General features: G+C 47.3%; 58 protein-coding genes and 1 other RNA gene (1 of these 59 running past the window's edge). 57 read left to right on the top strand and 2 right to left on the bottom strand.

What is annotated here, in order from left to right; all coding sequences use genetic code 11:
• The 31 genes from lepA to GX019_04780 form a co-directional block, all read left to right on the top strand.
• Positions 1 to 276 carry the end of an elongation factor 4 gene (gene lepA / locus GX019_04930; protein HHT36503.1) on the top strand. 1,521 nt of this gene lie to the left of the window's left edge, so the window shows 276 of its 1,797 coding nt (coding positions 1,522-1,797); its start codon lies off the left edge, out of view; the stop codon is at positions 274 to 276.
• 4 nt (positions 277 to 280) lie between these two features.
• On the top strand, positions 281 to 1,411 hold the full coding sequence (hemW, locus tag GX019_04925; protein HHT36502.1) for a radical SAM family heme chaperone HemW: 1,131 nt from the start codon (positions 281 to 283) through the stop codon (positions 1,409 to 1,411).
• Positions 1,412 to 1,525: 114 nt separating this feature from the next.
• On the top strand, positions 1,526 to 2,548 hold the full coding sequence (hrcA, locus tag GX019_04920) for a heat-inducible transcription repressor HrcA (GenBank protein HHT36501.1): 1,023 nt from the start codon (positions 1,526 to 1,528) through the stop codon (positions 2,546 to 2,548).
• A 24-nt stretch (positions 2,549 to 2,572) separates the two neighbouring features.
• Positions 2,573 to 3,139: a nucleotide exchange factor GrpE gene (gene grpE / locus GX019_04915; GenBank protein ID HHT36500.1), complete on the top strand. Its 567-nt coding sequence runs from the start codon at positions 2,573 to 2,575 to the stop codon at positions 3,137 to 3,139.
• Positions 3,140 to 3,141: 2 nt separating this feature from the next.
• Complete coding sequence (gene dnaK, locus GX019_04910; GenBank protein ID HHT36499.1) at positions 3,142 to 4,986, top strand: molecular chaperone DnaK; 1,845 nt, start codon at positions 3,142 to 3,144, stop codon at positions 4,984 to 4,986.
• Positions 4,987 to 5,003: 17 nt separating this feature from the next.
• Positions 5,004 to 6,143: a molecular chaperone DnaJ gene (gene dnaJ / locus GX019_04905; protein HHT36498.1), complete on the top strand. Its 1,140-nt coding sequence runs from the start codon at positions 5,004 to 5,006 to the stop codon at positions 6,141 to 6,143.
• A gap of 63 nt (positions 6,144 to 6,206) precedes the next feature.
• A complete protein-coding gene (gene prmA, locus GX019_04900; protein HHT36497.1) occupies positions 6,207 to 7,142 on the top strand; it encodes a 50S ribosomal protein L11 methyltransferase in 936 nt (311 codons plus the stop codon).
• The gene (locus GX019_04895; GenBank protein HHT36496.1) at positions 7,135 to 7,875 is read left to right on the top strand and encodes a 16S rRNA (uracil(1498)-N(3))-methyltransferase; all 741 of its coding nucleotides are present in this window, start codon (positions 7,135 to 7,137) and stop codon (positions 7,873 to 7,875) included. The genes prmA and GX019_04895 overlap by 8 nt, the downstream gene beginning before the upstream one ends.
• On the top strand, positions 7,872 to 9,179 hold the full coding sequence (gene mtaB, locus GX019_04890; GenBank protein ID HHT36495.1) for a tRNA (N(6)-L-threonylcarbamoyladenosine(37)-C(2))-methylthiotransferase MtaB: 1,308 nt from the start codon (positions 7,872 to 7,874) through the stop codon (positions 9,177 to 9,179). The genes GX019_04895 and mtaB overlap by 4 nt, the downstream gene beginning before the upstream one ends.
• Before the next feature lie 46 nt (positions 9,180 to 9,225).
• On the top strand, positions 9,226 to 9,570 hold the full coding sequence (locus GX019_04885; GenBank protein HHT36494.1) for a histidine triad nucleotide-binding protein: 345 nt from the start codon (positions 9,226 to 9,228) through the stop codon (positions 9,568 to 9,570).
• An 87-nt stretch (positions 9,571 to 9,657) separates the two neighbouring features.
• Complete coding sequence (locus GX019_04880) at positions 9,658 to 9,840, top strand: 30S ribosomal protein S21 (GenBank protein HHT36493.1); 183 nt, start codon at positions 9,658 to 9,660, stop codon at positions 9,838 to 9,840.
• A gap of 112 nt (positions 9,841 to 9,952) precedes the next feature.
• Positions 9,953 to 11,227 carry a nodulation protein NfeD gene (locus GX019_04875; protein HHT36492.1) on the top strand — a complete coding sequence of 425 codons (1,275 nt, stop codon included), beginning with the start codon at positions 9,953 to 9,955 and terminating at the stop codon, positions 11,225 to 11,227.
• Between the two features lie 25 nt (positions 11,228 to 11,252).
• Entirely contained in the window at positions 11,253 to 12,251 is a 999-nt protein-coding gene (gene floA / locus GX019_04870) for a flotillin-like protein FloA (protein HHT36491.1), read from the top strand.
• A 24-nt stretch (positions 12,252 to 12,275) separates the two neighbouring features.
• Entirely contained in the window at positions 12,276 to 12,752 is a 477-nt protein-coding gene (locus GX019_04865) for a hypothetical protein (GenBank protein ID HHT36490.1), read from the top strand.
• A gap of 110 nt (positions 12,753 to 12,862) precedes the next feature.
• The gene (gene yqfC / locus GX019_04860; protein ID HHT36489.1) at positions 12,863 to 13,144 is read left to right on the top strand and encodes a sporulation protein YqfC; all 282 of its coding nucleotides are present in this window, start codon (positions 12,863 to 12,865) and stop codon (positions 13,142 to 13,144) included.
• A 12-nt stretch (positions 13,145 to 13,156) separates the two neighbouring features.
• The gene (yqfD, locus tag GX019_04855; protein ID HHT36488.1) at positions 13,157 to 14,329 is read left to right on the top strand and encodes a sporulation protein YqfD; all 1,173 of its coding nucleotides are present in this window, start codon (positions 13,157 to 13,159) and stop codon (positions 14,327 to 14,329) included.
• Positions 14,330 to 14,427: 98 nt separating this feature from the next.
• Positions 14,428 to 15,375, top strand: coding sequence for a PhoH family protein (locus GX019_04850; GenBank protein ID HHT36487.1), 948 nt, complete (start codon positions 14,428 to 14,430; stop codon positions 15,373 to 15,375).
• 28 nt (positions 15,376 to 15,403) lie between these two features.
• On the top strand, positions 15,404 to 17,563 hold the full coding sequence (locus GX019_04845; protein ID HHT36486.1) for an HDIG domain-containing protein: 2,160 nt from the start codon (positions 15,404 to 15,406) through the stop codon (positions 17,561 to 17,563).
• 3 nt (positions 17,564 to 17,566) lie between these two features.
• Complete coding sequence (gene ybeY, locus GX019_04840; GenBank protein HHT36485.1) at positions 17,567 to 18,028, top strand: rRNA maturation RNase YbeY; 462 nt, start codon at positions 17,567 to 17,569, stop codon at positions 18,026 to 18,028.
• A gap of 11 nt (positions 18,029 to 18,039) precedes the next feature.
• Positions 18,040 to 18,732 carry a phosphatase PAP2 family protein gene (locus GX019_04835; GenBank protein HHT36484.1) on the top strand — a complete coding sequence of 231 codons (693 nt, stop codon included), beginning with the start codon at positions 18,040 to 18,042 and terminating at the stop codon, positions 18,730 to 18,732.
• A 15-nt stretch (positions 18,733 to 18,747) separates the two neighbouring features.
• Positions 18,748 to 19,146 (top strand): cytidine deaminase, encoded by a 399-nt coding sequence (locus GX019_04830; GenBank protein ID HHT36483.1) that lies wholly within the window; start codon positions 18,748 to 18,750, stop codon positions 19,144 to 19,146.
• Positions 19,127 to 19,621: a GNAT family N-acetyltransferase gene (locus tag GX019_04825; protein ID HHT36482.1), complete on the top strand. Its 495-nt coding sequence runs from the start codon at positions 19,127 to 19,129 to the stop codon at positions 19,619 to 19,621. The genes GX019_04830 and GX019_04825 overlap by 20 nt, the downstream gene beginning before the upstream one ends.
• A complete protein-coding gene (locus tag GX019_04820; GenBank protein HHT36481.1) occupies positions 19,608 to 20,495 on the top strand; it encodes a GTPase Era in 888 nt (295 codons plus the stop codon). The genes GX019_04825 and GX019_04820 overlap by 14 nt, the downstream gene beginning before the upstream one ends.
• A 56-nt stretch (positions 20,496 to 20,551) precedes the next feature.
• Entirely contained in the window at positions 20,552 to 21,295 is a 744-nt protein-coding gene (sigI, locus tag GX019_04815; protein HHT36480.1) for an RNA polymerase sigma-I factor, read from the top strand.
• 14 nt (positions 21,296 to 21,309) lie between these two features.
• Complete coding sequence (locus tag GX019_04810) at positions 21,310 to 22,137, top strand: anti-sigma factor domain-containing protein (protein HHT36479.1); 828 nt, start codon at positions 21,310 to 21,312, stop codon at positions 22,135 to 22,137.
• A 3-nt stretch (positions 22,138 to 22,140) separates the two neighbouring features.
• Entirely contained in the window at positions 22,141 to 23,172 is a 1,032-nt protein-coding gene (queA, locus tag GX019_04805; protein HHT36478.1) for a tRNA preQ1(34) S-adenosylmethionine ribosyltransferase-isomerase QueA, read from the top strand.
• 5 nt (positions 23,173 to 23,177) lie between these two features.
• The gene (tgt, locus tag GX019_04800) at positions 23,178 to 24,287 is read left to right on the top strand and encodes a tRNA guanosine(34) transglycosylase Tgt (protein HHT36477.1); all 1,110 of its coding nucleotides are present in this window, start codon (positions 23,178 to 23,180) and stop codon (positions 24,285 to 24,287) included.
• A gap of 40 nt (positions 24,288 to 24,327) precedes the next feature.
• Entirely contained in the window at positions 24,328 to 24,615 is a 288-nt protein-coding gene (gene yajC / locus GX019_04795; GenBank protein HHT36476.1) for a preprotein translocase subunit YajC, read from the top strand.
• A gap of 54 nt (positions 24,616 to 24,669) precedes the next feature.
• Positions 24,670 to 25,212 carry a hypothetical protein gene (locus GX019_04790; protein HHT36475.1) on the top strand — a complete coding sequence of 181 codons (543 nt, stop codon included), beginning with the start codon at positions 24,670 to 24,672 and terminating at the stop codon, positions 25,210 to 25,212.
• Positions 25,213 to 25,286: 74 nt separating this feature from the next.
• A complete protein-coding gene (locus tag GX019_04785; GenBank protein ID HHT36474.1) occupies positions 25,287 to 25,607 on the top strand; it encodes a hypothetical protein in 321 nt (106 codons plus the stop codon).
• A 20-nt stretch (positions 25,608 to 25,627) separates the two neighbouring features.
• Positions 25,628 to 27,301, top strand: a complete 1,674-nt coding sequence (locus GX019_04780) for an AarF/ABC1/UbiB kinase family protein (protein ID HHT36473.1) — start codon at positions 25,628 to 25,630, stop codon at positions 27,299 to 27,301.
• A 4-nt stretch (positions 27,302 to 27,305) separates the two neighbouring features.
• Here the strand turns inward: GX019_04780 and hpt are convergent, their stop codons facing one another.
• Entirely contained in the window at positions 27,306 to 27,842 is a 537-nt protein-coding gene (gene hpt / locus GX019_04775) for a hypoxanthine phosphoribosyltransferase (GenBank protein HHT36472.1), read from the bottom strand.
• A 125-nt stretch (positions 27,843 to 27,967) separates the two neighbouring features.
• Between hpt and recJ the strand changes: the two genes are divergently transcribed.
• The 8 genes from recJ to aspS all read left to right on the top strand — a co-directional run bounded on the left by recJ (position 27,968) and on the right by aspS (position 39,933).
• A complete protein-coding gene (gene recJ, locus GX019_04770) occupies positions 27,968 to 30,520 on the top strand; it encodes a single-stranded-DNA-specific exonuclease RecJ (GenBank protein HHT36471.1) in 2,553 nt (850 codons plus the stop codon).
• Positions 30,504 to 31,022, top strand: coding sequence for an adenine phosphoribosyltransferase (locus tag GX019_04765; protein HHT36470.1), 519 nt, complete (start codon positions 30,504 to 30,506; stop codon positions 31,020 to 31,022). The genes recJ and GX019_04765 overlap by 17 nt, the downstream gene beginning before the upstream one ends.
• A 22-nt stretch (positions 31,023 to 31,044) precedes the next feature.
• The gene (locus tag GX019_04760; protein HHT36469.1) at positions 31,045 to 33,198 is read left to right on the top strand and encodes a bifunctional (p)ppGpp synthetase/guanosine-3',5'-bis(diphosphate) 3'-pyrophosphohydrolase; all 2,154 of its coding nucleotides are present in this window, start codon (positions 31,045 to 31,047) and stop codon (positions 33,196 to 33,198) included.
• Between the two features lie 13 nt (positions 33,199 to 33,211).
• On the top strand, positions 33,212 to 33,826 hold the full coding sequence (locus GX019_04755; protein HHT36468.1) for an MBL fold metallo-hydrolase: 615 nt from the start codon (positions 33,212 to 33,214) through the stop codon (positions 33,824 to 33,826).
• 39 nt (positions 33,827 to 33,865) lie between these two features.
• On the top strand, positions 33,866 to 35,323 hold the full coding sequence (hemZ, locus tag GX019_04750) for a coproporphyrinogen dehydrogenase HemZ (GenBank protein ID HHT36467.1): 1,458 nt from the start codon (positions 33,866 to 33,868) through the stop codon (positions 35,321 to 35,323).
• A 67-nt stretch (positions 35,324 to 35,390) separates the two neighbouring features.
• Positions 35,391 to 36,818 (top strand): tetratricopeptide repeat protein, encoded by a 1,428-nt coding sequence (locus GX019_04745; protein ID HHT36466.1) that lies wholly within the window; start codon positions 35,391 to 35,393, stop codon positions 36,816 to 36,818.
• A gap of 74 nt (positions 36,819 to 36,892) precedes the next feature.
• The gene (locus GX019_04740) at positions 36,893 to 38,158 is read left to right on the top strand and encodes a histidine--tRNA ligase (protein HHT36465.1); all 1,266 of its coding nucleotides are present in this window, start codon (positions 36,893 to 36,895) and stop codon (positions 38,156 to 38,158) included.
• Positions 38,159 to 38,163: 5 nt separating this feature from the next.
• Entirely contained in the window at positions 38,164 to 39,933 is a 1,770-nt protein-coding gene (gene aspS, locus GX019_04735; protein ID HHT36464.1) for an aspartate--tRNA ligase, read from the top strand.
• Here the strand turns inward: aspS and GX019_04730 are convergent.
• Entirely contained in the window at positions 39,920 to 40,162 is a 243-nt protein-coding gene (locus tag GX019_04730) for a hypothetical protein (GenBank protein HHT36463.1), read from the bottom strand. The genes aspS and GX019_04730 overlap by 14 nt on opposite strands.
• Positions 40,163 to 40,354: 192 nt before the next feature.
• Here GX019_04730 and ssrS point away from each other — a divergent pair.
• The 18 genes from ssrS (at position 40,355) to rlmD (ending at position 57,317) form a co-directional block, all read left to right on the top strand.
• Positions 40,355 to 40,535, top strand: a non-coding RNA gene (gene ssrS, locus GX019_04725) — 6S RNA.
• A 63-nt stretch (positions 40,536 to 40,598) separates the two neighbouring features.
• Complete coding sequence (locus GX019_04720) at positions 40,599 to 41,300, top strand: tRNA threonylcarbamoyladenosine dehydratase (protein ID HHT36462.1); 702 nt, start codon at positions 40,599 to 40,601, stop codon at positions 41,298 to 41,300.
• Between the two features lie 23 nt (positions 41,301 to 41,323).
• Positions 41,324 to 42,637: a replication-associated recombination protein A gene (locus GX019_04715; protein ID HHT36461.1), complete on the top strand. Its 1,314-nt coding sequence runs from the start codon at positions 41,324 to 41,326 to the stop codon at positions 42,635 to 42,637.
• A gap of 81 nt (positions 42,638 to 42,718) precedes the next feature.
• Positions 42,719 to 43,171, top strand: coding sequence for an Rrf2 family transcriptional regulator (locus GX019_04710; protein ID HHT36460.1), 453 nt, complete (start codon positions 42,719 to 42,721; stop codon positions 43,169 to 43,171).
• The gene (gene nifS / locus GX019_04705; GenBank protein ID HHT36459.1) at positions 43,168 to 44,325 is read left to right on the top strand and encodes a cysteine desulfurase NifS; all 1,158 of its coding nucleotides are present in this window, start codon (positions 43,168 to 43,170) and stop codon (positions 44,323 to 44,325) included. The genes GX019_04710 and nifS overlap by 4 nt, the downstream gene beginning before the upstream one ends.
• A gap of 27 nt (positions 44,326 to 44,352) precedes the next feature.
• Positions 44,353 to 44,718: a Fe-S cluster assembly scaffold protein NifU gene (gene nifU, locus GX019_04700; GenBank protein HHT36458.1), complete on the top strand. Its 366-nt coding sequence runs from the start codon at positions 44,353 to 44,355 to the stop codon at positions 44,716 to 44,718.
• 81 nt (positions 44,719 to 44,799) lie between these two features.
• A complete protein-coding gene (locus tag GX019_04695) occupies positions 44,800 to 45,003 on the top strand; it encodes a hypothetical protein (protein HHT36457.1) in 204 nt (67 codons plus the stop codon).
• A 68-nt stretch (positions 45,004 to 45,071) separates the two neighbouring features.
• The gene (locus tag GX019_04690; GenBank protein HHT36456.1) at positions 45,072 to 46,094 is read left to right on the top strand and encodes an AI-2E family transporter; all 1,023 of its coding nucleotides are present in this window, start codon (positions 45,072 to 45,074) and stop codon (positions 46,092 to 46,094) included.
• A 90-nt stretch (positions 46,095 to 46,184) separates the two neighbouring features.
• Positions 46,185 to 48,821, top strand: coding sequence for an alanine--tRNA ligase (gene alaS, locus GX019_04685; GenBank protein HHT36455.1), 2,637 nt, complete (start codon positions 46,185 to 46,187; stop codon positions 48,819 to 48,821).
• A 54-nt stretch (positions 48,822 to 48,875) separates the two neighbouring features.
• Positions 48,876 to 49,145 (top strand): IreB family regulatory phosphoprotein, encoded by a 270-nt coding sequence (locus tag GX019_04680; protein HHT36454.1) that lies wholly within the window; start codon positions 48,876 to 48,878, stop codon positions 49,143 to 49,145.
• Positions 49,146 to 49,192: 47 nt separating this feature from the next.
• Positions 49,193 to 50,446, top strand: a complete 1,254-nt coding sequence (locus GX019_04675; protein ID HHT36453.1) for a pilus assembly protein PilM — start codon at positions 49,193 to 49,195, stop codon at positions 50,444 to 50,446.
• Positions 50,443 to 51,852 carry a hypothetical protein gene (locus GX019_04670; protein HHT36452.1) on the top strand — a complete coding sequence of 470 codons (1,410 nt, stop codon included), beginning with the start codon at positions 50,443 to 50,445 and terminating at the stop codon, positions 51,850 to 51,852. The genes GX019_04675 and GX019_04670 overlap by 4 nt, the downstream gene beginning before the upstream one ends.
• Positions 51,853 to 51,863: 11 nt before the next feature.
• The gene (locus GX019_04665) at positions 51,864 to 52,802 is read left to right on the top strand and encodes a 4Fe-4S binding protein (GenBank protein ID HHT36451.1); all 939 of its coding nucleotides are present in this window, start codon (positions 51,864 to 51,866) and stop codon (positions 52,800 to 52,802) included.
• 11 nt (positions 52,803 to 52,813) lie between these two features.
• On the top strand, positions 52,814 to 53,221 hold the full coding sequence (ruvX, locus tag GX019_04660) for a Holliday junction resolvase RuvX (protein HHT36450.1): 408 nt from the start codon (positions 52,814 to 52,816) through the stop codon (positions 53,219 to 53,221).
• 15 nt (positions 53,222 to 53,236) lie between these two features.
• Positions 53,237 to 53,482, top strand: coding sequence for a DUF1292 domain-containing protein (locus GX019_04655; GenBank protein ID HHT36449.1), 246 nt, complete (start codon positions 53,237 to 53,239; stop codon positions 53,480 to 53,482).
• Between the two features lie 96 nt (positions 53,483 to 53,578).
• Entirely contained in the window at positions 53,579 to 54,631 is a 1,053-nt protein-coding gene (mltG, locus tag GX019_04650) for an endolytic transglycosylase MltG (protein ID HHT36448.1), read from the top strand.
• A 26-nt stretch (positions 54,632 to 54,657) separates the two neighbouring features.
• Entirely contained in the window at positions 54,658 to 55,947 is a 1,290-nt protein-coding gene (locus GX019_04645) for a U32 family peptidase (protein ID HHT36447.1), read from the top strand.
• A complete protein-coding gene (rlmD, locus tag GX019_04640; protein ID HHT36446.1) occupies positions 55,944 to 57,317 on the top strand; it encodes a 23S rRNA (uracil(1939)-C(5))-methyltransferase RlmD in 1,374 nt (457 codons plus the stop codon). The genes GX019_04645 and rlmD overlap by 4 nt, the downstream gene beginning before the upstream one ends.
• Positions 57,318 to 57,671: the final 354 nt, after the last annotated feature.

The raw sequence follows: 57,671 nt of genomic DNA, 5'->3' as shown, positions 1-57,671 counted from the left end.
GCTGTACGGGGACGGAGTTTAGCGAGAAAACTAAAGGATTTAATTCCAAGGCAGCAGTTTGAGGTGCCGATCCAGGCTGCTATCGGAAACAAAGTAATTGCCAGGGAAACAGTTCGGGCACTCCGCAAAGACGTACTGGCAAAATGCTACGGGGGCGACGTGTCCCGCAAGCGCAAGCTTCTGGAGAAGCAGAAGGAAGGTAAAAAACGGATGAAGAGCCTCGGCAGTGTTGAGGTGCCGCAGGAAGCCTTTATGGCTATCCTGGAAGTGGAGTAGAAAAATGCTTGGTGTCTATGTGCATATCCCATTCTGCGCAAATAAGTGCGGTTACTGCGACTTTCACTCAATAGTAGCTGGAAGTTCCGTAATTGAAGATTATCTGGTTGCCCTAAGCCGTGAAATCAGGTATTGGGCAGATCAGCTTGGAGGCAGGACCTGCAGCACTCTTTATATTGGTGGGGGATCTCCGACTCTGCTCACAGCTGAGCAGTTAAGCCGCCTGATCAGGCAGTTGACAGCAGAGTTCAACTTTGCATCCGGCTTTGAGCTGACGGTGGAAGCAAACCCCGGCACCCTTACCCCAGCCAAACTTGAAGCAATGGCCGAAGCTGGAGTTAACCGCATCAGCTTGGGAGCGCAGGCATTTCAAAATGATCTGCTGAGGCGCATCGGCAGAACTCACAGCGTTGATGATATCTACCGCGGTGTTGAGTTAATCAGGAAATATGGGATAAGCAACATTAATTTGGATTTAATTGAAGGACTGCCGGATCAAAAACTCACAGACTGGCAGGCGGGATTGGAAGCAGCGGCTGCTCTGCAGCCGACTCATTTTTCCTGCTACTCACTGATTCTTGAGAAAGGGACTCCGTTTTTTGAAGAGTACTACCGCGGTACACTGATCCTGCCGGATGAGGATGAGGCTGTGGGGATGTTTGAGTTTACTCAAGCCTACCTGCCGCAGTTAGGCTACCACCACTATGAAATCTCAAATTACGCGCTGCCGGGCATGGAGTCCCGGCATAATCTGATTTACTGGCACAATCAGTTCTATCTTGGACTAGGCAGCGGGGCCCATGGTTACTTTAACCGCCTGCGCGCGCACAATCCTGCGGATGTTTTTTTGTATACCAAAAACTGGCTGTCCGGTATTCCGGCTGCTGTCTCCGGTGAGTATGTTGACCGCGAGACCGAGATGGATGAAACGATGATGCTGGGTCTGCGGTTAATTGAAGGGGTTGACGAAGCGGCTTTCTTTAACCGCTTTAATGTTTCCATTAAAGATGTATACGCCAATGCAGTAACCGACCTGATTGATCGGGGACTGCTTGAGAGCCGGGATGGATTTTTGCGTCTAACCAAACAGGGAATATTCTTAGGTAATCTGGTATTTTCCGCATTTCTTCGCTGAAAACCGTAAGCTCTCCAGCCTTGACAAATAGATGGCAGAGTGGTACCTTATGAATGATGGATGTTAGCACTCTAAGGTAGCGAGTGCTAAAGTGCCGAAAGGAGGCGAGTATTGTTGTTGAATGAACGGAAAATCATGGTGCTGCAGGCGATTATCGATGATTACATTCGTTCTGCTGAGCCGGTAGGATCTCGCACGATTGCTCGCCGCTATAATCTTGGTGTATCGCCTGCCACTATTCGCAACGAGATGGCTGACTTGGAAGAAACTGGATATATTATTCAACCGCACATTTCAGCGGGTAGAATACCTTCGGATAAAGGCTATCGTTTTTATGTAGATGTATTGATGGAACCTGAACCGGTTCCTGAGCATAAGCGCATGGAAATATATCGGCGTATAGCCGCATATAGTCAGCAGGTAGAGCTTTTGATCCAGGAAGCTTCGAAGCTGCTGGCACTTCTGACAAATCTGGTAGCAATTGTTGTTGCCCCTCAGCTGGAAAGCTGCATGATTGAGCAGATCCAGCTGCTGGCATTGGATGAGTCACGTGTGCTGGTGGTTTTAGTTCTGCATCCCGGGATTGTGCAGAATCGCATTGTACGAACTGATGAAAAGTATGATCCGCAGACACTGCATCAGATATCCCAGCAGTTGACGAATCGGCTTAAAGGAGTTACTTATCGCGATCTGCGCTCGAGTTTAATTCGGGAGATCAGCAGTGAGTATGGAACGCTTGGAGCAGCTGTATTAGAAATTCTCGTCAGTGAGCTGGTTGATTCGAATGATGAGAAGATCTATTTAAATGGAGCGATCCGCATATTTGAACAGCCGGAGTTTAAGGATTTGGACCGGACTAAAGGATTTTTGAGTCTGCTGGAGCAGAAGGGAGTTATCTCTGATTTAATCAGCAGTCTCAGCAAAGTAACCGGAGTGCAGGTTGCCATCGGCCATGAAATACCGATTGTCGAAATCCATGAATGCAGTGTGGTCACCTCCACATATTCAATTAGTGGGGAAGTGATCGGTGCGATCGGTGTAATGGGTCCAACTCGAATGGATTATGCTAACGTGTATTCGGTTGTGGAGTTAATTGCTAATTCTCTCAGCGAAGTTTTAACTGAGCTGGTTAAATAGTGGTGAAGTTAAGGAGGTAGAGTGTTGAAGGAGAATAAGGAACATGAACTGTGCAGTGAAGAAACAGTTGAAGAGATTGAACAGGAGGACCTGGAGCAAGCAGTTGATCAGGATGAACAGAAATCAGAGGATCAAATTGAGCTTCTGACAAAGCAGTGGGAGCAGGAAAGGGACGGGTTAGTAAATCAGCTGCTGAGATTGAAGGCTGATTTTGATAACTACAAGCGGCGCAGTGAAGCGTCGATTGAAGCGATCCGAGCTACTGCTAATCAAAACTTGATGGCTGAACTGCTGCCTGTGATTGATAATTTTGAGCGGGCACTCAATGCCGCTGATGATTCGCCCTATGTTTCTGGTGTAAAAATGATTTTTAATCAGCTGCTTGATTGTCTCTGCAGGCAGGGTCTGCAGCCGATTAATGCTGTAGGCCAGCCTTTTGATCCCAACATTCATGAGGCTGTCAGTATGCAGGGACAAGGGTCAGACCTGATTGTTACTGCAGAGCTGCAGAAAGGATACTTATTTAAAGATAAATTGCTGCGGGCAAGTATGGTGCAAGTTGCCCCGAACAAGCAAAATGAGGAGGAGTAAAGATGGGAAAAGTTATAGGCATCGACTTAGGCACTACAAATTCAGTTGTAGCTGTGTTAGAAGGTGGAGATGCTGTTGTTATTCCTAATGCGGAAGGCAGCCGCACCACTGCGTCAGTAGTTGCATTCACTCAAGACGGGGAGCGCTTGGTGGGACAGGTGGCCAAGAGACAGGCAGTCACTAATCCGGATCGGACGATCATGTCCATTAAGCGTCACATGGGCACAGACTACAAAGTTAACATAGATGGCAAGGATTATACTCCCCAAGAGATTTCGGCAATGATTCTGCGCAAATTAAAAGAAGAAGCAGAGAACTACTTAGGTGAAAGTGTAGATCAAGCAGTAATCACTGTTCCAGCTTATTTTACTGATGCGCAGAGACAGGCTACGAAGGATGCTGGAGCCATCGCTGGTTTGGAAGTATTGAGAATTATAAACGAACCCACTGCAGCTTCGGTAGCTTATGGTTTGGATAAGGATGAAGAGCAGATTGTTTTGGTCTACGATTTGGGCGGTGGCACATTTGACGTGTCTATTCTCGAACTTGACAAGGGTTATATAGGTGTCAAAGCCACCAGCGGCAACAACCGCCTCGGCGGCGATGATTTTGATGAAAGAATCATCCGCTACTTAATTGATGAGTTTAAGAAAGAGTACGGAGTGGATCTCAATCAGGATAAAATGGCGATGCAGCGCCTAAAGGAAGCAGCTGAGAAAGCTAAAATCGAACTATCCGGGCTGCCGCAGACCAATGTCAATCTGCCTTTTATCAGCGCGAGCTCTGCCGGGCCGCTTCATATGGATATCACGATTACCCGGGCGAAATTTAATGAGCTCACTGCTGATTTAGTTGAAGCCACTATGGTTCCGCTGCGGCAGGCAATGTCTGATGCAGGGTTGACACCGCAGGAGATTCATCGCGTGATTTTAGTGGGCGGTTCAACACGGATTCCAGCTGTTCAGGAAGCGATTGAGCGGGAGATGGGCAAAGAACCGTACAAAGGCATTAACCCTGATGAGTGTGTAGCCATGGGGGCAGCGATTCAAGCGGGTATGCTGGCTGGCGAATTTGAAAAGGGACAGGGATTAGTCCTGGTTGACGTAACTCCCCTGTCATTGGGAATTGAGACTCTCGGGGGCGTAATGACCACTCTAATTAAGCGCAATACTCCGATTCCCTGCCGGGAAACTAAGATTTTCACTACAGCTGCTGATAACCAACCGGCAGTAGACATTCATGTGCTGCAGGGTGAACGTCCGCTGGCAAAAGATAATGTGACTTTAGGCCAATTCCAACTGACAGGGATTCCTCCGGCACCGCGCGGTATACCTCAAATCGAAGTTACGTTTGACATTGACCGCAACGGTATTGTTAATGTTTCGGCGAAAGATCTGGGTACCGGAAAAGAGCAGAAAATTACTGTTACATCCTCAGGCGGCTTAACCGAGGCTGATATCGAAAAAATGGTTAAGGAAGCGGAAGCTCATGCTGAAGAAGACAAAAAGCGCCGCGAATTAATTGACCTGAAGAATCAAGCTGATACCAGCATTTACGCAGCAGAAAAAACTGTTAATGAGCTCGGCGATAAGGTTTCTGACGCTGAAAAGGAGGAAATTGAAGCCGCGAAAGAAGCGCTGAGAAAAGCTGCTGAAGGCGAGGATATGGACGAAATTAAGGCTAAGATGAAAGCCATGGATGAAATACTCCACAAATTGTCCCAGAAGATCTATGAGCAGGCTCAAGCCAGTCAACAGCATGCCGGACAGCAGGGAGCAGCCGAAGGAGCAGATACTGCAGACGATATCGTAGACGCGGAGTTTACAGAAGAAAATGATCAGAAGTAAGCTAAGGTGGTGGTCCCATGGCCAAACAGGATTATTATGAAACACTGGGCGTCTCCAGAGATGCCTCCCAGGATGAAATCAAAAAAGCATATCGGCGTTTGGCTCGGGAATATCATCCTGATGTGAACAAAGAACCTGATGCAGAAGAGCGGTTCAAGCAGATTAATGAAGCTTATCGGGTTTTAAGCGATCCCGAAAGCCGGAGCCAATATGATCAGTTTGGTCATGCGGCCTTTGAAAATGGCGGAGCAGGCGGCGGTTTTGGAGGATTCGGCGGCTTTGGCGATTTCGGATTTGGGTTTGAAGATTTAGGCGATATTTTTGCAGATATGTTTTTTGGCGGCAGCAGCTCCAGTCAGCAAAGACGTCCGCGCAAAGGCGCGGATCTCCGCTATAACATGACTATCGAATTTGAGGAGGCTGCCTTTGGAGTCGAAAAAACAATCGAAATTCCTCGAACCGAAATCTGCTCCCACTGTCACGGGAATCAGGCTGAACCGGGCACACCGATAAAAACCTGTCCTGACTGCAATGGCACCGGGCAGGTGCGGAGCGTGCAGCGCACGCCATTCGGTGCGGTTCAAACCAGCCGCACCTGTACGCGCTGCGGCGGCGAAGGCAAAACTTATGAGAAAGCCTGTACAGTCTGCCACGGCAGCGGCAGGGTGCGCCAGACCCGCAAGATTACCGTTAAAATTCCTGCTGGAATCAATGATGGCCAGGTGGTGCGGGTAGGCGGACAGGGCGAAGCAGGCAGTTACGGCGGTCCTTACGGCGACCTGCTTGTGGCTGTTAATGTAAAACCCCATAAGATTTTTACCCGTGAGGGCAATGATGTTATCTGTGAAGTTCCCATAACCTTTGTGCAGGCGGCTTTAGGCGATGAAATTGAAGTTCCCACCTTAGAGGGAGCTGTGAAAATGCGGATTGCCGAAGGAACTCAGAGCGGAAAAGTGATGCGTCTCCGGGGTAAAGGTATTACTGACGTCCGTGGCTACGGCCGTGGAGATCAGCTGGTAAGAATTAGGGTCGTTACACCGACGAAATTAAACAGCAAACAGAAGCAGATTTTAAGAGAATTTGCAGCAGCCAGCGGCAATTCAGTGCCTGATGAGACGAAAAGCTTTTTTGATAAGGTCAAAGATGCGCTGCGCTGATCATGGATTGTGGCGGGTATTTCCGCCACTTTTTTACTAATCTAATGATAAGGATGTGACAGAGTGAGTAAGTATTGGCAGGAAGTTGCGATTTTGGTGCATCAGGAGGCCTCCGAAGCAGTAAGTGAGCTGCTTACCAGATACGGCGCGCAGGGAGTGGCGTTTGAAGGTGATGCTTTAATTGAAGAAGCGCAGGCTAATAATTGGGGCGATTTTTATCCGGAGTTTGCCGGCAGTGGAGATCACATCCTTGTAAAAGCATATTTCTACGACCAAAAATCTGAGGCAGAGTTGACTGAAATAGAGCAAGCTGTTAAAGGTTTGAGTCAGTTTGGTTTGGAGATTGGTAACGTTAAGCTGACTGCCAAAGTTATCTGTGAGGATGACTGGGCTAATGCCTGGAAGCAGTATTACCATCCCCTTCGGATCGGCAGGATAATTGTGGAGCCGAGCTGGGATCCTATCACCAATCCAGAGCCAGATGATATCGTCATCACCCTCGATCCGGGCATGGCTTTTGGCACAGGCACTCACCCTTCAACTGCAATGTGCATTGAGGCTCTTCAGGAGGTTCCGGTCCAAGACCGCGCTGTTTGGGATATTGGAACCGGCTCTGGGCTTCTGGCTATTACTGCTACTAAGCTGGGCGCCCGCACTGTCGAGGCTGTTGATATCGATCCAGTGGCAGTGGAGGTCTGTCGAGAAAATGCAGAGATTAATAATGCTGCGATTCACTGCCAGCAGGGATCCCTCGACATCCTTCAGGGCAGTGCTGATGTGATTGTAGCTAATATTATCGCCGATGTGATTATTGATCTGCTTCCAGCTGCTTATCAAAAGCTTAATCCGGGCGGCATTATGATCGCGTCAGGGATAATCGACAGGCGGGCTGACGAAGTCCGAGCAGAAGCGGCTGAGTGTGGTTTCGAGCTGCTGCTGAAACGCCAGCAGGGTGAATGGGTTCTATTTGGATTTAAACGGAGCGAGGAAAATGACTAAAGTATTTGTGACTTTGGAGCAGGTTAATGATAACCAAGCGGTAGTTCTAGGTGATGACGCTCACCATCTGCGCAATGTGCTGCGGAAGAATATCGGTGATTCACTTTTAATTGGAGTTGATTCCAAAACGTTTCGCGCCGAGATTACTGAAATCAGCGAAGATAAGGTTGTATGTGAGCTGATGGAACCAGTTACCATTTCTGCCGAGTCACCTTTAAAAACTACACTGTACCAAGCGGTAGCCAAAGGCGATAAAATGGATCTGATTATCCAAAAGGCAGTCGAATTAGGTGTCTCAGAGATTGTACCTTTCTTTTCTCGCCATACTGTTGTAAAATTGACCAAGGACAAACAGCACCAAAGGCAGCAGCGCTGGCAAAAAATTGCTGAATCAGCTGCAAAGCAGTGTAAACGAGATTTGATCCCTACTATTCATGTGCCGCACAGTTTTGAGGAAGTGAAGTCAAAACTAGCTGTTCGAACAGGGGATCATTTGCTGCTGATGGCTTATGAACTGGCCGAGGAGCAGACCCTAAAGGATCTGACTGCTTTAGATCCTCAGCATGTGAGCATGATCATCGGACCAGAAGGCGGATTTAGCCAGGATGAAGCTGAAGCAGTCCAGAGCCTTGGCGGCGAGATCATTAAGCTTGGCAATCGGATTCTGCGGACGGAGACGGCTGCAATTACGGTGCTGGCACTGGTACAATTTCTATGGGGTGATTTAGGTTGAGCAAGCAAGTTGCTATTCACACCCTTGGCTGCAAAGTGAATCAATATGATTCTGAAGGGATTGCAGCGCAGTTTAAAGCCAAAGGGTATGAGATTATAGATTTTAACGAAAAGGGTGCAGATGTATATATCATCAATACCTGTACTGTAACCAATATCAGCGATCAAAAATCGCGGCAGATGATCCGCAAAGCCCATCGCAATAATCCAAACGCTAAGATAGTTGTGGTCGGCTGTCTTGCCCAGACTGATCCAGATCAGATTGAAGCGATTTCTGGGGTAAATCTGATCGTTGGAACGGATGACCGCAACCGCATTGTGGAGTTGGTAGAAAGCATTGCTCCCAATGAGCAGGAGTCGCTGGTAGCCAATATTGCTCAGGTGCGGGAGTTTGAAGAACTCAATGCGGTATCCTTTGAGGGCAGAACTCGTGCCTATCTAAAAATCCAGGATGGATGCAATCAGTACTGCTCTTACTGCAAAGTTCCCTATGCCCGGGGACCGTCCCGGAGTCGCACACCGGAAAGTGTGCTTAAACAAGTTGAGGCAATTGTCGCTCAGGGTTATCGCGAGATCGTTTTAACCGGTGTCCATCTAGGGGGATATGGGATGGATCTAGAGCCTAAGAGTTCGTTGAGTGCGATTGTCCGCCAAATAACAGCAGTGCCCGGGTTGGAGCGGGTGCGGATCAGCTCTGTTGATCCAAATGAAATTGATCAAGAGATGATCGAGCTGATCGCCAATAATCCGAGGGTGTGCCGGCATCTGCACATTCCTCTTCAAAGCGGCAGTGATCAGGTACTCAAGCGCATGCGGCGCCGCTATCTGACCGCAGATTTTCGCCGGATTGTGAATCTGGTGCGTGAGCGTGTGCCTGAAGCAGCCATAACGACAGATGTAATCGTCGGTTTTCCCGGAGAAACTCCGGAGCTGTTTGAAGAAACCCATCAGTTTCTTGCTGAGATGCAGCTGGCAAAACTCCATGTATTTAAATACTCACCTCGGGAGGGGACGCTGGCTGCTGATTTTCCAGATCAAGTGGAGGGACCAGAAAAAGACCGCCGCAGCCATGTACTGATTGCACTGTCAGAGCAGATGTCAGATCAGTATCAGCGCCAGTTTATTGGTCAAACTGTCCAGGTCCTGGTGGAACGCGAGATTGATGGTAAACTGAGCGGTCATACCGATAACTATCTTCATGTTTCCTTTTCTGCAGATCAGCACAGCAGTGATTTAATCGGCCGTATGGTTGATGTACAAATTATTGCAATCACTAAGGGGCAGGCAGCAGGAATTTTGGTTTAAGTTGAGAACTTTGAAACTAGGGTTAAGTGGAGGGAGGTGTGGATTTATGGCAGCAGATTGCATATTCTGTAAAATAGCTGCAAAAGAGATTGATTCGGATATTGTATATGAAAGCGATTATGTTGTTGCCTTTCCCGATATTAATCCGCAGGCACCGGTCCATGTGCTGATCATCCCCAAAAAGCATGTTGCCAATCTCTCTGCGATAGGAGCCGATGATCGCGACCTGCTTTATGAGGTTGGTGAAGCGGTCAAGAAATTAGCTCACCAATATCAGCTTGAGGATGGGTATCGGTTGGTTACCAACTGCGGGGCTGACGGAGGACAGACCGTTAATCATCTCCATTTTCACTTATTAGGGGGTCGCAAATTATCGTGGCCGCCGGGATAAAATAATTGACCAACCTCAGCTTATCGTTTATAATGAATGGGAAAGTCTTTAATGATGCTCGCGATGTTGTGGAGGGAGGGATATAGGGTGGCAGAAGTAAGAGTAGGTAAAAATGAGTCCCTCGACAGTGCTTTACGCCGTTTCAAGAAGCAGGTTAGAATGACTGGTGTATTGTCTGAGGTAAGAAAAAGAGAACAGTATGAAAAACCAAGCGTAAGAAGAAAAAAGAAATCTGAAGCTGCGCGCAAGAGAAGCGCCAGATTCCGATAGACAAGTATCAGCTCGATATCAGTATTAATTGATGTCGGGCTTTTTTTACAATCCTATCCTGCTGGAGGTGAGAACTGCTATGAAAAGCAAAACTATTCTTGTTTGTTTGCTATTGACGGTATTATCTTTCGGTGTTTTCGCTGGTGCAGACCCGGCCATGGCGCAGTTAAATCCGACTAGAGTCTATGTTATTTCCGTGGACGGCACAATCGAACTGGGGTTGTCCCAATATGTGCTGCGGGGATTAAAACAGGCGGCTCAGGATCGGGCGGCGGTGCTGATTGAGATCAACACTTTTGGAGGCCGGGCAGATGCGGCTGTTGAAATTCGCGATTATATCCTGAGAATGGATACCCCGGTGATTGCTTTTGTGCGAGAGCGGGCGATATCGGCCGGAGCTCTGATTGCCATATCTGCTCCGCATATAGCCATGGCTCGTGGCAGTACCATTGGGGCGGCGGAACCACGTCCTCTCGATGAGAAGACAGTGTCGTTTTTGCGGGCGGAATTTGCTTCAACAGCGCTCCGTAACAATCGCGATCCGGATATTGCGGCAGCCATGGTGGATGCTGATGTGGTAATTGAGGGATTGGTTGAGTCGGGTAAGCTGCTAACGTTAACGGCCCACGATGCCCTGGAGTTTGGCTATGCGGATGTTCTCAGTAATTACCGCTCTGAGGTTTTAGCTCATTATAATCTCGACCATCTGCCTGTGGTGGAAATAGAGCGCAATTGGGCAGAGCGGCTGGCTGGATTCGTAACTGATCCGACTGTGAGTCAGATTTTGCTGATCGTAGGATTTCTGGGCATTATCATTGAACTGTTCTCGCCGGGCTTTGGGCTGCCAGGAGTGGTAGGGATTTTAGCAATGGGTTTGTTTTTTGGCGGCAGAATCCTAGCGGGATTGGCCGGGTTAGAAGTTATCGCACTTTTTATCTTAGGGCTTGTTCTGCTGATTCTGGAAATTTTTGTCGTACCAGGATTTGGAATCGTGGGGATTCTGGGGCTGTTGAGCATTTTTGGCAGCATTATTCTTTCATTTGACAGCTTTACAGCCGCGTTAACCAGCATAACAATTACTCTGTTAGTTGTAATTTTGGTGATGATTCTGCTGTGGCGCCGCTTTAAAAAGTCGACAGCTTTCAAGCGCTTTGTTCTCTTTACTCGCGAGGAGAAAACCTTAGGATATCAGGGAGTCAGAGATTACAGTAATTTACTTGGAAAAACAGGGGTTACTGTCTCAGCGTTAAGACCCGCAGGCATCGTCAAGATCGGTGATCATCGCTATGATGTAGTTTCCGATGGCTCCTTTATTTCTGTAAATACTGAAGTAAAGGTGGTGTTTGTAGAAGGAAATCGGATAGTGGTAACAGAAAAAACTGATTAGATTAAAAACTGCAGGAGGCTGTTAGATGGAACCTATGATGATTATTATTCTGGCTGTTATTATTCTGCTGGTCTCGGCACTTTTCACCTTCATTCCGATTGGACTGTGGATTTCTGCTTTGGCCGCAGGTGTAGAAGTAGGAATTCTAACTTTAATCGGAATGCGGCTCCGGCGTGTACCGCCAATCAGGATTATTCTGCCTTTAATCAAAGCTCAAAAGGCGGGACTGGATGTTACCATTGATAAACTGGAAGCGCATTATCTTGCCGGTGGTAACGTTGACCGCGTAGTAGATGCGCTTATTGCTGCCCACCGCGCTGATATTCCCTTGGAGTTTGAGCGGGCTGCAGCCATCGATTTGGCGGGACGTAATGTATTAGAAGCAGTACAGATGAGTGTAAATCCGCGGGTGATCGAAACCCCGATCATTTCAGCTGTAGCCAAGAATGGTATTGAACTGAAAGCCATGGCTCGGGTAACTGTGCGCGCTAACATTGACAGGTTAGTCGGAGGTGCCGGAGAGTCCACGATCATTGCCCGCGTTGGCGAAGGTATTGTTACCACGGTTGGTTCAAGTGACAGTCATGAAGCTGTCTTGGAAAACCCAGACCAAATTTCCAAGACCGTGCTGGAAAAAGGCCTGGATTCGGGTACAGCCTTTGAAATTCTTTCTATTGACATCGCTGATATTGATGTAGGACGCAATATCGGTGCTCAGCTCCAAATTGATCAAGCAGAGGCCGATAGAAACATCGCGATGGCGAAAGCGGCAGAGCGAAGGTACGCAGCGATTGCCTATGAGCACGAGATGAAGGCTCGCGTAGAAGAAATGCGGGCGCGGGTAGTCGAAGCTGAAGCAGAGGTACCGAAGGCTTTAGCTCAAGCTCTGCGTGAAGGCAAAATGGGTGTTATGGATTATTACCAGATGCGCAACCTCATGGCTGATACAGACATGAGGCAGTCAATTGGCAGAGCTGGTAAAACAGATGAACCAGAAGCTGGCCGCAGTGACAAAAAGCAGTAGTTCCTGGTTCCGAGGAGGAATGCCATGGAATCAATTTTTTCGGTAATCGTAGTTTTGTACTTGGTTGCATCGGTAATCAGTGCCGTGGTGCAGTCGATGAAGAATCCGAAGCGAACGGCCTCACCGCGAATACCGAGGGTGGAGCCTGCTGCTAAAGAGGAGAGACCTCAACCTAAGGCTGATCCTGCAGCTGCGCAACCGGTACTGCAGACCCAGCCGAAGCCGCAATCAGTGACTCAGTCAATGCCTGATGATGATGGATGGGATGATGTAGACGATGGCTTTGACTCTGACTGGGTTGATGATGATTTTGAGGGTGAGTTTGATTTAAATGACGGTCCTGAAGGAATCAGCAGAACAAAACCGGCTGCAGCGGTAGTTTCTAAGCAGCCTGAAGTAGGTTTTGATCAAAGAATTCCAGCGCAGCGGATGCGGGAAGCGGTAATCCTAAGTGAGATTCTTCGCGAGCCCCGCGCACTGCGGCCCTGGCCTTTACGGTAAGATAAGTTCCCGAGATAGGTAAGCTCTGTCTCGGGAATTTTCTTTTTAGTTATTCTTTCGGGTAGATAAGCATAGTGTTTAAAGTAGCGGTGATAGTTGGAGGTGGGGCAATGGGTGCCGGTTTTAATCGGACTGTGCGAAAACTGACTGCTGCTTTGGACCTGCCGGCAGATGTGGTATTAGATCTGCCGCGAATCACAGTTATCGGGAACAGCGAAATGCTGATTGAAAAGCATAAGGGCATTGAAAGATATACGCCTGAAGAGATTCAGCTGCGGGTGAAGGATGGGATTATCCGCGTTTATGGCAGAAAGCTGGCAGTTCGGTTTATTGAAAAGGATGACATCAAGATCGAGGGCAGTATCTTCACCATTGAAATGGTCAACCAGTAGCGGGGTGACGTCATGATTGAACGGCTTTGGGCTTGGATTACCGGTTATGTGATTATTAAGCTTAAAGGCGCAGATTTAGAACAGCTGCTGAACAGAATCGCCCGCCAGGGTTACGGCATCTGGGATCTAGAGCGCGTTACAGCTAATATTATGATTGGCAAAATCCGGATTAAGCATTTTAAGAATATTCGTCCGCTTTTAAGAGGCTTGAATATCCGCGTCGGAATTGTCGGCAGGAGAGGACTGCCATTTTTGGCGGCTAAACTTCAAAAGCGTAAAATGCTGATGCTGGGACTGATAGCTGTTCTGTTCTGCTTATATTACTTAACAGGATTTATCTGGTTTGTTGAGATATCAGGCAGTGATGAGATCAGTGTTGAGGACATCGCCGCGGTGTTGGCCGAGCGGGGAGTAGTACCCGGGGTGCGTAAAGTAGATCTCAATCAGCGGTCTTTAGAAAATACGCTTTTGACCCAGTTTCCTGATTTTTCGTGGGTAGGGATAAACATCAAAGGGGTATTAATGAATATTGAGGTGGTAGAACGAACCAGTCCGGAATTAGCAGAAGTCCAGTACGGCGACATTGTCGCTGCGGAGAATGGGCTGATTACCCAAATATTGCCATTTAGGGGTACTCCGGTTGTTTCTGCAGGCAGCACTGTCAAGAAAGGAGATGTTCTCATTTTTGGTGAATATTATGATCAATACGGCCGAAGAATGCCGGGAGCTGCCGAAGGGATCGTGCGCGCTCGGGTGTGGTTCGATGCTATTGGAGAAGCCGCGTTGAGCAAAACTGTGGAATTAAAAACCGGAAATCGCCATGTGAACTACCGGATTGAGGCAGTCGGGTTATCATTTGTTCTTGGCGGAAAGGTGCCATTTAATGAGTATGCCACAACTTTAGAGGTGTGGCAGCTGCAGATTCGCGGTTTCAAGCTGCCATTCAGCCTGACTAAACAGATCTATGATGAGGTCTACTATGAAACAGTACCGATTTCCACTGAAGATGCCAAAACCTTAGCTCTGGAGCGAGCCTGGCAGCAGCTGGAAGCGCAAGGGATCGATCGCGAGCAAGTCGCAGATACCCAGATTGAAGAGTATTTGCTTGCAGATCAGCATGGGATAAGGGTAGGATTGATCGTGGAATTGGAGCGGGATATAGCTGAATTTAGGCCAAAGCTTTAGTTTGCATCTCACCTTCTTTTTGCTTATAATACTTATGATAGGGATAGTTTTCTTAAGATATATTAGGGGGTTTGTTAGTGGCTCATCATGCAACTGAAATAGTCTTTACCTTGTCGGACATTGCCCAAGCCCAGACAATCAGCGGAAAAGGCGATGAGAACCTGAGGTGGCTGGAAGCTCAGTATGGAATTCGCGTTATACCGCGGGGGATAGATTTGATCCTCAGTGGCGATGTTGAAGATGTTGAGAAAGTCCGCAGAATCCTAGAAAATGTAGCAGGGTTAAAACGCGAAATAACTTCTCACGATTTTCATTATGCCAGTACGTTGATTGATACCGGCAGTGCAACTAGCCTTAAAGAGATAAATTCTGAAGTAATTGTCACTACTGCGCGGGGCCGCCAGATCTATCCGCGAACTGAAGGTCAGAAAAAATATATTCAGACAATAAATAGTAATGTGATTATCTTTGGAATTGGTCCAGCGGGCACGGGCAAAACTTACTTGGCAATGGCCGCTGCTGTAGCTGCGCTTAAACGCAAGGAAGTGAGCCGTCTCATTTTGACCCGCCCGGCTGTAGAGGCGGGAGAGCATTTAGGTTTTTTACCTGGCGATCTTCAGGACAAAGTGGATCCGTATCTCCGCCCCCTGTATGATGCTTTATATGATATTTTAGGACAAGAACAATACCTCAAGCTGCGGGAAAAGGAAGTAATAGAGGTAGCTCCCTTAGCATATATGCGTGGACGAACATTAGATGATTCGTTTATCATCCTTGATGAAGCGCAGAACACTACCAATGAACAGATGAAAATGTTTTTAACACGCTTGGGTTATGGTTCAAAGGCAATTGTAACGGGTGATGTGACTCAGATTGACCTGCCGCGGGGACGCAAGTCCGGTTTGGTCGGTGTGACTAAAATCCTTAAAAATGTAAAAGGAATTGGATTCAGCTATCTAACAGACAGTGATGTTGTCCGTCATCCCCTTGTACAGAGAATCATTAAAGCCTATGATAAATTTGATGCTGAAGAAAAGGAAACATAAGCGCTAACTCTGGAGAGGAGCTGCCGTAATGAGTAAGTCAAAGTCAAAACCTTGGACAAAGTTTATGCAGAGCTTTAAAACCAAATTTGAACAAAACAATGTACGTCAGTGGGTTTTGGCTGTTTTGGTTTTTATTGGATTGTATGGTATCCTTTCGATCAACATCTCACCAATCGGATATCAGCTGGAAGTAGGCGAGGTTGCCCGCCAGGATATTCGGGTGCCTCGGGATATGGAAAACCGGGCTCAGACTCAGCGAGCACAGCAGGAAGCTGCTGCTAAAGCTGAAGCGGAAGCTAAAATCGATCCAAATTTTTACATTGTAAATCACGCTGTAGTTGTCGAGGCTGAGGAGCGGCTCGACACAGTTTTTGCTGTTATTGCTGATGCAAGAATTGAGCCTGAATCAGATTCAGAGTCCGATGCTGAGGAGACTGCGGCAAATGGGCAGCGAGAGCCGGTCACTGTGCAAAAACGCCTGGCGCAGGTGGCGGAGATTGTACTGCCCATCAATTATGTTGAGCGGCTGCTCGCAGCGGATGAACTGGAGTACAATACATTTGCTGAAGAAAGCAAACGAATAATTATGGAGCAGATGAAACAGCGGATTTCTGAATCAGATGTTTCTTATATCAATGACCGCATTCGGGTGCTGTTTGCCCAAAGTGATATCAGATTTGAGCTGCAGGAAGCGGCGGTGCTGATCGCGGGCCAGGTTATTAAACCTAACTTGGCATTGGATCAGCAGGCGGTGGAGCAGCGGCGCCAAGAAGCGGTCCGCGCAGTAAAACCGGTAATTGTAAAAGCCGGAGAGATAATTATCAGTGATGGGACAGTAGTAGGAGAAGAGCACATTCAGATGCTCAAAGATCTCGGCTTATATCAAGAGGGTATTGATTATTGGTCGCTGCTGGGTCTGCTGATTATTGTCGTTCTGCTTCTGTTGTTGTTTGCAGTGTCATTATACAAGTACCAGCCGGATATTATTAAAAGTGAGAGCAGATTGGCTTTTGTTGGTTCAGTTTTAATTTTAGTTACCTTAATCACTAAAATCTTGTCCCTGATCAACTGGCTGCTGATCATGTATTTAACCCCGATTGCCTTGGCAGGAATGCTGGTGACCATGCTTTTGGATTCCCGTACTGGCTATCTGACTGTAACGGTATTATCAGTGATCAGCGGTATTATTTTCCAGTCCCTTCCTTTGGTAGTTCAGGGATTAATTGGAGGATTAATCGCCATACTTAGCGTGTCTAAGGTCAGTCAGCGCAGTGAGCTGATGCGGGCAGGCTTTATTGTGGGCGGCAGTAATTTCCTGGTGATGATGGCCTTTGGTTTACTGCAGGGTGACTCCAATATGGTGGTTCACAGCTATCTGGGAATGCTTAATGGCTTGATCTGCTCGATCAGTACGATTGGTCTGCTGCCGTACTTCGAAAGTGTTTTTGGCATAACATCAGCGATTCGCCTGCTGGAACTGACCAATCCCAATCATCCACTCCTGCGGCGTCTGCTGATGGAAACGCCCGGCACCTATCATCACAGCATTATGGTGGGCAATCTGGCGGAAGCAGCTGCGGATGCAGTGGGAGCCGATGGCCTGCTTGCGAGAGTCGGCTCAACATTTCATGATATCGGTAAGATTAAACGGCCGATCTTTTTTGTAGAGAATCAGCTTGGAGCCGACAATCCCCATGATAAGATTGCACCTTCTCTGTCCACATTGATTATTACTGCCCATGTGAAGGATGGCGTTGAGCTGGCTAAAGAGCACAAACTGCCGCCAGTGGTTACATCTTTTATTTCTGAGCATCACGGCACTGATCTGGTGAAATACTTTTACCATCGAGCTTTAGAAGCAAATGAAGGTGGAGTGGAAGAAAGTGATTTCCGGTATCCTGGGCCAAAACCACAGACCAAGGAAACTGCCATTGTATCGCTGGCGGATGCTGTGGAAGCGGCAGTGCGGTCATTACCGAAGCCGACACCGGGCAAAATTGAAGGTTTGGTCCGCAAAATCATTCGCGATCGCCTTGATGATGGACAGCTGGATGAAAGCGATTTGACCTTTAAAGACCTGAATAAAATTGCGGATGCTTTTTCGAAAGTGCTGATTGGAATCTTCCACGGGCGCATCGAGTATCCAGAAAAGATTACCCGCGAAGAAATTGAGGGGAAGGGAAAATAATCAGTGGAACTATACATTAACAATGAGCAGACTAAATTTGATGCTGCCGGTTTGGAAGCGCTTGTAAACCAAGTAGTTGAAACTGGTTTAGGTGTATTACAGATCAGCGGTCCGGTGGAAGTCAGTGTGACCTTTGTCGATAATGACACAATCAGAGATTTAAACCGCGATTACCGCGGGATAGATGAGGCAACTGATGTGCTCTCGTTTGCTCTGGAAGAAGGCGAGGAGTTTTTTCAGCCTGAGGGAGCGCCCAGAGTTTTAGGGGATATTGTAATCTCTTTAGAGCGAGCCTATGAGCAGAGTGCTGAGTATAATCACAGTTTCGAGCGGGAAGTGGGTTATCTTACTGCCCATGGACTGCTGCACCTGCTTGGCTATGATCACGAAACCGACCAAGAAAAACAGGAAATGCGCGTTCTTGAGGAGAGGATCATGGCGGAACTAAATTTAACGCGTGATTAGGGTGAGGGGATTTGAAACCAAGAAAGATCGCTGCCAGCTTTAATTATGCGATTGAAGGCGTGTTGTATGCTGTAAAGAGCCAGCGCAACATGAAGATTCACTTCTTTATTGGAATCCTTGTGCTGATTCTGGCCATGGCTTTAAATGTCAGCCGGATAGAGCTTTTGATTCTGCTGCTGACAATCGGCCTGGTAATCTGCGCTGAAATGATGAATACAGCGGTCGAAGAAGTTGTCAACTTGTTCGTCAATGACTATCATCCAATTGCTCGCAATGCCAAGAATGTGGCTGCCGGTGGAGTGTTGATATCCTCTATAATCGCCGCTGGTGTAGGTTATATCGTCTTATTCGAAAAATTACTCCAGTTTGATCTCCGCTCGCTGCGGAGCAGTTTCAGACCGATTGATTTAACTTTAGTTGCAATTTTAGTGGTAATAGGATTGAGCATAATTGTTAAGAGTGCTACCGGCAGTTTAGATTATCTAAAAGGTGGAATGCCGAGCGGACATACCGCCATTGCATTCAGCCTTGCTACTGCCATCATGTTCTGCAGCAGCACTTTTGTGGCTGTTTTAGCCTTTGTCCTTGCATTATTGGTTGCCCACACCAGGGTGCAGAGTAAAATCCACTCTTTATTTGAGGTGGCTGTGGGTGGACTGATTGGAATTTTAGTTACAGTGATTATCTTTCATCTCCGGATATAGCAGGGAGTGGTTACTATCAAGTATCGCGAGTTAGTTGATCAAGCAATACAAGCTCTCACCAACGCATATGCGCCGTACTCCAAATTTAAGGTGGGGGCTGCCCTGCTCGCGGCCAGCGGTAGAGTTTATCTTGGCTGCAATATTGAGAATGCAGCTTACAGTCCTACAAACTGCGCGGAGCGAACAGCTATTTTTAAAGCTGTTTCTGAAGGAGAACGCAAGTTTAAAGCTCTTGCTGTAGCGGCGGATACAGATGAAGTGATTACACCGTGCGGTGTATGCCGTCAGGTGTTGGCTGAGTTTTTTGATGACGAAGTAGTGATCTTATTGGCTAATTTAAATGGACAAGTTGTACAGACTAAACTATCGGAACTGCTCCCAGGAGCTTTCACAGGTGAAAAATATGGAATATAGATTTATGCAGCTAAAAGCTGCAGATCCTGTCATAATTGCTCAGATTACAGCAATTGAGCAGGATGCCTTCGGTATTGGTGGGATGAATGCTTGGTTTTTGCCGCCTTTTATCCGCCACGGCCGAGTGTATGTGATACTTAATCAGGAAGAAGTTGTGGCTGTGGCCGAATACATGCGTGATTATGACGACCCCTGCCACGCATATTTGTTTGGCTTTGTTGTAAATAGGGCTTATCGCCGCCAGGGTTTTGGGAAAAAACTAATGACCAAGTCACTTGATTGTTTGGCACAGGAAGGTTTTAAATCCGTCAGCCTCACTGTCGATCCGAACAATATCGCTGCACTTAATCTCTACAGGAATCTAGGGTTTACACAAGCTGAGTTTTTGCCGAATGAGTACGGAAAAGGTGAGGATCGTTTGGTGCTAACACTCCAGTTAGCAGATCAGGAGGAGGTTAATAATGACAGTATTTAAGTCGGGATTTGCCGCGGTAATCGGTCGTCCTAACGTGGGAAAATCCACTCTTTTAAACAGTCTGCTGGATCAAAAGATTTCGATCGTATCAGACAAGCCGCAGACTACCCGCAATACAATCCAGGCCATTCTTACGCGTTCAGACGCGCAGATCGTATTTTTAGATACACCGGGGATCCATCGGCCTTTACATAAACTAGGGGAGTACATGGTAAAGTCAGCCAAGGCCGCGTTGGAAGAGGTTGATGTTATTTGCTTCATGGTTGAAGTTACCGGCTGGCGAAAGGCTGATGAAGAAATCATCGCTGAGCTGGGAAAAATTGATACTCCAGTTTTTCTGGTGATCAATAAAGTGGATTTAGTCAGTGATGAGGAACAGGCAAACTTCCTTCGGATGGTGGAGAATAAGTATGATTTTGCTGAGATTTTTGTCCTATCTGCTCTGGAAAGAACGGGACTGAACCAATTTGTTGAAACACTCGTTTCTTATCTTCCAGAAGGTCCTAAATATTATCCCGATGACTGGGTAACCGATCATCCGGAGCGATTTGTAATGGCTGAGTTTATTAGGGAGCAGATTCTTCACAATACAGAAGAAGAGATTCCCCATTCAGTTGCGGTTGATATTGATGAGGTGAAAGCCGACCCAGAAAAAGATCTTGTGCTAGTTCGTGCCACAATCTATGTGGAGCGGGACTCTCAAAAAGGGATTATTATTGGCAAGCGCGGCTCGATGCTGAAGAAAATCGGTATTGGAGCTAGGGAGCACATTGAAACCCTGTTAGGATCCCAAGTTTATTTGGACCTTTGGGTTAAGGTAAAGAAGGATTGGAGAAATAAATCCGGTTCTTTATCTGAGTTTGGGTATCAATAAATACCCAACAAATTTATCATCGCTGCGAACATTCTGTATGAAGGGGAGGAGAGTCAATGGCAGCGAAGTCGGCTCATGATCATCAACATGAAGAATTAAGTTGCTTAGTAATCAAAGCTCAAAATGGAGATAAACTTATTAGAGAACAGCTGATAAAAGAATACCGTCCCTTTTATTTAAGAGCAGCTTCTCAGGTTGCCAAAAAATATCTAGTGCTGGGTCGGGATGACGAAGCAAGCATCGCAATGTCCGCTTTTGATGAGGCGATTAACGCCTACAATCCTAAAGCGGGAGCTTCATTTCTCAGTTTTGCGGAGATAGTTATTAAAAGACGAATGGTCGATTTTTTCCGCCGCAAAGCCAGAAGCAGAGAGGAGATTCCCCTGTCAGCGCTGGAAACCGAGGATACCGATGATAATATTATCCGGAAGATCGAACTGAAGGAAGCTTATGGGGTAATCCAGGTCCAGCAGGAAACAGAGGAAAGGCGAGAGGAAATTTTCCGACTGAATCAGCTGCTCAGCGAGTATGGGGTGAGATTTTCTGAGTTAGTGAAAATTTCTCCCAAACATCAGGATGCTCGGGATCGAGCTCTGGAGGTTGCCCGCATTTTAGCAAATGATCCGGAATTATTAAAATTTCTTACCCAGAGAAAAGCCCTGCCGCTGAAAGAACTGGAAAAAGTAGTTAAAGTCAGTCGTAAAACACTAGAGCGGCAGCGAAAATACATAATAACGCTTACATTGATCTTAGTCGGAGAATTCCACTATCTGCAGGAATACCTTAAGCGTTCTGTTTGAAAGGGGAGGTAAGCATGAAACAGGGGAAAGGGATTGTCGTTGAGGTGGCAGGCAGCGACCATGTCATCGTCATGACTTCCCGGGGGGAATTTCTGCGCGTACCTTTCAGCAAGCCAGTGTGCGTGGGACAAGAAATCCAGTATACTATCAAAAGACCTCCTTTTTATCTTAAATGGACTATTGCTGCAGTTTTGTTGCTGGCATTAGTAGGTTCAGCGGGACAGATTACCAGCATTCCCGGGGGAACTACTCCCGAGTTTTTTGTGACGCTGGATATTAATCCCAGTATTGAGCTAGCCATCAACAGAGGGCAGCGGGTTGTGCATGCTGAAGGTTTGAATGAGGAAGGCAGAGACTTGGTTGGCAAAATAAACCTGGTTGGAACCACATTCAAACAAGCAGTAGAAGCAATCGAAACACAGGCAGAATCAGAAGGTTACCTTAAGCCGGGAGAAAATGAGATTGTAATTACAATTGCTCAAAATGGAGTAGAGAACTATGAGCAGGTTAGTCTCGTCGAATCCAACAGCGCAGCAGAAGATGAGCAGGAGATTGAGAGTGTGATCAAGGAAACCCTGGCGGGCGCTTACCGCGTTCAGATGTGGAGGGTTCCTGCCGAGGCAAGGGAAAAAGTTCGGGAAACCGGATTGACTCCAGCAAAGTACATTGCCGTATATGTTGATTTAGACAGCGCCAGTCTTCCTGAATCAGAAACATCTGGAGCAAGTACTGCGCAGGTCACAGCAACAATTGAGCGCAATGGTGACCATCATTACTTTGAGTTTGAGATTACCAGACCAGTTTTCCCGTCAAGCCAATTTATACGTACCAGCAAGGAGTAGATAATGAAGGTTTCGGATTTTAACTATGAACTACCGGATGAACTAATAGCTCAAAAGCCAGTGGAACCACGAGACAGCTCCCGTCTGATGGTGGTTGACACCGGAAGCGGGTCCATTGAGCATCATCATTTTTATAATCTGCCTCAATTTTTAAGACCAAACGATGTATTGGTCATCAATGAATCACGAGTCCTGCCGGCCCGTTTGTTTGGTGCACGCGAAGATACCCAGGGAAGAGTGGAAGTTTTGCTGCTGCACCCTGTCGGCGAGAAGCGCTGGGAGGTTTTAGTTAAGCCGGGTAGGCGCTGCAGAGTCGGAACGAGAATAGTTATTGCTGACAGTCTCAGCGCCACAGTGGTGAGTGAAACAAATGTTGGAGGCAGAATTGTTGAGTTTGAATATGTAGGCGATTTTGAAGCCATTTTAGAAAGCTTGGGGGAAACACCTCTGCCGCCCTATATTAAGGCGAAACTAGAAGATAAAGAGCGCTATCAGACTATCTATGCCAAGGAAAAAGGATCAGCCGCGGCGCCTACTGCGGGACTTCATTTTACACCGGCTCTGCTCGAGGAGATTAAGCAGATGGGCGTGAAGATTGTTCCGCTGATTCTTCATGTGGGTTTAGGAACCTTCCGTCCGGTTAAGTCAGAGCATGTGGAGGAACACCGCATGCATTCCGAGTACTACCGATTGAGCAAGGAAAGCGCGGCGGTAATTAATCAGCGCAGGGCAGAAGGTGGGCGGGTGATCGCTGTCGGAACCACGGTGGTGCGCACCCTAGAGACACTGGCTGAGTCAGGAAAAGTAAAAGCAGGTTCAGGCTGGACCGATATCTTTATCTATCCGGGTTACCAATTTGAGGTTGTCGATGGAATTATCACGAATTTTCATCTGCCGCAGTCAAGTCTCTTGATGCTGGTGTCAGCCTTTGCAGGCAGTGATTTAATCAAGGAAGCATATAAAACAGCGGTTCAGAATCGCTATCGTTTCTTTAGTTTTGGGGATGCGATGCTGTTAGCAGATAACAAGGAGTAGGATCAATGGCAGTAGAGTTTTCAGTAATAAAAACCGCATCAGATTCACCGGCTCGCCTAGGTCTTTTAAAGACCACCCACGGAGTCATCGAAACACCAGTGTTTATGCCGGTCGGCACTCAGGCGACCGTTAAGACGCTCACTCCTCTGGAGCTGAAGGAAATCGGTGCTGATATTATCTTGAGCAATACTTATCACTTATATCTGCGTCCAGGCAGTGATTTGGTTAGGGAAGCCGGAGGTCTGCACCAGTTTATGAGCTGGGATCGGAGCATTCTGACAGACAGCGGCGGGTTTCAAGTCTTCAGCTTAGGTAAGTTAAGAAAAATCTCCGAGGAAGGAGTCGAATTCCGCTCCCACCTTGATGGCTCAAAGCATTTTATATCGCCGGAAAAATCCGTTGAAATTCAGATGGATTTGGGTTCAGATATTGCGATGGTCTTTGACGAATGCGCACCATATCCTGCGGAGTACAGTTATGTTAAAGAATCCACAGATTTGACTTACCGCTGGGCAAAACGCTGCCAAGCGCGGCATGACCGGGAAGATCAGTCGCTTTTTGGAATTGTTCAGGGTGGCGTTTTCGCCGATCTGCGCAGGCAGAGTGCCAAACAGCTGGTAGATCTGGATTTTCCCGGATACGGGATAGGAGGCTTAAGCGTCGGCGAACCAAAACCGTTGATGTATGAGATGCTTGAGGAGATTATACCGATCATGCCTCAGGAAAAACCTCGCTATTTGATGGGCGTGGGCTCACCTGATTGTTTGGTTGAAGCAGTTCTGCGGGGAGTCGATATGTTCGACTGTGTGTGGCCAACTAGAATCGCCAGACACGGTACAGTCATGACTCGTCAGGGACATTTGACAGTGCGGAACCAGCCTTTTGCAAAAGATTTTATGCCCATTGAAGAAGGCTGTTCCTGCTATGCCTGCCAAAATTTCAGCCGCGCGTATATTAGGCATTTATTCAAAGCGAATGAAATGCTGGGACCGCGTTTGGCAACAATCCACAACCTGACGTTTCTTGCGCAGCTCATGGCTGATATGCGGCAAGCGATTCGGGAAGACCGGATGCAGGAATTTCGCGATCAGTTTTTCGCAGAATATGCAGGATAAACCTATGCGAGGGAGAAAAATATAGTACGGAGGTGAGTCCATGTTCCTTGAAGCTCAGACACCTGGAGCAGGTGGTTTATTAGGGTTATTGATGCCGTTTGTCATCATGCTGGTTGTTGTCTACTTCTTTATGATTCGTCCACAGCAGGCCCAACAAAAAGAACGCCAGGCAATGCTGGATGCATTGAAGAAGGGTGATCGAATCATAACAATTGGCGGCATTCACGGTGAAATAACCAAGCTGTCGGAGGATACCGTAACAATTCGAGTTGCTGACAAAACAGAAATTGTTATCAGCAAGTCGGGTGTAGGTTCGGTGAAGAACTAGACAGAATAAACCACCTTGGGGTGGTTTTTTCATTATATTAGGAGGGTATTGGAAATGCGGAGTAGGAAAACGGTCTTCATCCTATCTTTTATTATTCTTATCTTAACCTGTCAAAGTGCTGCCGCTGGCGAGTTTTATCTGCATGACAATAAGGAGTATTGGTGGTATCATGTGGACAACCCCGGGTTTTATGCAGTTGTTCCCAGCGCGGCAGATGTTTATGTGAGCAAAAAAGTCTTCGGATATGATTTTTTGGAAATTTCCTGGGATAATGGCTCGGTTGTAATGGAAGTTGGTGTGATTCCGAACAGCAGCAGAGATGATGTGATCAATTTTGTTGCTAAACGCTGGAGTCCGTTCCTTCAAGACGAGCGTGTTTTTGCTAATCGCGAGATCACCACTTCGAATGGTCTGCCGACTTACTTTTATGCTGTTGAAGGCAGCGGACCGGATGGAAATAAATCAATGCTGCGCTCTGTTTACTTCAGTAAAGATGGCAATGTTGTCTATTTAGCTATGTATCTTCCGAATAATAAATATCAAGGTAAAGTTGAGCACCACTGGATCAGAGCAGTTAATGATTTTGAGTGGGACTAGGATGGAGAAACTCTGAAGGATTATGCAAATCCTTCGGAGTTTTGTCTATAATACAGGCAAAGGAGGAATGAGGCATGCTGTATGACTTAACTAAAAGTCTGATTGCATCCGGCATAGGGGCAGCTATTTTCACTAAGGACAAAGCGAAAGAATTTATCGCAGACTGGGTCAATAATGGGCATTTGAGCAAAGAAGAGGGAGAGCAGCTGTTGGCAACTTGGCTGGAAAGGTTGGATACAGATCGGACAGCACTTAAGCAGCGGATAGAGGAGGAAGTGAAGAAAATTCTTGACACATCGGTGTTAGTTTCTAAAAAGCAGTATCAGGAACTGCAGCAGAGAGTAGATGAGCTGGAACAGCGGATCCTGAACCTTGAGCAGCAGCAAGAAGAATAGGGAGAGGAAGAGGTGACAATATGCCTTTAGCATTAAACCGGCGCTATCGACATTTAAAAAGATACCGCCAGATCGGGGAGGTGCTTCTGCGCCATGGCTTTGGTTATCTGATCCAGCAGAGTGGGATAGCTGCGCTGAGACCTCGATTTAGACGACTAAAGGCAGCCAAGGATAAAAGCAAAGAAGATGTGTCGATTGGTGCGCGGCTGCGGTTGGTGTTGGAACAGTTAGGTCCTACATTCATTAAATTTGGACAGTTAATGAGCACCCGTCCTGACATCGTGCCTCCGGATATCCTCAAAGAACTTGAAAAACTGCAGGATAATGTGGCACCGGTGCGCTTTGAGCAGATTAAAGAGCAGGTTGAACAGGCACTGGGGCAGCCTATCGAGGAACTGTTCAGCAGCTTTTCAACCCAGCCGCTGGCCGCAGCTTCGATTGGACAAGTACATCGGGCACGCCTTTTAGATGGTACCGAAGTTGTCGTTAAAGTGAGGCGTCCCGGGGTTGAGTCAATTATTGCCACCGATTTAGAGATCATTTATCGATTGGCTCACACTTTTGCAGATCGGGTTGATGATCAGTTTATTGATGTATTTGAGCTGGTGGATTATTTTGCTAAAATGATTCGGCGGGAACTGGATTATACCAGAGAAGGAAGGAATATTGATCGGTTTAATCTTAAATTCAGCGGAAATCCGAATGTAGTCATTCCGACCGTTTTTTGGGATTATACCACGGATCGTGTGCTGACCATGAATTATATTGAGGGGATTACCCTGCGAGAACTGCCATCTCGTGATAACAGCAGCATAGATACTGCTCGAATAGCCGATATTGCGGTACAGGCTCTGGTTCAGCAGATCTTTGAATTTGGAATTTTTCATGGTGATCCTCACCCGGGTAATTTACTCGTAACCGAGGGAGGCTCGCTGGTATTTCTTGATTTTGGGATCATCGGGCGGATTGATCCCCAGACAATGGAACAGCTGGCTAAATTGGTTGTTGCCATTACCAAGCGCGACATCGAAGAGATTTTGAAGGTGTTCGAGGCTTTAGGCGCTCTCACCGAACAGCCATCACGAGATATGTATCTCGATTTGAGTGAATTGATCGACGATTATTATGATAAAACCTTGAAGGAGCTGAATTTCAGCCGTATCGCCGAAGATCTGCTCTGGTTTATCAGGTCGCATCCACTGAAAATGCCGATCGATTTAACTCTGCTCCTTAAAGCGCTGGTAACTGTAGAAGGGATAGGCACCAGATTGGTTCCTGATTTTAATGTAATTGAAGCGATGGAGCCTTTTGCGAGGGCGTGGGCAAAAGAGCATTATACTGTCGGTAGACTCGCAAAAGTAGGAACCGATGCGGCGAAGGAGTGGGTGAAAACAGCAGCCAAACTGCCGATTGAGCTTGAATCTGCGCTCAACACAATCAATCGCGGTGACTTAGAGATAAATTTCCAACATAGAGGATTAGAGCGTCTGATTAACCGCTTGGACATAGTCTCCAATCGGCTGACCGCGGGTATGATTATTGGCGCCCTGATCGTGGGCTCATCATTTGTGTTAACAACAGACCGGGGACCGAGAATTCTCAATCTACCCCTTATCGGCTTGTTGGGTTTCCTGCTGGCAGGGATGATCGGAATCTGGCTGCTGATCTCCATACTACGCTCAGGTCGCTATTAAGACACTACTCGGTGTAGTACTTGGGCTTAAGCACGAAGACATAAGGTATGTTGCGGTAAAACTCCTGGTAATCCAATCCGTATCCGACCAAAAATTCGTTCGGTACGGTAAAGCCGACGTAATCAACCGGGATATCTACTTCTCTGTTGATCTGCTTGTCCAAAAGAGTGCAGATTTTAATGCTGGCTGGTTTTCTGATCGCCAAATTGTTGATCAAGTAGCTGAGAGTCAAACCTGAGTCGATAATATCCTCGATAATCAGCACATGTTTGCCTTCAATACTTTCTTCGAGATCTTTGGTGATGCGAACCACACCGGAAGATTGGGTGGCATTGCCGTAGCTGGAGATACCGATAAAATCCATGGCCACAGGAATGGTCAAATGCTTTGATAAATCTGCGAGAAACATCATCCCACCTTTAAGGATGCAGAGCAGGAGCACCTCTTTTCCCTCGTAGTCTTTGTTGATTTGTGCCGCAAGTTCTTTGATGCGGTTTTGAATCTCTTCTTCGGTGATAAGGACACGTTCGACAATGTCCATCGAAAAAACCCCTTTCAATACGCTTTCCTTAATAATACTATTATGAATCGATAAAATCAAGCAAGTTTGCCTTGCAGGAATTCCTAGGAAAAAATCGAAAATGTTCGGGTTAGGGGGACATTGTCTTGGAAAAACGATGGTTAATCCAACCGGCTGAAAAACGCTATGCACACCTCAGCCGAGAACTAAATATTTCGGAAGTAACTGCAAAAATTCTTGCTGATCGCGGGATTAACTCTGCGGAACAAGCCAGACATTTTTTATACCCGGACTTCAGCCAGCTGCATGAACCGCTGCTGCTGCCGGACATGGACAAGGCTGTTGCAAGGATTGGCAGAGCGCTTGCTGATCAGGAGATAATTACCATCTACGGTGATTATGATGTGGATGGGCAGACATCCGTCGTACTGCTGATGGAAGTGCTCCGCAGTATAGCATCAGATCCCGACTTAATCCAGTACTATATACCGCACCGGATGGACGAAGGGTATGGACTGCACCAGGAGGCTCTTGAGGAAATCAGTGAAACAAGTTCGCTGGTAATCACTGTTGACTGCGGTATTACCGCCTGTAAAGAAGCGGAGTTTGCTAAAGGTTTAGGTTTAGATCTAATTATAACTGATCACCATGAGCCAAAGGATGAGCTGCCTGACGCAGCTGCAGTAATCAATCCGAAGCGCAGAGACAGCCAGTATCCTTTTTCAGAACTGGCAGGTGTGGGAGTGGCTTATAAGCTGGTACAGGCTTTAGGCATACACTATGGTCGTGATTTCAGTCAGTGGCTTGATTTGGTGGCATTGGGGACAGTCTCAGACCTGGTGCCGCTTGTTGATGAGAACCGTGTGTTTGTCAAATTCGGTCTGAAACAGATGGAAAATACTGTCAGCCTAGGGTTAGAAACCTTGATCCGCATCTGCGGTCTGAAACCTCCCTATAAGGCCTCTGATTTAGGTTTTAAGCTTGGACCGCGGTTAAACGCGGTAGGCAGAATGGGAGAGTCAGCTCGGGGAGTAGAACTGCTGCTGAGCAGAGAGCGCTTTAAAGCCCAAAGATTAGCGGAAACATTGGATCAGGAAAATCGCATCAGACAGCAGACGGAAGCTGAGATCTTTGAACAAGCTGTTGCGATGATTGAAGCGAATAATTGGGGTGAAGATGCTGCAATTGTTGCAGCCTGTGAGGACTGGCATCCGGGTGTAATCGGTATCGTTGCTTCCCGAGTTGTTGACCGGTACTATCGACCGACAGTGATTATTTCCTTGTCGGATGGAGTTGGAAAAGGCTCTGCCCGCAGCATTTCCGGATTCAATCTCTACGAAGGCTTGCGTCAGACCGATGATCTGCTGGAGCAGTTTGGAGGCCATGAAATGGCAGCTGGCTTAACGGTTCAAGCGCAGCGTATTCCGGAGCTGAGGGAACGATTAAACGACATTGTCCGCAGCTCGCTTAAACCAGAAGATTTTATTCCCAAAGTCCGGATCGATTATAAGCTGAATATTAAAGATATCAATCAGCAGCTTCTTCACGAGTTTGAACTGATGGAACCTTTTGGAATGGGAAATCCCACGCCTGTGCTCCAGATTTCCGGTTCTGTGCTGAGCACCAAACCCATGGGAATGGATCAGGAACATCTGCGCTGCATCATCCAGGATCATGAAGGTGCGGTAATGGAAGCGGTGGGATTTGGCATGTATCACGCGATTCAAAGCGTCGACAGCTATCGGGAAAACATTGATTTTGCTGTGGTTCCGCAGCCGGCATATCGGGATCCATCGAAAATTGAGCTGCTGCTCAGGGATTTCCAGGTTGATAAAGGGATTGATACTTATATTGAGGATTGGATGCTCAACCGCTATCCCTGGGAACTGCCAAACACCTACGAGCGCATATCTCAACTGGAGGAATCTTTTCCGCAGCACAGCAGCGGGAACGCAGCTTATAATATTATTGACAGCCGCAATGTCTGGGATAAAGTCAATGAACTAAAAACCTATCTCGATCCCCATAAGCGAGCATTGATTTACGCCGCAAGCCCATTGCAGGTTATGAACTTGTGCCGTGAACTGAGGATTGCGGTTCCCAATGGAGCCAATTTTATCGGGTTTGAGCATGAGTATCTCTCCGCAAGTGAACGAGAAGAACTGCATGTCTTGATCGAGACTAATAATATTACCTGGGTGGTATCGACCGGAATCTGGAATCCAGACTGGCAGTGGGATCAGATTGTTTTATACGATCCACCGGCCGTGCCGGAGTTTTTGGTAAGCTTAGTTGGCAAGCTTATTCCAGGAGGAGATCTGCTTGTCATATACGGACGGAAAGAGTGCAGCTGGATGCAGGGTAAGATTAAACAGCTCTTTCCCGACCGGGACTTACTGGCCGGGTTTTATGTGCAGATGATGAGAGTCGGTAAAGAGCAGTTGACTCACGCTGATCTAAGCAGAATTGCAGCAGTTTTAAATTTAGACGAAGGCATGGAGTTTATTGTTGATGTATTTGCTGAATTGGACCTGATCAGGAAAAATGACCAAGGCGTGAAAATCATGCCAAAACCCGCACAGAAACTAGACTTATGTACTTCCGTTTTGTATAATAGAGGTAAAACTAGACGGGAACAGATATCAGCATACTTACAGCATTGTTTGGAAAGGGGCTTTCTTGATGAACTTAAAGGATAAAATACGTGTAATTGAGGGTTTTCCAAAACCGGGAATCAGCTTTAAAGACATTACTACGCTGCTGGAAGACGCTGAAGCATTTCACTATGCGATTAAGCAAATGGCTGAGTTCTGCAGAGAGCGTAAAGTCGACTTGGTAGTCGGGGTCGAATCCCGCGGCTTTATTCTCGGAGCCCCATTAGCCTATGAGTTAGGTCTTGGTTTTGCTTTAATTCGCAAACCCGGAAAACTGCCCGGAGATGTATTAAGCATGGAATACGAGCTGGAATATGGCACAGATACATTAGAGATCCATAAAGATGCTATAAAACCGGGCATGAACGTGGTGTTAGTTGATGATCTGCTGGCCACCGGTGGTACAATCAGTGCCGCGGCCAAGCTGGTTGAGCAGGTTGGCGCCAAAATCAGCGGTTTTGCGTTTTTAATTGAGCTGGAAGCGCTCAACGGACGCAGTAAGCTGGAAGGTTACGATATTCTGACTCTGGTTAATTACGAGAAGTAGTGGGTTGAAAAGAGGTGAGGCCTTGAATCTAGAGTCCTTATTAGAGCGGATAACTAGCTATTATCCAGATGCGGATCTGGGTGTTGTCAAAAAAGCATATCATTTCGCCAAAGCAGCTCACGAAGGACAGTTGCGTGATTCAGGCGAGCCTTTTTTCAATCATCCTTTTGAAGTGGCTTTAATTCTGGCTGACTTAGAGCTGGATCTGGACACTGTCGCTGCAGGGCTGCTCCACGATGTGATCGAAGATACTAACGTAACGCCAGAAGAGATGGAGCGAGAATTTGGCAGCCAAATTTTTGCTTTGGTTGATGGTGTTACTAAGTTAGAAAAACTGCCGTTTAAAAATCGTTTTGAGCGGGAAGCCGAAAACCTGCGCAAAATGATTTTTGCCATGGCCAAAGATATCCGGGTGATATTGATCAAACTTGCCGACAGACTGCACAATATGCGCACTCTGCGCTATCTAGATCAGGAGCGCCAGGCAAAAATTGCCCGTGAAACTCTCGATATTTATGCTCCCTTGGCTAACCGCTTGGGGATCTGGTCTATCAAGTGGGAGATAGAGGATCTAGCGTTTCGCTACTTGTGGCCGGAGCAGTACTATGATTTGGTTCATCAGCTCAATAAAAAACGCCAGGAGCGGGAAAATGATCTGCAGCTAGTAATGCAGATTCTTACGGACAAGCTGGAGGAGCTGGGTGTCACCGCCGAGATCCAAGGCCGTCCTAAGCATTTATACAGTATTTATCAAAAAATGCAGCGCCAGGATAAGTCTTTGAACGAGATTTACGATCTGCTGGCAGTGCGAGTAGTTGTTGACTCTGTTCGCGATTGTTATGCTGTGCTTGGTGCGATTCACACATTGTGGAAACCGGTTCCCGGCAGGTTTAAGGATTATATTGCAATGCCTAAATCAAATATGTATCAGTCGCTGCATACTACGATTATCGGTCCGCATGGAGACCTGTATGAGATTCAAATCCGCACCTGGGAAATGCACCGCATTGCCGAAAAAGGTGTGGCAGCGCACTGGATGTACAAAGAAGGTTTAGGCAGTAAGAAGGAAGATACAGTCAATACCAAAGTGCAGTGGCTGCGGGAAGCGGTGGAGTGGCTGCAGGAAATGAAAGACCCGCAGGAGTTTATGGAAAGTGTTAAAATTGACCTCTTTGAGGATGAAGTTTTTGTTTTCACACCCAAAGGCGATGTCAAATCACTGCCGAAAGGTTCTACTCCTGTAGATTTCGCTTTTGATGTTCACACTGATGTCGGGCTGCGCTGCATTGGTGCAAAAATAAACGGCAAGATTCAACCCCTCGATTATCAGTTAAAAAATGGCGAGTTTGTAGAAATTCTAACCAGCAAAACTCCCAATCCAAGTCAGGATTGGCTGAGTTTTGTTAAAACCTCAAAAGCCAGAAACAAAATCAGAAGCTATCTGAAAGAAGAACAGCGCGATGTCAGCGTAATGCGCGGACGCGAGCTGCTCGAAAAAGAGCTGAAAAAGCATAATCTCGATGTTAAAGAATATCTCAGCAGTGGAAAGCTGGTTGAAACAGCCAAGAGGTACGGTCACAGCAATCCAGATGATTTGTTTGCCAGTATTGGTTTCGGCCGAATAAATGCCAACCAGGTTATGCAGAAGCTGGCAGGTAAAGAGCTGGAAAAGCGGCGCCGCAGCAGTGTTTTGACAAAAATAAAACAGCCGCGGCATCGCGAAGCTAAAGGTGTAGACGTTAAGGGTGTCGACAATTTATTGGTCAGGTTCTCTAAATGCTGTACTCCGGTTCCGGGAGATGAAATTGTCGGTTATGTTACCCGCGGCCGTGGCGTTTCGATCCACCGAGCGGACTGCCCTAATTACTATTCTCTGCTAGAGCAGGATCCAGGCAGGAAGATTGATGTGTCTTGGAATATCCAGGAGAAAGAATCGTTTCCGGTTGAGCTGGAACTTCGTGCTGTTGACAGAATTAATATGCTGTCAGCCATTATGAATACAATTTCCGAAGGGCAAACCAATATTGAAGCGGTAAACACCCGCAAGCTCAAAGACGATCTGGCTTTAATTCTCTTGACAGTGGATATTCACGATCTGAACCACATGCAGTCTTTGATTAATCGCCTGAGGCAGGTAGATGGAGTAGTCTCTGTCAGAAGAGCGACACCAACGTAGAAAGGTTGATAGTATGGAAATTCGCACATTCACATCGGGATTTTTAGGAGCAAACTGCTATGTGGTTATTGAGCAGAGCTCGGCTGTTGTCATTGACCCGATTGTTGAAGGCGAAGAGCTGCTCTCCTACATCGAGAGCCAGAAGGCGGAGGTTGCTGCCATTGTCAATACCCATGGTCATGTGGATCACATTGCCGGCAACCAATGGCTTTATGAGCAGACCAGGGCGCCAATAATGATCCACGCAGGGGACGAGGAGTATTTGACTGATCCTAATTTGAACTTGTCTCCTTGGATATCAGATCAGCCCGTTATAAGCCCTAAGGCGATGAGGATATTAAAAGATGGCGACCAAATCAAGCTGGCTAACTCGCATCTGACTGTAATTCATACTCCGGGACACTCGCCCGGAAGTATTTGCCTGTACAGCCCCGGTGTTTTATTTACGGGTGATACATTGTTTCAGTCTTCAATCGGCCGCAGTGATTTTCCCGGCGGTGACAGCAGAGTTCTGCGGGAAAGCGTGCGCAGTTTGAGGACACTGCCCGCTGACACTATTATTTATCCTGGTCATGGACCGCATACCACTTTAGAGCGGGAACTAAAACACAATCCGTTTTTGCGTTAAGGAGCATTGCTGATGCCTATACCACAACAAACGCAGCCGATGTCTTTTCAGATTAAGGCATCTCCTGAACTGTTCACAGTAGTTAGGGGTACTCTGACATCGATGTTTAGAACCGTGGACTTTTCTGCGGGACGCTTGATTGAGGTTGAGTCTTGTGATACAGAGGAAGGAATTATAACTACAGTCAAGCTGCAGGACCACGAACCTTGGCAGCATTTAGATTCTGAAATCAACCGCTCCTGCTACAATCAGCGTGATCGTGAAAACCGCATCAAAGAACGGATCAGGTTGGGGGTGCGAACTGTTGTTGGCCAAGCATACGGGATTCCTCTTGGTCCCTGGGGAATTTTGACTGGAGTGCGGCCAACGAAATTAGTGCATCGTCTGATCGATCGCGGATTTAGCAGAGAAGAGGTTTACGCTCTGCTGACAGAGGTGTACCATGTTTCCAAGCAGCGGCAGAAACTGCTGTTTGATGTCGTTGATAAACAGCGGTCTTTTTTCTTGCCCAACGTTAACAATCCGGTCAGTGTCTATGTGGGCATCCCGTTCTGTCCTACTCGGTGCGGTTACTGCTCTTTCGCAGCTTATCCTCTCCACACCCACGGACATCTCTTTAACGATTTTTTATCCGCTCTGGAGCTGGAAATTAGAAGTTTAGGAGAGCTGCTCCGGGATCTAGGTATCGAAGTGCAGACAGTTTATCTCGGAGGAGGAACGCCAACTACAGTCCAAGGAGCTGACCTCAGTCATCTTTTGAAGTTGCTGAACGAATACTTTGTTGCAGACCAATGTCAGGAGTATACGGTCGAAGCCGGACGGCCGGAAACTCTAGATAGTAACACCCTTGCAGTTATGCAGCGGCATGGGGTACAGCGGATCAGCATCAATCCCCAGACTATGAATGACCGCACACTTAGGCGGATTGGAAGAGCGCATACGGCGGATCAGGTGAGAGCTGCCTTCGAGCTGGCTCATCAATACGGGTTTAAGCATATTAATTCCGATCTGATTTTGGGTCTGCCGGGAGAGGATGCTGAGGATTTTGCTTTTAGTCTGCAGGAAGTACTCGCATTAAAACCGGATAATATTACGATTCACAGTTTAGCTTTAAAGCGGGCCAGCAAATTTGGTCAAACTGCATCCGTGCGTGATTTAGAACACGAACTCGGCATGGAGATGGCCGAAATGGCGTGGGAAACACTTGCAGCAGCAGGAATGCATCCTTATTACCTGTACCGCCAGCGGTACATTTTAAGTGATTTGGAAAACATTGGTTATGCAGTACCAGGAGCCGAATCAGTTTACAACATTCAAATGATGGAAGAACGGCAGACCATTATTGGTTTAGGTGGAGGAGCAATTACTAAGTTGGTATCTCCAGATTTAGCAGTTGTTAGACATGCCAATCCGAAATGCCCAGCAACTTATGCTCGCCAGGTTTGCCAGCTGATCGATGCAAAAAAGTGCCAGATTACACAGCACTTATCTGTTTGACAGAACCTATGGCGTGAAGTAAAATAATCTTGTGCATTCATAAGATATTGGAAAGGAATGGTTATGGTTGATTAAGAAATTCAGATCCTTGGCAAAACCGCTCGTCATCATCATATGTGTTACTTTTATTGCTGGTGCTTTATATATCGGAGGTATGTCCTTTTTTGGAGGCAATGATGCATCGGCAGCAGTAGCGACTGTTAACGGACGGCCGATCAGCGCGTACGATCTGCAGAACGCCTATCTGCAGGAAGTGCAGTATTATCAAATGATTTATGGTCAGTTAAACAATTCCATGCTTGAGGGAATTCGCTACAATGCTTATGAGATCTTAGTTAATAATTCCTTGGTAGAAGAAGAGCTGGATAACCGCAAATACAAGCCGGCTGCGGCTGATGTTGATGCGGAAGTTGCTGCGATGAAAGAAATGTATGGACAGGAAGTTCTGGACATGTACGGCTATAATGACGCAGCATTAAAACAGATCGCTTCTCAGCAGTTAGCATTTCAGCAGCTTCTCAATGATATTGCTGGAGAAATAGAAATCAGCGAACAGGAAATCAAACAGCAGTATGAGCAGGTACGGGCCAGCCATATTTTGGTTCGAGTTGATGGAGATGATCCGGAACTCTGGGAAGCAGCAGAAGCCAGGGCAGAGGAGATTCTCGAAATGATACAGATTATGGATTTTGCTGAAGCAGCGAGGAATTACAGCGATGACGGCAGTGCTGAAAATGGTGGCGATCTCGGGTTCTTCAGCCGGGGCCAGATGGTTGAGCCGTTTGAAGAGGCTGCTTTCGCATTGGATGTTGGAGAAGTCAGCGGCTTAGTAAAATCTCAATTTGGTTATCATATAATTAAAGTAACTGATAAGAAAACAGCTGAAGGCGATGAGTTTGAAGCTGCAAAAGATGAGATCCGCGAAGAACTGGTTGAAGAAGAGAAGTTTAGACGTTTTTCCGAGTGGCTGACAGAGCGGAAGAACAATGCTAAAATCGTTGTTATTGACCGGCAGCTGGCCGCTTATCAGGCTTTGTTAAACAACGAATATGAAGAAGCAATTAAGGCTTACCACGAGGCAATCGAAGAAAATCCTGCAAATGGATTCCTCTACGCTTCGATTGGACAGGTATATCTGCAGTTAGATCAAACAGATAAAGCTATAGAGGCATATGAAAAAGCGCTGGAGCATTCTGCTAATGATGGACAGCTGCATTTGATGCTCGGTTCGTTATATCAGGACACAGAGCAAAATGATAAAGCGATCGCAGCTTATCTTAAAGCTTCTGAGTTAAGTTCAGGCGACATTATGACTCAGCTTATTGTCCGTTCCATGCTTACCGAACTGGAAGCGGAAGAGGCTGTGGCAGCGGTTGATGAGCGCATAGCCGCACTTCAAGAAATGTATGCTCAGATTGAAGCAGAAGAATCAACCGATACTACTGAGGACATTGAACCAAACGAACAGGAGCAAAACGGCGAAGAGACTGAGTAAGCTTAAAAGCAGAAAAATCTGTGCGAGTGGTGGTCTGTCCACCACTCGTTTCATATAGGCAGGAGGTAGAAATTGTGAATGTAAGACGACCGCGCGGAACCAATGATATTTTGCCGGAAGAATCGCGCAAATGGCAGTTTGTTGAAGAGAAGATTCGTGACATCTGCCGCCGCTTTGGTTATCAAGAGATTAGAACGCCGATTTTTGAGCATACTGAGCTGTTTGAGCGGGGAATCGGCGAAACAACTGATATTGTTGAGAAAGAAATGTACACTTTTATTGATCGTGGTGATCGCAGCATTACGCTGAGGCCGGAGGGCACTGCTTGCGTGGTGCGGGCCTTTATTGAGAACAAGCTCTATGCCCAATCCCTCCCGTCAAAGCTGTACTATTTAGGACCAATGTTTCGGTATGAAAAGCCACAGGCTGGTAGATATCGGCAGTTCAGCCAGTTTGGTGTAGAAGCGATTGGCAGTCTCGATCCCTTTTTGGATGTGGAGATGATTATTCTCCCGATCGAGCTGTATAAAGCCTGCGGATTATCCGAGTTCCACGTACATATCAACAGCCTGGGGTGCCCCAAGTGTCGCGGAGCTTATCGGGATGTTCTGCAGCAGCAGCTCGGTACTAAGCTTGATCAGTTTTGCGAAGCCTGCCAGGGAAGGATCAGCCGCAATCCACTGCGGGTACTGGACTGCAAAAACTCCAAGTGTCAATCGCTGGTTGATGAGATTCCCCCGATTACTGAATATCTGTGCGAGGAATGCAGTGATCATTTTCAGCAGGTAATTCAGTATCTGGATATGTTAGGTATCGATTATGAGCTGAACCCTAAGCTGGTGCGGGGGTTTGATTATTATACCAAGACAGTCTTTGAGATTACAGTGCCCGGTTTAGGCGCCCAAAATGCCATCGGCGGTGGAGGCCGCTATGATGGATTGGTTGAAGAGATTGGCGGTAAAGCTATGCCTGCGGTTGGCTACGCCGTTGGTATTGATCGGCTGCTGCTGGCATTAGAACAGCAGAACATTAGTGTATTCCCGGAGCAAAATGCTGATGTTTATGCGGCTCATTTTGGCGGAGCTACCAAGACGGCGGCAGTTGAGCTGGTTATGAAGCTGCGGGAAGCCGGATTATGGGTCGAAATAGATTACATGGACCGGAGCTTAAAGGCTCAGATGAAATCGGCAGACAGATTTAACGCTGCTTGGGTTGTAATTGTAGGAGAATCTGAGCTGGAGGCAGGTAAGGTGAGAGTACGCCGGATGGATACCGGTGCTGAAGAGGACGTTGAATTAGATCGATTAGTTGAATATTTGGCTGCTGAGAGAGAGGGGTAAGCATTATGAGCTGGAAGAGAACACATCACTGCAGCGCTGTCAACAAAGATTTGGCCGGGCAGACCGTAACTTTAAATGGCTGGGTCAACCGCCGGAGGGATTTGGGCGGTTTGATCTTCATTGATCTGCGGGATCGTTCCGGACTCGTGCAGATAGTCTGCAGCCCGGAGATTTTGAGCGCTGAACAGTTTGAAACAGCAGAAAAGCTGCGCCAGGAGTTTGTTGTAGCTGTTACCGGTACCGTCCAGCCTCGCCCGGAGGGACAGGTAAACCCGGATCTAGCCAGTGGTGAAATTGAAGTGCATGTTCAATCACTTCAAATTCTGGCAGAATCGAAAACTCCACCATTTCACATTGATCGGGTGGAAGATGTGGATGACAGTCTGCTTTTAAAATACCGTTATTTGAATTTGCGCCATAAGCATCTTCAGGATGCAATTATCACTAGACATAAAATCGTGCACTATGTTCGCAACTACCTGGCTGCTAACGGCTTTTTAGAGATTGAAACGCCGATGCTGACCAAATCTACGCCTGAAGGTGCCCGGGACTATGTGGTACCCAGCCGCATCCACGAAGGTAAGTTCTATGCACTGCCCCAATCACCGCAGCTGTTCAAACAGCTTTTGATGATTGCTGGATTTGAGCGCTATTACCAGGTAGCTAGATGCTTCCGGGATGAGGACCTGCGGGCCGATCGCCAGCCTGAGTTTACCCAGATTGACGTGGAAATGTCATTTGTGGATGCCGATGATGTGATGGCGATTATGGAAGAGATGATTGTAGGTCTCACTGAGAATATTACCGGAAAAAAGATCGAGAAACCGATTCCCAGGATGAGCCATGCCGAGGCCATGCTGCGCTACGGCAGTGACCGGCCGGATACCCGCTTTGGCCTGGAGATTGTGGATGTAACCGATGCCCTGGCTGAGAGTGAATTTCGGGTATTTGCTGCCACAGTTGCAGGCGGCGGAGTGATTAGAGGGATCAATGCCAAAGGCTGCGGGGCTAAGTTTTCCCGCCGCGAGATTGATGAGCTGACTGCAAAAGCGGAGGATTATGGTGCTAAAGGTTTAGTTTGGTTTAATATCGGTGAAACAATCAAGTCACCGGTGGCTAAGTTCCTGACTGAAGGGGAAATCCAGGGAATTTGCGACCGCTTAGAGGCTGAAGAGGGAGACTTACTGCTCCTGGTAGCGGATGCGCCGGAGACTGCAGCTGATGTACTGGGCAGGCTGCGTCTGTTCTTAGGAGCCAAACTTGATTTGATGGATCCTGAAGCTTTTAATTTCCTCTGGGTTGTGGACTGGCCGCTGTTTGAATATGATGAGGAAGAGGGGCGCTACGTGGCTGCTCACCATCCGTTTACCGCCCCTCATGATGACGACATTGAAATACTAACTACTGATCAGAAAAATGTGAGAGCCAAGGCTTACGACTTAGTCCTAAATGGAGTGGAGCTTGGCGGAGGCAGCATTCGCATATCTCGCCAAGAACAGCAGATGAATATGTTTAAGGCTCTCGGATTTACACCCGAAGAAGCTCAGGAAAAATTTGGTTTCTTCCTGGAAGCCTTCGAATACGGAGCACCGCCCCATGGAGGTATTGCTTTTGGTCTTGACCGGATTGTAATGCTGCTGACCGGAAGAGATTCAATTCGGGATGTAATTGCATTTCCAAAGACAACCAGTGCTTTAGACCTAATGGTCGATGCTCCTTCAGTGATTTCTGAGCAGCAGCTCCAAGAGTTGAAGCTGAGCATTAAGACTCGTTAAGTTTTGAAGCTAAGTCGTGGACAATATTAGCTCCCCTAGATACAATTACGCCAGTAAGAATGTGATCAACCGCAACATATTTTACCGGGATGTCCAGGGTGCTGAAGAGTCCAACTCCTGTGAGCCAAGCTAAAATAATACCGATCAGTCCGGCAATAGTAGTGATATAGGATTTGTCCAAGTTTGGTACAAGGGTTTTGACAAAGTTGGTAATGACTTCGGAAAGCACAGCTAAAGCCAGGACCTTATGGAGCAGCAGATCGATGGGTATCGCCTCCTTTAAATTATATTCTGGTTAATTTTATGAGGCTGTCTGCTGATTTAGTACAAGTTTGGATCACAGTATTTCTAATTTGGGATTAAATTGGATAAGCAGAGTAGTTGCATTCTAAAGCTGTTTATGTTAAGATTAGGTTGAACCAAAGCCCTGCTGTGCTCGGGATGAAACTGGCTTTGTAATGAGCCAACACCATTACAAAGGGAATTCAACTCCAAGAGTGGATAGTACGCCTTGCAAGAAGGACACTTGAAGCTGTTGGGAGGATACCCACCTGCCGAGAGCAGGTTCATTCTAGTCAGTTCAACGGCATAGTGGGGAGAAAATCGCAGTAAACCTCCTAGAAATAGGAGGTTTTTCTGATTTTAAGAATAGAGGAGAAAAGCGTATGGAGCGGTTTGTCCGTACCGAATGGTTAATCGGTAAAGAGGGTATAGCGCGATTAAACGCAGCGACTGTCGCAGTCTTTGGACTGGGAGGAGTGGGAGCGGCCGCTGTCGAAGGTTTAGCCCGCAGTGGAGTCGGGACACTGATCATTGTGGATCATGACCGGGTAAGTCTTTCTAATCTCAACCGCCAGCTGATCGCACTGACTTCCACAGTGGGCAGGCTCAAGACTGAGGCGGCGGAAGAGCGGATAAAAGATATTAATCCCGAATGTAGGGTTTTCAGCTATCCTATCTTTTATGAAAAGGATACAGATCAGCTGGTGTTTTCTCGCAAGATTGATTATGTTGTGGATGCCATTGATTCGGTGGGAGCGAAGCTTGATCTGATTGAACGGTGCTACCGCAGCCAGATTCCAATTGTCTCTGCCATGGGCGCGGGTAATAAGCTTGATCCCAGTGAACTTAAAGCAGCTGATATCAGCGAGACCCACACCTGTCCTCTGGCAAAGGTAGTGCGAATCGAGCTCCGCAAACGGGGCATTACTTCGGGTGTGAAGACCGTGTTTTCCACTGAGCGGCCGATCAGATTTGACCAGCCGAAAGAAAACGGCAGGCATCTGCCGGGGTCCACAGCTTTTGTCCCTCCCGCAGCTGGATACTTAATGGCGAGTGTAGTAGTGCGGGATTTAATTGGCAGTTAATTTTTACAGCTGAGGTGAGCAGGATGGATTTGTTCAGCAGGGCATACAAGGATCGGGGTGGACAGCCGTTAGCAGTAAGGATGAGACCGACCAATCTCGATGAGTTTGTTGGTCAGGAACATATATTGGGACCGGGTAAGCTGCTGCGCCGAGCTATTGAAAACGACCAGATCAGCTCCTTGATTCTGTATGGTCCGCCGGGGGTAGGTAAAACTACCTTAGCGTATGTTATTTCCCATGTGACCAAGGCGTATTTTGTTCAGGTCAGCGCTACCAATACCGGTGTGGCCGACCTTAAAAAGATTATTACCGAAGCGCAGGATCGTCTTAAATTTCATAGGCAGAAGACAATCCTCTTCATTGATGAGATTCAGAGGTTGAATAAAGGTCAGCAGGATGTATTGCTGCCGGCCATGGAAAATGGTGATGTATGTTTAATCGCGGCTACGACAGAAAACCCGTATTTTGAAGTTAATGCAGCTCTTTTAAGCCGCTCCCGAATCTTCCAGCTTAACCCCCTGACAAATGAGGATCTAAAAAAGGTTGTTAAGCAGGCCAGCACGTCAGAGAAAGGTTTGGCTGATTATCCCCATCACATCACTGATGAAGCCTTGGAGCACTTGGTAGAAACAGCCAATGGAGATGCCAGAGCAGCTCTCAGCGCTTTAGAATTTGCGGTAATGGCTGCGCCGCCGGATCAGGATGGTGTGCGGCAGATCGATTTAGAAATAATTGAGGATGCGGTTCAGTCTCAGCGTGTAACCTATGACAAGTCAGGTGATTCCCACTATGATGTGACGTCGGCTTTCATTAAGTCGATGCGGGGCAGCGATCCCGATGCAGCGCTTTATTGGTTTGCCCGCATGCTTTATGCCCAGGAAGATCCCCGCTTTATTGTGCGGCGATTAATCGTCCACGCATCTGAGGATGTTGGAATGGCTGATCCCCGGGCGATGCTGATGGCTCACGCCGCTGCTAATGCCCTGGAATGGGTGGGTATGCCGGAAGCACGAATTCCTATCGCTCAAGCAATTATTTACATAGCCACTGCGCCTAAGAGTAATTCAGTGATCAAAGCAATTGACCAGGCGATGAGCGTTGTGGAAACTACGGTTAACCAGCCGGTACCGCGGCATCTTAGGGATGCCCATTATCCGGGATCGAAAAACCTGGGTCATGGCGCGGAGTACAAGTATCCCCACGCTTACCCATATCATTATGTTAAACAGCAGTATCTGCCCGACAATGTTGCGGATATCAAGTTTTACCAGCCAACTACTCAAGGTGAGGAAAAAAATGTAAAAGAGCGGATCGAGTTTTATGCACGTTTGAATTGACAGAATAAATTCATGTGTGCTATGATCATTTAGAACCCAATTCCAAGGAGTTTACTCGGGATTGCTAGGAGGCAGGTAACAATGCGGATTTCAACGAGGGGAGAATACGGCGTCCGAGCGATGCTGGACTTAGCTCTCTACAGCAGCGAGGAACCTGTTCCGCTGGGGGTAATTGCCGCAAGGCAGGACATTCCTGAGGCATATCTAGAACAGCTGATCTCAGTTTTGCGCAGAGCTGGACTGGTGGTCAGTTTCCGCGGAGCGCAGGGTGGCTATCAGCTTGCGAAACCTTCAGAGGAAATAACGATTGGTGAGATTCTTACCGCGTTAGAAGGTCCGGTTGCCCCTAGAAGTTGTGTCGATGAAGAAGATAGTGACGGCTGTTACATGAGCGAAAAGTGTGCAACCAGGGTTTTATGGCAGAAACTGCAGGCAAGCATCGAAGATGTACTAGAAAATACAACATTGGCTTGGTTGACCGGCAAAGCAAAACTAATGCAGCAGCAGTTGCAGAACAGAGGTGATTTAGGGTGAAAACAGTCTATTTAGATCACGCTGCCACTACTCCGATCCGTGACGAAGTATTGGAGGCTATGCTGCCTTACTTAAAGGAGCAGTACGGCAATGCTTCTTCTGTTCACAGATTCGGGCGGGAAGCAAAGAAAGCTTTAGATCAAGCTCGAGAGACGGTTGCGGAAGTTTTGAATGCTGACTTTAACGAAATTATCTTTACCAGCGGCGGTACTGAATCAAATAACCTGGCTATTAAAGGAGCGGCCCAAGCAAACCGGAAGCGCGGCAATCATATTATTACTTCTTGTATTGAGCATCCTGCGGTCTTAAATCCTATGAAGGAATTGGAAAAAGATGGGTTTGAAGTCACATACCTTCCGGTTAGTGAAGAAGGCTTGGTCAGCGTTGAGGATTTCCAAAACGCACTGCGGGATGATACAATTTTAGTCTCGATCATGCATGCCAACAATGAAATTGGAACCATTCAACCAATCGCAGCCATCGGTAAGATTGCCCGCGATAAGGGTGTTCTGATGCACACTGATGCGGTTCAGTCTGTGGGCAGCATGGATGTTGATGTGCAGGCATTAAATGTTGACCTCTTGACTCTATCAGCTCATAAGCTGTATGGCCCAAAGGGAGTAGGCGCTCTTTATGTCCGCCGTGGGGTGAGGCTGATTCCGCAGCTGCATGGTGGGGTGCAGGAGCGGCGCAGACGCGCCGGCACAGAAAACACCGCCGGAATCATCGGTTTGGCGGAAGCGCTGAAACTAGCTAAAGCGGAGCTGGATGTGGAAGTGCCGAGAATTCAAAAACTGAGAGATCGGCTTTTAGATGGCATCCTGCAGATTCCTCACACACGCTTAAACGGTAGTAGAACAGAGCGGCTGCCCCATAACATCAATGTCTGTTTTGAGTTTATTGAGGGGGAATCGCTGCTTTTGAACCTTGATCTGAAGGGAATTGCCGGTTCCAGCGGCTCGGCTTGCACTTCAGGATCACTGGAGCCATCGCATGTGCTTTTGGCTATCGGCCTTCCGCATGAGATAGCCCATGGTTCATTAAGATTGACCTTAGGTCGGGCTAATACTGACGCTGATATTGATTATGTTTTAGAATGCCTGCCGCCGATTGTCGAACGGCTGCGGCAGATGTCGCCATTATACAGTGGTTAATACGAGGATGAAGGGGATAGGGTATCAATGTATTCAGACAAAGTGATGGATCATTTCCAAAACCCCCGCAATGTGGGCGAGATCCAGGACGCAGACGGTGTTGGTGTTGAGGGTAACGCGCGCTGCGGAGATATTATGAAAATCTGGATCAAAGTTGAGGACAACCGCATCGTGGATGTCAAGTTTAAGACCTTTGGCTGCGCTGCCGCGGTAGCTACCTCTAGCATTATTACCGAATTGGTTATGGGTAAAACTATCGAGGAAGCGGAAGAAATTACTAATCAGGCGGTAGCGGATGCTTTAGATGGACTGCCGCCGGTGAAAATGCACTGTTCCAATTTGGCTGCAGATGCTTTAAAAAAGGCTATTGAAGATTACAAGGCTAAACACTGACACATATTACCGTTTGCTGGATTTCTGGGCAAGCGGTAATTTTTTTTGAAATGAACATAATAACAGTGAGGAGTTGATGATATGGAAAATCGATCAGGTAGAAGCTGGCTTGTTGCAGGAATCCTGGGAGCAGCTTTAGGCATCTACTTTATGAACAGAATTGACGGAACTCCGATGCAGCGGCGCATGAAGTATGCCCGCCGGCGCTGGATGAGGAGTTTAGGCAATGGCTATCAGAATGGTCGGCAGATGATAAGTCGACGCTTAGAGGCAATGCTTCGCTAGAGAGGTTGGCAGGGTCCGACCTCTTTTTAAATAAACAAAAACAGACAGTGGTGAGCGATGCGATTATCATGGATACAAGAAAGTGGATTTTGACGATACTGCTGATTATTGCGCTTTTGTTTTTGTACCGGGTTCGGGCTGTTCTAAGTCCGTTCTTGTTTGCTTCCCTGATCGCTTACACTGCCTATCCGCTCGTCATGGTTTTCGAAAAGCGCCAAGTTCCCCGTCCAATTGCGATTGTATTGGTCTATTTGATATTCGCAGTTATCCTTGCCCTCTTAATCTCGTTTATGATCCCACAGCTGGCGGAGGAAGTTGATGAGCTGCTGAAAACAGTGCCTAAACAAACAGAAATGCTGGAAGATGGACTGCAGCGCCTGCGGGGACTGCAGGATATTTCTGTGCCGGATGTGCTGCAGGCTGGCTTTGATACATTGGTAAACCGCATCCAGAGGCTGCTGGAGGGTTTGGCGGAGCGGATAGCCCAAATTTTGGTGGGATTAGTATCTCAGGTCGTCAGTCTGGCAATTGCACCGGTTTTGGCTTTTTACCTGCTTCGGGATCTAGAAGCCATTAAGCGGCGGACCTTGATGCTGATACCCAAACGCTACCGCCTCACTATCTATTCGCTGGCTAAGGAAATAAATCTGATTATCTACGGTTTTATCCGCGGGCAGCTTGTTAACGCGGGTCTGGTAGGGCTTTTGATTTCAGGTGGACTTGCGCTGCTCGGCATTAAATACTCTCTGTTTATCGGACTTTTGGCTGGCTTGTTCGATATAATCCCTTACTTCGGACCCATAATCGGGTTTATTCCTGCTTCAGTTTTAGCGCTGGCCAAATCGCCCATATCGGTTGTATGGGTACTGGTGATATTCGTATTAGTAAACCAAATCGAAGCAAACATTATTTCACCGAAAATCATTGGGGAAAGAGTAGGACTGCATCCCCTGGCGGTAATCTTTGCAATTTTTGCCGGCGGTGAGCTGATGGGCATCATCGGGATGCTGATTGCCGTACCGGCTGCCGCAGTAGTGCGGGTACTGCTTACTCATACACTTAAACGCCTTGACAGCATGGACGGTAGGTAGTGTTGACAAGGTTTCGGCCATTGGATAAGATAGGAATAGTGGAGAAAAGAAGGGGGGAACCGCACATTCGATGCGGAAGAGATGAAGTACATTACAGCTGATCAAATGCGATCTATGTTTTTAGAGTTTTTTAAATCAAAAGGTCATCAGGTTCTGCCTAGTGCCTCCCTTGTCCCGCATGGTGATGCCAGCTTACTGCTGACCGGTGCGGGCATGGTTCCGTTTAAACCATATTTTCTGGGTCAAGAAGAACCGGAGTTCCGGCGGGTAACTACCTGCCAGCGCTGTCTGCGCACTCCGGATTTGGAAAACGTGGGAAAAACCGATCGTCATGGTACATTTTTTGAGATGTTAGGCAATTTTTCATTTGGTGATTATTTTAAAGCAGAAGCTATTACCTGGGCGTGGGAGTTTATTATCGAACATATGGGAATTCCCAAAGACAAGCTCTGGGTAACAATCTATCTGGATGATGATGAGGCTTTTCAGATCTGGCATGAAAAGATCGGTGTTCCTCAGGAACGGATTGTTCGCCTCGGTAAAGAAGACAACTTCTGGGAAATCGGTGTAGGCTATCCCTGTGGACCCTGCTCCGAGATTCACTATGACCGCGGTCCGGAATTCGGCTGCGATAATCCCGACTGTAAGCCCGGCTGCGAATGCGAGCGCTTTATGGAGTTCTGGAATTTGGTATTTGTTCAGTATATCCAGCGGGAAGCAGGTAGATACGAGCCTTTGGAATCTAGGAGTATTGACACGGGTATGGGCATGGAGCGGATTGTAGCTCTGATGCAGGGTGTAAAAAGCATTTTTGAAATCGACCTGATCAAGCCGATTATCGACAAAGCTGCCAGTCTCGCCAAAACCAGCTACGGTAAAGATGAAAAAGCTGATGTGTCACTGAGAGTGATCACGGATCACGCGCGGGCGCTGACTTTCTTAGTAAGTGATGGAGTTCTGCCCAGCAATGAGGGGCGGGGTTATGTGTTAAGGCGTCTGATCAGAAGAGCTGCACGCCACGGCCGCCTTTTAGGCATTAAGGGTCAGTTCTTAAATGAAATGGTCGATATCGTGATTCAGCAGATGCAGACCGGTTATCCGGAGCTTGTGGACAATAAAGAGTATATCCACAAAGTCGTTAATCTAGAAGAACAGCGCTTCTATGAAACACTTGATCAAGGTCTGAACATTCTGCAGGATATCATCAGCAAGCATCAGGCAGGTGCAGAAAAGATTATTTCCGGAGAAGATGTTTTCAGACTCTATGACACTTATGGCTTCCCCGCTGAGCTTACTAAGGAAATTGCTGCTGAACAGGGGTTTGCTACTGATGAAGAAGGATTCCAAGCAGCGATGGAACAGCAGCGGGAAAGGGCCAGAAAAGCTCGGGCACAGACGAATTATCTAGGTGACCATCTTGAGCTTTATCAGAAACTCCACGAAGAGCTGGAGTCGCTCTTTGTTGGCTATGAAACAACCGAATGCTCAGCAGAAGTTGCTGCCATCATTAAAGATAATCAGATCGTTGATCGACTCGGCGCCGGTGAAGCGGGAGTTGTAGTTTTAAATAAGACTCCTTTCTACGCCGAAAGCGGAGGTCAGGTATCCGATACAGGAACAATTACTGCCAAAACTGGACAGTTCAGCGTCAAAGATGTCAGCCACCCGGTTGAAGGCATTATTGCTCACGAAGGTGTGCTGGTTTCAGGAGAATTGCGGGTTGGAGATCCAGTGTTAGCCTCGGTTTACAACAAAGAGCGCTGGGATACGATGAGACACCACAGTGCTACCCATCTGCTTCATAAAGCGCTGCGGGAAGTATTAGGCGAGCATGTGCACCAATCCGGTTCATATGTTGATGCCGAAAGGCTCCGCTTCGACTTTACCCATTTTGAAGCGGTTACACCTGAGCAGCTCCTGTTAATTGAACAGCTTGTTAATGAAGCAGTAATGGCCAACTATCCTGTTCAGACTGAAAATCTTTCGCTTGAAGAAGCAAAATCCAAAGGCGCGATAGCTCTCTTCGGCGAGAAGTATGGCAGTTCTGTGCGGGTAGTGTCCATGGGTGAATCGATGGAGCTGTGCGGAGGCACCCATGTAAGCGCTACAGGAGACATTGGTTTGTTCAGGATTGTATCTGAGAGCAGTATTGCCGCAGGTGTCCGCAGAATTGAGGCAGTGGCAGGCAAGCGAGCACTCGAGTACACCGACCAGCGGGAGACCATGCTTAAAGAACTCAGCCAACTTCTTGATGCGCCGGTAGAACAGGCGGTTCAACAGTTGGAACGGCTGTTAGAGCAGCAGAAAGAGCTGCAGGCAGAACTGAATAAATTTAAGCGCAAGGCAGTGTCCGATGTAACCGGTGATCTAATCAGCCAAGCTGAGGAAATCAATGGAGTTAAATTAGTTATTGCTGAAGTAGAGCTGGCAGAAACAGAGCAGCTCCGCACCTTAGGTGACAAGCTGCGGGATCAGCTTAAGCCATCGGTGATCTTTTTAGGAGCTCGTGCCGGTGAAAAAGTACTGCTGGTAGCCATGGCGACTAAAGATATCGCTGGTAAGGTGGTTCACGCTGGCAATCTGATCAAAACTGCAGCTCAAATCTGCGGCGGCGGAGGCGGCGGCAGACCTGATATGGCTCAAGCAGGTGGGCGGCTCCCGGAGAAACTTCCGGAAGCTCTCAAGACTGTCCGGGAATTGTTAGTTGAACAGTTAAAGGAGAAGTAATTTGCAGTGCCGAATTAGGTAATGAGGATTGCACCAAAAGGGGGCTTGGTGGTCATGGATGATAAAACTACTATCTTCCGTAGGTTTCCGCATTCAGAGAATGGCTTGATCGCCCAGGTACTGCAGGAAGTGTACCAGGCGCTGCAAGCTAAAGGTTACAACCCCGTTGGACAAATAGTTGGTTACTTGATGTCAGGCGACCCGACGTATATCACAAGTCACGGGAACGCGCGCAACCTGATTCGGCAGTTAGAAAGAGATAAAATTCTTGAAGAACTGGTCGCAAGTTACTTACAGAAATCGCAAGGGACTGGCAGCAGCTAGTCTCTTGCTGTACTTTTATTGAGCGCTGTATCCCACATAAAGGATTGATGGTAGTAATGCTAAAGGACCTATTATCGCGGATCAATCCTCGGCAGGCCCAGGATTCAGAGCCGACATACCGGATAGCTTTAGATATTGGAACCGAATATGTTAAAGCTGTGTTTTTGGAGCAAGCCGGCGGTGTAGCCTCTATTATCGGCGTTGGCCGATCTCAGCAGGATTACGCTGATATGGACAGCGGGGCTATTGCCAATATAGCTGGTGTTGTTCGCTGCTGCCGCCAGGCGCTGACGCAAGGGTCAGTTATTGCCGGTGTCAAGCCTACTGAGGTCGTTGTAGGTATTGCTGGCCAGTTTGTAACCGGTGTGACCCGAACAGTATTCAGGCAGCGGAAGCGGCCAGATAAGGGTCTGACAAGGAGAGAGCTGTCGAGATTGGTTGCGGGAGTGCAGCTGGAAGCCCAGCAATATGCCACTGAAGAAATGGCGGAAAAAATGGGCTTTAAAAAGATGGACTTGGAATTAGTAAACTCTGCTGTTGTAGATATCAGCATCGATGGCTATCAGGTGAGCAATCCGATTGACTTTCGCGGGCGCAATGTGGAGATGACAGTGTTTATGGTTTTTGCCCCATTAGTGCACGTGAGCGCTGTAAAAACCGTGGTGGAGCGTCTTGATCTTGACTTAGTAGGTCTAGTCGCTGAGCCTTATGCGGTGGCAGCCAGTACATTTACCGACGAAAGCTACGAGTTTGGTTCATTGGTAATTGATATCGGTGGAGGCAGCACCGATCTTGCCCTGATTCACCGGGGAGGCATTGTGAAAACAAAAATGTTCGGTATTGGTGGGCGGGCTTTTACCAAAGGCATTGCTGCCTACTGCCGCACAACGCTGCGGGAAGCAGAGCAGCTTAAGCTGGATTACGCTGCCGGGATTGAGGTCGGTGACGAGGTAAAAGAGATTATCACGGCTGATTTGAAAATATGGCAGGATGCACTGATCTTGGCTTTAAAGGAGCTCTATCAGGGCCAGCCTCTGCCGCCCCGTGTGGTCTTGTGCGGGGGAGGTAGCGGACTTCCGGGTATTCTCGAAACGATAGCCCATCCAAAACTTGTCGAATCGGAATTATTCGCGGTTATACCCGAAGTGCGGCTGCTGCAGCCTGAAGATGTATTCGGAGTTGCTGATCCTAAAGATTTCTTATCTGCTGTGCAGGATGTGACTCCAAAGAGCATTGCTTTTCAGGCCAGTCAAGCAGAACCTAAAACCAGTACCATCTTCGGAGGTGTGCGGTACGGATGATCATCTATGTTGATCCAGCTGATGAGCTGAATACAATCGTGCACAGGATCCGCCTGGAAGAGGATTCAGAGATAGTATTGGTGGTACCTCCGGAGAATTGGGCGCTGCGTGATCGGATAAATATAAAGTTGTTAGCAAAATATGCAAAAGATTCTCAAAAAAATCTGGTGATCAAAACCGGAGATCCCCTCATAATTAAGCACGCAGAAGCGGTGGAGCTTCGGGTTATCCGCGATGAATCCGCGGCAGCAGTTGAGGATGGGGATGAAGAAGCAGTTGAAGTCAAGCATAGGAACCGCCAAAGTCGGGACAGAGTGGAGCGTTTGATTGTTCTGCTGCTGATCGCGGCTTCTGTGCTCGGTCTCGCCTATTACCACCTGCCAAAAGCGGTGATTGTGGTCAGTCCAAAACAGGAGACCTTTAAGTATACACTGCAGGTACCCCTAGATGGATTGGATGGCATCGAGTTGGCGTCTGTGCAGACTTTGCTGACGCGTAGAACACCTGCTACCGGCAGAAAGATCGTGGGTATTTCACGGGCAGTTGGAGCAGTAACACTGATCAATCAATCTCAGAGCGAGGCCGCAGTTGCTAAAGGGACCATTTTAGAAACAGGCAGCGGAATCCTATTTAGAACAACCAAAGATGTTGTGGTTCCGGCAGTTACTACTCAGTATTTCATGGATATTCCCACCGGGTTGACCGCTGGCAAGGCTGAAGTGGAAATCGAGGCTGTTGAAGCCGGCAGCCAGGGGAATGTTGCCGCCGGGCGGATTGTAGCTATTCGTGGCTATGATTTAGAAGTGCGCAATTCTGATCCTACCAGCGGTGGCGAAGATGTTGTTCTAGAGGTGGCTGTCCGGGAAGATATTGAACGGGCGCAGAACCTAGTGAGAAGAGATGGAGAGCAGGAGCTGCGCGATGCTTTAATAGTTCAGCTTGGTGGACGATTAATGATTGATGAAACCTTTAAAATTGATATCGAGTGGACTAACATGTCTCAAGTAGATGAAGAAACCAGCGAAGTTTTTGCATCCGGTATCTGCGTTGGAAAAGCGTATCTTGTCGATCTTGATCAACTCAGCAGAGCGACGGCAGCATTGTTGGCAGAAGCAGTACCGGATGGATTTGTGCTTGTCCCCGAGACGGTATCCTTTGACTCAGTTAGCATCAATGAGACGGAGGCAGGTTATCAGTTGAATCTCCGCACTCAAGCTGTCATCAGAGGTGTAATTGACGAAGCAACGCTTGCACAGCAGCTTGCCGGAAGAGAAGACGAGGAGATAGACACTGTGCTCATAGCTAATCCAGGTGTAGCCAGGATCTATGTTGAGAGTGGACCTCAAGATAAGCTGCCGCAGCTGCCGCGTTGGTTAAAGATAAAAGTTGAAGAACCTGTGTACTAGGAGTTTTGCTAGTGGAATATCGCAATTTGGGTAAGACTAAACTTAAAGTATCAAGAATGTGTTTTGGTTCGCTGACCATCGGACCGCTTCAGCGGAATCTGCCCTTGGCGGACGGAAGCAAATTGATTCGGAAAGCTTTAGAAGCAGGTGTGAATTTTATTGACACTGCGCAGTTATATCGCAACTACGGCTACATAAGAGAAGCGCTGAAGGGATGGTCCAATGAAGTAGTAATTGCTACCAAGTCCTATGCGTATACTGAAGAAATGATGGAGAATGCTCTGGAAGAAGCTCGGAAAGAGTTGGATCTGGACCAAATTCCCATCTTTATGCTTCATGAACAGGAGTCGGAGCACACGATCCGGGGTCATTGGCCAGCGCTGGAGTATTTATTAAATGCCAAAGTTAAGGGAAAAGTAAAGGCAGTAGGAATATCTACTCACTATGTTCAAGGGGTGCTGGGGGCTTTGAAATACCCCGAAATCGAAGTGATTTCGCCTCTCATCAACCTTTCCGGCATTGGTATTCAAGGCGGCAGCCGTGATCAAATGCTTGATGCGATAAAGCAAGCTGCTGCTCTGGGCAAAGGTATCTTTGCCATGAAGCCGCTCGGAGGTGGCCATCTGATTGCCAGTCAGCAGGCGGCATTTGAGTTTTTGCTGAATCAGCAGGAGATTGATTCGATTGCTGTTGGCATGAAGAATGAGCAGGAGCTGCACCGCAATTTAGCCTACTTTAATGGCGAGCCGGTGGAGAAACTGGTGCTTGATGAAGTTGAGCGCAGATTACATATCGATGATTGGTGTGTACTGTGTGAAAAGTGTGTGCAGGCTTGCCCTTCAAAAGCCTTAACCAATGTCGATAATGTGATCACAGTTGATCGGGAAAAATGTGTGTTCTGCGGCTACTGCGGCGCTGCTTGTCCGGAGTTTGCCATTAAAGTGATTTAGGGAGAGACGAAATGCGGGTATTGGGATTAGATGTAGGTGAAAAAACGGTTGGTGTGGCTGTAAGCGATCCTTTAGGTTTTACGGCGCAGGGATTGGAAGTAATTAGGCGAACTAGTATTGAGCAAGACCTCAAGCGGTTGGCGGAAATAGCTGACCAGTACCAAGTTGAGCGGATCGTAGTGGGAATGCCGCGCCGCACTGACGGCAGCTATGGTCCGGAGGCAGAAAAGGTGGAGGCATTTGCTGCGAAACTTAAAGAAGCAGTCACGGTTCCAATTGTGTTTTGGGATGAACGCTTTTCTACAGCCGCAGCGGAAAGAATTTTGCTTGAAGGGGATGTAAGTCGGGCAAAACGACGCCGTGTAGTGGATAAAGTAGCAGCGAGTGTGATTCTACAGGGTTATTTAGACCGAAATTAAAGGAGGATAACAGCAATGACCGATAACGATAAGATTACTTTGATTGATGAGAATAACAACGAGGTTGAGTTTACTGTTGTGGATTACTTAGAAATCGACGATAACCGGTATGTTGTGCTGCTGCCCGACGAAGATCCGGAAGAAGGAGCGATTATTCTTCGGGTTGAACAGGACGATGACGGCGAAGACATTTTGGTTGAGATCGAAGACGATGATGAATTTGACCGGGTAGTGGAGATCTTAGAATCTGAGATGGATTAGGCTTCTTCCATTATCTGATTTGCATTAATTCTTGCCTTGGTTTATAATGAACTAGCTTAGACCAGAATGATGCTGATCGGATTAGGAGGGTTGTTTTTGAAACCCAATTTACTGTCAAAGGCTAAGCGGACCAGTTTGTTAGCGGTCCGTTTTCTTTTAATTGGACTAGTAATCGCTGCAGTCATTGCCCAGATTGGTCTTGCAGCAGCAGTTCTAATGGCTCATCGACCGGCAAGCACCTGCCCAAACAGTTTGGATGCGATCGTCACAATTCCAGCGGGGCTGTCTGCCAGCAGTATTGGTGAGCTTCTATTTGAGCAGGGCTTAATTCGCAATGCCAATTTATTCAATCTTATGCTGCGCATTACCAAAAGCGACAGCCAATTACAAGCCGGAGAGTATCTTTTAAATCCAACGATGAGCACGATGGAAGTGATCAAAAAGCTGAACGCAGGAGAGATTATCATCCACCGGGTTGTGATTCCCGAAGGTTATGATTTGAAGCAAATTGCTGATGTACTGGCTGATGAGGGTTTGGTTGATCGGGAGCGCTTTTTGCTGTTAGCATCCAACGCCGAACTGGTCTTTGGCGAGGAACTGCCAATCGAGCTTCCAATCGCTTCCTTAGAGGGCTATTTGTTTCCGGATACCTACTACTTTGCTAAAGAGCAGAGCGAAGAGGCGATTATCCGGCAGATGGTGGCACGGTTTGTTGAGCAGGTGATTCCAAATACTGACCTTAGTCTGCTTGATCATAGATACACACTGCATGAAGTAGTAACGCTGGCATCAATCGTGGAAAAAGAAGTAATTTATGACTTTGAGCGGCCGATCGTAGCTGCTGTATATCTGAACCGCTTGGATATTGACATGCGGCTGCAGGCGGATCCGACAGTGCGCTATGTTATGACTGAGAACCGCAGTCGGGTGCTGTATCGGGATCTAGAGATTGATTCGCCGTATAATACCTACCGCTATGATGGCCTGCCGCCGGGACCGATTGCCAGCCCGGGTTTGAAATCGATCCTTGCGGTGTTAAGTCCGGCTGATGTTGATTATTTATTTTTTGTTGCCAAGAATGATGGCACGCATCAGTTCAGCAGAACATTTCAAGAACATGTCGCAGCGAGAAGGTCGCTGGGGTATTAGAATTTTACTTTAGGAGTTGTTTGATCTTGAGAATACCGGAATTATTGGCTCCGGCAGGAAATATGGAGAAAGCGAAGGTTGCAATTGCCTACGGCGCAGATGCTATTTATCTGTCAGGCCAGCTTTACGGTATGAGAGCTGGAGCAGGAAATTTTGATAACGATGAGTTAGCTGCTGTGGTTAAGTACGCCCATGACCGCGGCGTTAAAGTATATGTAACTGTGAATATTATTCCCCACAATCATCATCTTGAGGGGATGCCTGAATATATTGAGTTTTTAAACGGATTAGGGGTCGATGCGATTATTGTTGCCGATGTGGGGGTAATCAGCATCGCTAAAGCAGTAGCACCTGATCTGCCGCTGCACTTAAGCACGCAGGCTAATACCATTAATTGGCAGGCGGCAAATTTTTGGAGCAGTATGGGGATAGAGCGCATTGTGCTGGCTCGGGAAGCTACCCGTGAGGATATCCGCTTGATCCGGGAAAAAACAGATGCAGAGCTGGAAATGTTTGTTCATGGAGCTATGTGCATGGCGTATTCGGGACGCTGTCTGTTAAGTGGAGTTATGACCGGGCGAGAAGCAAATCTGGGAGCCTGTGCCCAAAGCTGCCGCTGGAAGTATACTGTGATGGAGTCGAAAAGACCTGGCCAATACTTCCCGGTAGAAGAGACGAAAGACGGCACTTATATTTTTAATTCTAAGGATCTATGTCTGCTGGAATATCTGCCGGATCTGATTGAGATCGGGGTTGACAGCCTTAAGATTGAAGGCAGAATGAAGAGCGCGTATTATGTCGGCACTGTGGTCAGAGCTTATCGGCAGGCTCTCGACAGCTATGCTGCTGATCCGGAAGGATACAAGCTGGATCCCGAGCTCTTAAACGAAGTTGACAAAGTCAGCCACCGTCCGTATTACACAGGGTTCTTCCTCGGCAGTCAGCCGGGAACTTATCCAGAAAGCTCTGCTTATCTCCAGAGCTATGATTTTGTCGGTATGGTGGAAGACTACGACCACAATGCGGGAGAAGCAATAATTGGAGTGCGCAACTATTTCCCGGTAGGATCCCAGGTGGAAATCATTCAGCCGCTGGATCAAATGCTGGTGCTGGATGTAAGTGAGATTATCAACGAAGTAGACGGAGAATTGCTGGATGCAGCCCATGCTAACTACCGGGTTCGGATAAAAATGCCGCCTGTGAAACCGATGTCGATGCTCAGGATAGCTAAGACTGACAGCGAAGAAGCAATGCTGCACCGGGAATCAAGGCCGGCGCGCAAACAAGAGTCAGATAACGAGGGAGACACTAAATGAAGGCAAAACAGAAGTGTCCGGTAAGAATAGGAAAAGCGTACCAGATTGAAATAACAGATTTAACTCATGACGGCGAAGGCATCGGCAGAGTCGATGATTTTGCCGTCTTTGTGCCTGAGGCTCTGCCCGGGGATGTAGTACTAGGCAGGGTGATCTCGACTAAGAAAACCTATGCCCGCGCTTTGATTGAAAAAATCCTAACGGAGTCAGAGCAGCGGATTAAGCCGTTTTGCCCGCAAGCCGAGTCCTGCGGCGGGTGTCAGCTGGCCTATATGGGTTATGAATACCAGCTTGCTTGGAAGCAGAAACGCGTTCAAGATGCAATTCGGAGAATCGGCAGAATCGAAGCTGAGGTGCTGCCGATAATTGGTATGGACAATCCGGAAGGATACCGCAATAAATCTCAGTTTCCAGTCGGTTTACAAGACAACCGTTTGGTAATGGGGTTTTACCAGAAGCGGTCCCACAATATTGTCGATACTGATTACTGTCGGATTCAGCATCCGCTGATCAATAAAGCCGCCAAAGTGGTAAAGCAGGCGCTGATTGACTTAAACATTGAGCCATATAACGAACAGAATCATACTGGTGTTGTCCGACACGCGGTAATCCGGACAAGCTTCAGCAGAAAGACACTGATGGTGATTTTTGTAACGCGCACCAATGAGTTTCCCCATCAGGGTGAGCTTGTTGCAGAGCTGACCAAAAAGCTGCCTGAACTTACGAGTATTTATCAGAATGTCAATCCCAAGGTGACGAACGTAATATTCGGCTATGAAAGCAGGCTGTTATGGGGAGAAGCATATCTGCTCGATCAAATCGGAGATTTAGAGTTTGCCATTTCCCCGCGATCCTTTTTCCAGGTCAATCCTCATCAAACCAAGGTGCTTTATGATTTGGCGAAAGAAACGGCTGGATTAACAGGCAAGGAAACGGTTTGGGATTTGTACTGCGGCATCGGTACAATTGGACTGTATCTTGCTTCTGATGCGGAAAAAGTAATCGGTGTAGAAACCGTGCCGGAAGCGGTCGAAGATGCCCGGTTTAATGCCGATCTAAACGGCATCAGGCACGCTGAGTTCTATACAGGAAAAGCCGAAGACTTAGCACCAAAACTCTTGGATCAAGGATTAAAACCGGATGTGGTCATTGTCGATCCGCCGCGCCGCGGCTGTGATCCCAGCCTCCTTGAAACGATCCAAAAAGTACAGGTTCCAAAAGTAGTTTATGTATCCTGCAATCCATCGACATTGGCCAGAGATCTAGGCATCCTAGTTGAGGCTGGTTACCGGGTTGAATCGGTGCAGCCGGTTGATATGTTTCCGGATACAAGTCATGTGGAGTGCGTCACATTGATGTCGCGGCTGTAAGCCTTTATTTAAGCGGATTTCCGAATTTGCATCAAAGTTGTCTACTCGACCTGAAGGGCTAAAATGCGTACACGGAAACATATCGACGATTATTTTTGAGGTACAATTTGAACTCCAAAATTTGCAGGGTTGAGTTGACAGATTAGATAACGGCCTTTTTTCATAGAGGTTGAGGAGACAGGATGGATGTACATTTAATGCAGGTATACTCATTTTCTGAAAATACATTATTTATTATGTATAAAGTTGTAATATGTTGAAATTGTTCGTTTCTTCGCATATAATAAAAATTGGAATTTTGTGTTCTGCGAGGTATTCATAATGGATTACTTAACGACAAAACAAGCTGCTGAA

Source organism: Bacillota bacterium (genome assembly GCA_012837335.1).
Taxonomy (GTDB): Bacteria; Bacillota; Limnochordia; order Darwinibacteriales; family DTU012; genus DTU012.
The sequence above is the reverse complement of the archived record's forward strand: the minus strand, read 5'-3'. Positions and strand labels throughout refer to the sequence as shown.

What these genes read in the sequence shown, in the direction of transcription:
- GX019_04885 (HHT36494.1), top strand. Translation starts at nt 9,226, where the DNA reads ATGGCAGCAGATTGCATATTCTGTAAAATAGCTGCAAAAGAGATTGAT.
- hemW (HHT36502.1), top strand. Translation starts at nt 281, where the DNA reads ATGCTTGGTGTCTATGTGCATATCCCATTCTGCGCAAATAAGTGCGGT.
- GX019_04690 (HHT36456.1), top strand. Translation starts at nt 45,072, where the DNA reads ATGGATACAAGAAAGTGGATTTTGACGATACTGCTGATTATTGCGCTT.
- yqfD (HHT36488.1), top strand. Translation starts at nt 13,157, where the DNA reads ATGATTGAACGGCTTTGGGCTTGGATTACCGGTTATGTGATTATTAAG.
- nifU (HHT36458.1), top strand. Translation starts at nt 44,353, where the DNA reads ATGTATTCAGACAAAGTGATGGATCATTTCCAAAACCCCCGCAATGTG.
- GX019_04895 (HHT36496.1), top strand. Translation starts at nt 7,135, where the DNA reads ATGACTAAAGTATTTGTGACTTTGGAGCAGGTTAATGATAACCAAGCG.
- sigI (HHT36480.1), top strand. Translation starts at nt 20,552, where the DNA reads ATGGCAGCGAAGTCGGCTCATGATCATCAACATGAAGAATTAAGTTGC.
- GX019_04680 (HHT36454.1), top strand. Translation starts at nt 48,876, where the DNA reads ATGGATGATAAAACTACTATCTTCCGTAGGTTTCCGCATTCAGAGAAT.
- GX019_04765 (HHT36470.1), top strand. Translation starts at nt 30,504, where the DNA reads ATGAACTTAAAGGATAAAATACGTGTAATTGAGGGTTTTCCAAAACCG.
- GX019_04810 (HHT36479.1), top strand. Translation starts at nt 21,310, where the DNA reads ATGAAACAGGGGAAAGGGATTGTCGTTGAGGTGGCAGGCAGCGACCAT.
- aspS (HHT36464.1), top strand. Translation starts at nt 38,164, where the DNA reads ATGAGCTGGAAGAGAACACATCACTGCAGCGCTGTCAACAAAGATTTG.
- GX019_04715 (HHT36461.1), top strand. Translation starts at nt 41,324, where the DNA reads ATGGATTTGTTCAGCAGGGCATACAAGGATCGGGGTGGACAGCCGTTA.
- yajC (HHT36476.1), top strand. Translation starts at nt 24,328, where the DNA reads ATGTTCCTTGAAGCTCAGACACCTGGAGCAGGTGGTTTATTAGGGTTA.
- tgt (HHT36477.1), top strand. Translation starts at nt 23,178, where the DNA reads ATGGCAGTAGAGTTTTCAGTAATAAAAACCGCATCAGATTCACCGGCT.
- GX019_04865 (HHT36490.1), top strand. Translation starts at nt 12,276, where the DNA reads ATGGAATCAATTTTTTCGGTAATCGTAGTTTTGTACTTGGTTGCATCG.
- GX019_04675 (HHT36453.1), top strand. Translation starts at nt 49,193, where the DNA reads ATGGTAGTAATGCTAAAGGACCTATTATCGCGGATCAATCCTCGGCAG.
- GX019_04845 (HHT36486.1), top strand. Translation starts at nt 15,404, where the DNA reads ATGAGTAAGTCAAAGTCAAAACCTTGGACAAAGTTTATGCAGAGCTTT.
- GX019_04790 (HHT36475.1), top strand. Translation starts at nt 24,670, where the DNA reads ATGCGGAGTAGGAAAACGGTCTTCATCCTATCTTTTATTATTCTTATC.
- GX019_04695 (HHT36457.1), top strand. Translation starts at nt 44,800, where the DNA reads ATGGAAAATCGATCAGGTAGAAGCTGGCTTGTTGCAGGAATCCTGGGA.
- GX019_04720 (HHT36462.1), top strand. Translation starts at nt 40,599, where the DNA reads ATGGAGCGGTTTGTCCGTACCGAATGGTTAATCGGTAAAGAGGGTATA.
- floA (HHT36491.1), top strand. Translation starts at nt 11,253, where the DNA reads ATGGAACCTATGATGATTATTATTCTGGCTGTTATTATTCTGCTGGTC.
- yqfC (HHT36489.1), top strand. Translation starts at nt 12,863, where the DNA reads ATGGGTGCCGGTTTTAATCGGACTGTGCGAAAACTGACTGCTGCTTTG.
- dnaJ (HHT36498.1), top strand. Translation starts at nt 5,004, where the DNA reads ATGGCCAAACAGGATTATTATGAAACACTGGGCGTCTCCAGAGATGCC.
- GX019_04755 (HHT36468.1), top strand. Translation starts at nt 33,212, where the DNA reads ATGGAAATTCGCACATTCACATCGGGATTTTTAGGAGCAAACTGCTAT.
- rlmD (HHT36446.1), top strand. Translation starts at nt 55,944, where the DNA reads ATGAAGGCAAAACAGAAGTGTCCGGTAAGAATAGGAAAAGCGTACCAG.
- hpt (HHT36472.1), bottom strand. Translation starts at nt 27,842, where the DNA reads ATGGACATTGTCGAACGTGTCCTTATCACCGAAGAAGAGATTCAAAAC.
- GX019_04710 (HHT36460.1), top strand. Translation starts at nt 42,719, where the DNA reads ATGCGGATTTCAACGAGGGGAGAATACGGCGTCCGAGCGATGCTGGAC.
- GX019_04655 (HHT36449.1), top strand. Translation starts at nt 53,237, where the DNA reads ATGACCGATAACGATAAGATTACTTTGATTGATGAGAATAACAACGAG.
- ruvX (HHT36450.1), top strand. Translation starts at nt 52,814, where the DNA reads ATGCGGGTATTGGGATTAGATGTAGGTGAAAAAACGGTTGGTGTGGCT.
- GX019_04670 (HHT36452.1), top strand. Translation starts at nt 50,443, where the DNA reads ATGATCATCTATGTTGATCCAGCTGATGAGCTGAATACAATCGTGCAC.
- queA (HHT36478.1), top strand. Translation starts at nt 22,141, where the DNA reads ATGAAGGTTTCGGATTTTAACTATGAACTACCGGATGAACTAATAGCT.
- GX019_04780 (HHT36473.1), top strand. Translation starts at nt 25,628, where the DNA reads ATGCCTTTAGCATTAAACCGGCGCTATCGACATTTAAAAAGATACCGC.
- dnaK (HHT36499.1), top strand. Translation starts at nt 3,142, where the DNA reads ATGGGAAAAGTTATAGGCATCGACTTAGGCACTACAAATTCAGTTGTA.
- GX019_04785 (HHT36474.1), top strand. Translation starts at nt 25,287, where the DNA reads ATGCTGTATGACTTAACTAAAAGTCTGATTGCATCCGGCATAGGGGCA.
- GX019_04820 (HHT36481.1), top strand. Translation starts at nt 19,608, where the DNA reads ATGACAGTATTTAAGTCGGGATTTGCCGCGGTAATCGGTCGTCCTAAC.
- hemZ (HHT36467.1), top strand. Translation starts at nt 33,866, where the DNA reads ATGTCTTTTCAGATTAAGGCATCTCCTGAACTGTTCACAGTAGTTAGG.